Here is a 57,671-nt window from a genome sequence, read left to right on the forward strand (position 1 = left end):
TATCTTTTCTTGTTCCATGACCGCAAAGGTAAGCAAAAAAAATAGTTTTAGCACGCTATCATATCAAGTTCTTTGGTTAGGCAGCGGCATCCGTCCGCCACGGACAATCCCCCTTGGGCCTTTTTTCTATCTCATCAAGACAACAACCTTTATTGGCTTACAGAATCTAAGAGATCATAGAACATTATTCTTGTATTTAATTTTGTATCATAGGGTAATCCAGAATTCTCTGCCTCTTGAGTTTCTGATGAGAACAGATATAAAAAGCCGTTACGCTCATAGAAGTTGAGCGTTTTAGGATTATTATACGCATCAACTATTAGGAACCTACAACCGGACTTATTATCATCTTTAACAAACCAAGAGCTGATGAACAACAATAAATCAGAGCCAATCCCTTTGTCTTGATATTTTTTATTTACTCCAAGTCTGCCTATTAGTAACGCAGGGTAACGCCGAAGTGATTTGGCATGAGGTATCTTTTTCTCTACCTTTTTCGCACGGCTATTGGGCAGCATATCTACTCGAATGCTGTCATTAGCTAGTGTGAAAGCACAAACTATTTCTTGAGGGCTTTCATCTAAATGAAAACAATAAGTCTTACCTAAAAGTTGCTTGCGATACAAAGGAGCATCTCTGAGAAAAAATTCATCTAAGTCTGAATTACCACAAGAAAAAGACACTCCCCGAGAAACAATATCCTCAGAGAGCTCTATCATTGTACAATGATTAAACAACCAACTCATAGATGTCATTTCTATACCAATCCTGCCTTACGCAAGACCTTATCCACAACACTGATGTCGATTTTGATTTTTCTTCGTTTGCTACGCTCTTCGGGCGAAGCTTCAGCCAATTTTATAAATCTTTCAGCGGCTTCACCATGAAGGGTTGGAATTGCTTTGATTTCTAATGCCATAGTTACCTCCTCTTTGTTTTTAATGCAAAAATAAGTTTTTATCTTGAAACAGGCAAGCATTTCCCTATTTTATTTTTCATGGGATGCAGTTTAATTGTTATATCTTTGTGAGCGAATTGTCCAGAGACATACGTTCCTTATCTTTGCTTATCTTTGGACTTGTAGGGTAAGCCCTACTTTTCGTCCCTTGCAGCATATCACCCCCCCTCTCCCCTTGGAGAGGGGTTGGGGGTGAGGCTGGTGAGGCTCTCTAATATTCCCCCGGCTTCATTCCAAACTGCTTTTGGAAGCACTTTGAGAAATAAGACGGATTGTTGAAGCCCACCTGATAGGCAACCTCTGAGACACGGTACTGTTTGGTCTTGAGCAGACGGGCAGCCTTGCGCAGACGGACGATCTGAATCATCTCGTTGGGTGTGATGTCGGTGATCGCCTTCACCTTGGCAAAAAGCCCCGAACGACTGATGTTGAGTCGCTCGGCCAACATCTGCACGTTGAAGTCAGGATTGTCGATGTTCTCCTCTATGATCTCATTCATTTGTCGCAACAGCGCGTTGTCCATCGGTGCCTTGGCCAACTCTGGTACCGGCTCAGTGGGCGTGGCGGCAAAACGCTGCATCAGCCGGCGACGCATGGCAATCATGTTGCGGATGCAAGCTTCGAGATACTGCATGGAGAAAGGCTTTTCGATGAAAGCGTCGGCGCCACAGTCCATGCTCTCCGTCTTGCTGGCATCATCGGTCTTGGCCGTGAGCATGATGAAGGGGATATGACTCGTACGGGCATCACTTCTTACGCTGCGGCACAGCGACGCTCCGTCCATCTCCGGCATCATCCAGTCACTGACTATCAACGTCACGACATGTGTTGACAAGACGTCGAGCGCCTCACGTCCGTTGCCGGCCGTCAGCACCTGATAATGAGGTTGGAAGTTCTTCGCGATATAGTGGCTCATGTCAGGATCGTCCTCCACGATGAGCACCGTCTCTTGCTGTGCACACTCTTCTTTCTGATTCTTCGCCTCAACCACCGTCTTCTCATCAGCAGCAGTTCCCGCTTTTGTCTCTTTCGCCTCGCCGTCGGCTTTCACAGCTTTGACCGTCTTCTCCGTGAGACCAGTCATCGCCGGCAAAGGCGTGACGGGCAGTTTCACAATCATGCGTGTGCCTCGTCCGGGCTCCGACTCTACCTTGATCTCACCATCGTGCGCCTCCACAAGGTTGTGCACAATGGAGAGGCCGATGCCCGTGCCCGGCTTGTTGTCCTTGGCCTGGAAGAAAGGACGGAAGATCTTCTCACGGTTCTCTTGGCTGATACCCATGCCGTTGTCCTCCACGCTGATCGTGTAGCAGCCGGCAGCCGCATCGACATGGCAGCAGAGAGCAACGCGGTCACGGGTGTACTTCGTGGCGTTGGTCATCAGGTTACTGATGATCTTGGTCAGTCCCTCCGCGTCTACGACGGCAAGAAAATCCTGTGGCGGATAAGTCACGTCGAGAGCAATGCCCCGTTGCTCCATGGAGGGACGGAAACGCTCAGCCACAGCATGCATGATAGCCGCAATGGACTGACGCTCGAAGTGAAGTTCGAAGCCATGCTCCACCTTGTTGAAGTCGAGCAGCTGATTGACGAGTTCCAAGAGCCGGTGGGCATTGCGGTCGATGATATTCAAGTCGTCCGACGCCCTCGCCTCCTTTTTCTGCATCAGTTTCTCCAAGGGTCCGATGATCAGCGTGACCGGCGTGCGTATCTCGTGGGCGATCATCGTGAAGAAGCGCAAGCGCGACTCACGCACCTCGGCGGCCTTCTGTTCGCTGAGCCGCTGCATCTCGCGCTGGTGACGACGCTCGGCACGGCGCAATCTGAGTTGAGTGTAATAATAAATAAGGAGTAGCAGCACAGCCAGATAAAACAGCTTGGCAGGCAGCGACCACCAAAATGGCGGATGCACCACGATAACCAGTCGCGCTTCCTCACGGCTCCAGATGCCGTCGTTGTTGGTCGCTTTGACACGGAACGTATAAGTCCCTGCGGGCAGATTGGTATAGGTGGCGGTATGGCGGTTGCCCGCCTCGATCCATCTGTTGTCAAAGCCGTCAAGACGGTAGGCAAAGCGATTCTTTTCCGGCGCGCAATAGCTCAGTGCCGAAAAGGTCAGTGTGAACATATTGTCCTTGTAGCCTAAGTCCAACTTCCGGATGTCGTCCAAAGCCTCAGGCAGCAGTTTCGATCCGACGCGCTGTGGCTGGTTGAGAACCGACAATGCTGTGATGACTACACGGGGTGCCATGCGGTTGAGCTGTATCGTATAGGACGAGAAGGTGCTGAAGCCTTTCACGGTGCCGAAGAACAGACTGCCGTCAGAGGTTTTCAAGGCAGCATTGGACTGGAACTGATTGCTGGCCAAGCCATCGTAGCGGTTGAAGATACGTGTGGGCTCGCCGGGGATATAGCGCACCAGTCCCAGCGTGGTACCAAGCCAAAGCGTATAGTCATCACAAACCACACTGTTTATCTCCTGAGTAGGCACGGCAATGTCCACCCGGTGAAAGCGGTCGTGGCGTGCGTCATAGTAGCAGAGTCCGTCACTTGTGGCGATCCACAGCTGTCCCCGCTCATCGATGTCGATGTTGTTTACCTGCGACGAAGGCAGCGAGCCTTCTGTCCGGGAGGGCATATAGTGGTGGAAACGACCCGTGCGGGCGTCCAGCCGATAGAGGCCTGCTCCTTGCGTGGAGAACCAAAGATTGCCTTTGCGATCCTCGTCGATGTCCAGTGTCAGCACTCCCGTATGGCATATAGGACGGAACTGACGGGCTTTATCGTCATAGGCCCGTATGTCCTCCATCGTTCCTGCCCACAACCGGTGCCGTGAGTCGCGCATCAGCGCATAGCAACTCTTCACGGCGTGCTCGCCCTCACCACCCATTGCCGTGACGTTGCCGCTGGGGATGTCCATACGCAGGATGCCGTCGCTATAGGTTCCGATCCACAAGGCATTGCCCTCCGCCCACAGTGCATGGACGTTGAGCGTGGACAGACGCTGCTGGGCTGGAAAGGACTCCATGGCATGATGGCTGAGCGAATAACAAGAAAGGCCGCCGTCGTCACTGCCTATCCACACGTGCCCCATGCCGTCTTCACAGAACCGTCCCACCACGTTGCCGCGCTGACCTACCGAAGCCGAAAAGCTGGTGAAGCGATGACTGACGGGCGAGATATATTTCACGCCACCATAGAATGTGCCATACCACTGTCCGCCTTCACGGTCGCGGATGATGGCATAGACAAAGCGGTCGTCATTCGATACATTGCTGTTGCTTGCACTTTCAGGATAGCGGATCCATCTTTTCGTGAGGATATCGTAGCGGATCAGTCCATCATCACAGCCGATGAGCAGAGTATGGGGGGCTATATATAATAAGGAGTGGATGTGTTGTCCCACACCCGTCAGTGTAGGATTGATGATCTGCTTCAACGATCCATCGATGTCCATACAAAACAGTCCATGAGACCATGAGCCCAGCCACAGCGTGCCGTCGCCGTCTTGCAGCATACTCATGCCTCCGCCATCAACCGATGCGCCTTTTGTCCCTACTGGCTCAAACCGTTGGCTCGCTTTGTTGAGCCGATAGAGCCAGGGATGTCCCTTGGTGGTATAGGCCCACACCTGATTGTCGATGCCAATGCAGAGAGCACGGATGTCGCCGCTGTTTTGTGGGAAAGAATATTGCCGAAGGTCATGCGTCTGCTTGTTATAACGGAATACGCCCTGCCGTTGTGTACAGATCCAGAAGTTACCGTCGCGGTCGTCTACGACTTGGTTTACCGTCGTCTTGATGCGGGAAAGAAAGGAAGAGAACTGCTCGGTACGGCTATCGAAATAGCACAGTCCGCTGCTTGTTCCCACCAGCAACCCATTGCCATATGCGTGAAGGGTAGAGACAAAGGGGTCGGAGCTGCGCAGGGGATTATAATAATAGGTAACTGCATGGCCGTCGTAGCGACACAGTCCATTGTCGGTGCCCATGAAGATGAAGCCGTCACGGTCCTGCAAAAGAGCGCGCACGGTGTTGGACCGCAATCCTTCCTCCATCGTCAGACTGCGATAGGGCAATCCCAGCGTAGCCACAGCACTGCCCGGAACCGTCATCATGCCAGCCAACGCTTCTGCTGCATTGCCTGTCACTGCCCAGCCAAGCAATGCCACGACAATCCTCATCATTCTCCCAAAGATTGTTCTCATCATGTATATAGATAGGTCTTGGATAGCACAAAGGTACACAAAAAAGAGGAAACTACAAAAGGGCAGCAAGCGTTTACTGCCCTTATATATATAAGCAAATCAAAACTCTTGAATGCTCTCTATCTTGTCTACATTCATTTTATAGACAACATAGGTCACTCCAAACTTCACCATAGCCTTAGCTGTTAGATATTGGTAAACACTCATTGTGCCCGTAACCTTAGCAGGTCCTGCAAGATCAATGATAGCGTTGCTAATGTTATCAACGATAACTATAGGACCTTGTTCCTCACCAAATGTCCGTTGGTATACTTTCTGGTCAACAAAGCGGAAGCACCACCGCTTCACGGTTTCATCAAAGTACAACATACCGGTTTCGTCAGCGAACGTGATGGGCACTATCTCCTCTTGTCTTGGATAGGAAACCAACCAATCGCTGTCATCTGAATCCTTACAAGCACAAAGGCTTGTGAATACCAAGAGACTCAGCAAGAGAAAATTCAATAACTGTTTCACAGCTTTTTCTTTTTTAAGTTAATCTTTACAGAGTAATAATACTTTCTTCAATTTAGTCATTGCGGAGGCAATCATGTCTGATGTGCCACTGCCATCAGTGACATATCTGACCACTCGCTCCGCATAGTTCAGTGCTTCCTTAGTTTCCGGAGCATCGGACTTTGCACTTGTTCTAACCTTTTCCATCAACTGATTGAGGGGAGCAAGTTCTTCTGTCTCAGCCAAGTTGCCTGGCCGCATCGTGTTGACGGCTTTGTTCAGAGTAGCAATAGTCTCCTCAAGCTCACGTCCACGGATCTGTGCTTTGTGCTCCATAATGTCCTGCGCCTTGCTGACAGCCGCTTGCAGTCGCTCATAGCCATATGGTGCCCAAGGAGCATACTCTGGTACTTTTCTGTCCATCGCCTTCCAAGCCTCCTGAGACCGTTGACGGTCGTCAGCAATGGCGAGCAACGACGACAACTCGTCCCACTGGGCAGGAAGCGGCTGACGGTCCACAGCATCAGCCGCGGCAACATCCGTCAGATGAATGCGATAATAGTGTGTGGACGCTGCATTACGATAATAGTCAGGCAAGAACATTTTCCCGTCGACACACAGCGACGGAACAGCCTGATCATAGGCTGTTGTGGCAAGCGATCGGTTGTTGACGACAATGCTGTCAAGACGAGTATCCAGATTCAACGTGGCCTCTTTCCAATCAGTCACTCCCGTGCCTGTCATAGCCAATGGTCCGTACATCACTACACCCGTCCAAGAGCCGTGTGCCGAACTGTCGGCAGAAGCGATATCGCCCGGCAACTTGTCTACACCATATTCTATATATTTGGTATAAGGCATCACAATCTCTACACGATCGCCCCTTTTCCAGTGTCTCTTGTCAAGCTCCACAAAGCTACAAGGACGGAAATGTTGCTGCACCATACGGCCGTTGACCTTCACAGCAAAGCCCGAAGTTGCCCAACCGGGAACACGCAACTTCATAGTAAAAGAAGCCTTACCACTCACCACCTCTATCGTTGACCGTTGTGCAGGCCACTGACAAAGCTGTCGGATGACGACGCCCTTCTTGCGCCATTGCAATGTTGTCGGCATATACTGACAGACCCACAACGTATCGGCAGAAGAGAAGTAGGTTGCAGACTGGTACTTGGTATGGTTCTCAGAGCCCGTGCCTCCGCAGCAAGTCGACTGAGGCGTTTCGTTGTCAAAAGGCTTGGTGGCATTGAGACCCACCGCATACTGATAGGTCGTCTGGTAGCGCTCAGGATTCAGCGAGCCGACAATATGGTTATACAGCGTCCGCTCGTAATAGTCCATATACCTTGCATCGTTAGGATGGAAACGATAGAGTTCCTGCGTGAGCTTGAGCAGATTGTAGGAACAGCACGTCTCGTTGAGGTCAGGATTGGCCTGTCGTGTCTGCGCATCCCACCCATTGGTAGCCATCGAGAGCACTTGGCTGTAAGGCTGACGGAACATCTCACCATTGCCCACACCACCAGTGGCGTAGACATAGCGTCCCTGGAGGAGATTCCAGAAATTGTCGGCGATATGATAGTAGTTGATTCTTTGGCTGTCCTGATAAAGTCGCAGGGCACCGATGATCATCGGTATGTGCTGATTGGCATGACGCATGCGTATGTCATCGATATTCCTTGACAGCGGGTCATAGAACTTTGGTGCGTCGAAACAGCGTGCTGCCTCCAACAGCTTAGCCTTGTCGTCCTTGCTGCTAACCATTTCCGAGAGACGGGACAGACTCTCCTGCATGCCCCCTACCTCACCGGCGATATACATATCCCACATCTCATAGCGGTTGCCAGGGTGAGCGCGTCGCTCAGCCTGCGTACCATCTTCCTTGACATAGGTGCGGTAGTGAAGACGGTTCCACACCCACAGTCCCATGTCCTTGGCGATGAGCAGTGCCTTGGCAGCAATCGTCTTGTCGTCGAAATAGGTAGCGATGTCGATGAGTCCGGCCAACTGCTTATGAATGGAATAGTAAGGCGCCCACACACCGTCGCTGTTGTTGTAGGGACTGTACTTCTCGATGAGCAAGCAGTGCTGGGCAGGGATGGCGTTGAGATAGCCATAGCCATATTTCTCGGGATGTTGCTTGTACACGTCAAAAGCCGCCCACGTGCCCTTCATATCCTTCAATTCGCTTTCAGGGGCCAGGTCGCGTGCCTCCCAATAGCGTCCTAAGGAATCATTCCACACAAACGTCTTTTCCTGACAAGCACGAAGCTCATTGACCATACGCGTGATATTTCGCCGAAGGATCGCCTTTTGTTTTGGATCTTTCGTCACAGCGTAGGCCTGAGCAATGGCAGACATATAGTGTCCCGAGCCATGTCCCTTGAGTTTGGTATCAGGAGAATCCCATCCGTCGGAACGCCGATAGCCCTCTGTGGACAGGCCGTAGGTGTCGCGATAGTTGTAGAGTTGCTGCATCACGTCCCAGGAACAGATAGCACGCAAAGCCTCATCGCGGTTGTGAGTCAGCCGGTTGTTGCCGTTGATGGTGACATCGGACAGGAGAAAGCCATTGGCCCTTGCCTGCGGCTTCACGCTTTTCTGCCTGACGACGCTCACGACAGCCTTCACAGGATAACCGCTTGCCGTGGTCTCGTCACCCACGACATACCCTACCACCTCGTATTGCGAGCCCACTGGATGCCTGAGACTGTCAGCCTCAGCAGCCTCGTCGCCTTGTGCGGCATTGGTCCAGCGCACTTGTCGCCATTGTCCGCTACCGTCGGTATAGCTGACCCAAACACGACTGGGCAACGTGGGAGCGAAGCCTACTGGACAAGACACACGAACGGGCTCTGCCCGGAGAATGGCCCTCGGTACTGACAAGGAGGCTGAGGCATGTCCACCCACGCCCTGTCCGCCAACTGGCAAAGACAGCGGCAAGACAAGAGCGAGTGTGAACAAGAAAGAAGGATATCTGTGATGACTCATATCAGGAATAGAAGAACAGATTGGTTATTGAACAGAGAAATTGAAATTCAGTGTAGCGATATAGTCCTTGCCGTCTTTGCGGTAGACCATCTCCACCACCTCTTTGTAGTTGTCGCCACTCTTGAGAGTGCCCGGCATGAAGCCGACTTCACAATCATAGAGTGAATGGAACTTGGTGTAGGTGCGTGCCTTCTCACCCCAGTCCTGCTGCTTGCCGTTACCGTCACACCAGAAGCCTACAATCTCGCCGCCACAGTTGTCGGTGTAGCTATAGGTGCCGTCGGGCTGATGGAGCCGGAACACTATCTTTCCTTCCTGCGGTTCCTTGGCCTGACTGACGATGCGCTCAGCGAGTTGGGCCGGCGTCAGACTGAAAGCATGACAGATGGCAGCATTGTCGAGATAAGCCAGATTGTAGTGCTTGAACTCGTAGGATGCGCTCGTCGTACCCACCGTCTTGATATTGAGCGATACGTTCTTGGGCTTCGCAGCGGGATCTACGTCCACATTGACAGAGACATAAGCATCATCGACATCCGTGCCGCTCACCGTGAAAGCGTAGGGCCACTGTTCGTCGTTGGTCTCATCGTCGTCCCATGCCTGACGGTTATAAGTGTCAGGAGCACCAAGCACCACAAAGTATAAGCGCTCAGTACCAGCCGGTGTCGTAAAGGAGGCTGTGCTGCTCTTGCCTTGATGCATCTCGCCATAATGGCTCTTTCCACTCTTATCAACTGCCACAAAGCCATAGCGGAAGTTCTCATTGTGGTTGGCTTGCGTGTTGTAATGAGTAGCGGTACCCTTAGCCTTGCCGTCACCGTCAACGATCTGACCGTTGTCACCCTTGGCGAGAGCCGCTCCCGGAGTCAGTCCTTCAAACTTGATGCTCACCTTTGTACCGGCTGCAGGCACGTTGAGTTTGACAAGATTAAAACCTGTCGTACCCGGACAATTTTCATAAGCGACCTGATAAGAAGCGCCACTGCCTGTCTTGACAAGTTTCGTCCCGTAGTTGACGGCAGCCTCAGTCTTGTATTGATGTACGGCGTCGAAGTCGTAGTCAGCGCAACGCTGGGCAAAGTTGAACATGTCTTTATAGAGATTGTCGAGACGGTTGCCGCAATAGAGGCGCATATAAGTCTGCAACGGATCTTCGGGGAACTTGCTTTCCCTCCAGATGCGGGCATAAGCCTCAAGGCCATGCTTCTGCGTGAAATAGTATTGGAACCAATAGCTGGCATAGCGCTGCCACTCATGCAAGAAGCTACGATGATGGTTTTTCAGCCACACCTGCACATTGGCATCCTGGGTAAAGGCCTCCTGAGGATAGTCCTGGAAGCTCTGCCACTGTGCACACTGCTCCCAGTAAGGACAACCGCCCTTGCCGTTCTCGCCATAGCCATAACGGAACCCGACATTGGCTCCATAGTCGGTTTTCTCGCCCTCGCCATTGAAGATCTTATCGGCAGAAACTTGGTATTGAAAGCTATGACCAATCTCATGGCCAATAGTCGAGCCCACAGGCTTGCACGTACTTGGGTTCACCCATAAAGCTCCGATTTTGTCGTCATAACCTGAGCCGGTAGCCAGCCACTCGGTCTGATAGAGCAGATAGATCTCCATCTTGTAGTGGTCAAGAACACTCTTGCCTTGTCCCACTGTGGCCATGCCGAGTTTCTCTACGTTAGTCTTGTAGAACTGCTCAGCCTTTTGCAGCAGGTCGTCTACGTCGACACGCAGATTTTTTGGTACAGAGTCGGCATTGGGATTATCGCCGAAGCCCGGCTCCCAAAACACGAAGAAGTGCTCACTCTGCTTCATACGCCACCACGACCAGCGGGCATCACTGCGCAGCATGTAGTCGGAACCTTTCTCGAAGCCCTCGTTCCAGTTGCCGGGACAATAGAACTTATCGTAATTGGCAATCTTTTCGGGATCCATCACATGCACAGCGTCAGGATTGGCATTCTGATGGATTGTGATCTTGACCGTCTTCTCACCGCAGTGCAAGGTCACAATAGCCTCGCGATAGGTATCATTGTCGTTCTTGGTCATCAACAACGGCATGGTCACGTCACCGGCCTCACCTTTGGGCACAGTCAGTTTGAGCCAAGATATGGACGTTGCAGCCCTTGTGGCTACCTCTTCCACGGTAGCTGTCCAATCGGCATTGGCCGCGAAGGTGATGGAAGCCTCTGTCTCGTCCCAAGCCACTTCCTTGGTCAGTTGATCAGGTGCTGCACTGATGTCGCCCACCGCCAAGTCATCACTACTGCATGCCGCAAGGACAAGCAAGGTCAAGAGTGCCATGGTAGCACTCATAACGATAGATTTCAATGATCTTCTCATAGTAGATACTACTTTGAATTACTCGTAGTTGGCCGTAATGACAAGCTCCATGAACTTGCTGACATCGGTCTTGCTGGCATAGACAAAATGAACTTTGGACGTGCTTCCCGAAGCAATCTTAGGATAGCGTCCGATGCCCACGGTACCGTCATGAGTTTCTACGAAGAACATGCAACCGTCGCCCCAGCCACGCGGCTTACCATCCTTGTCACACCAATAGCCGATGCCGTTGGCAGTATACTTTGATTCAATACGCTTGCCGCTGGCATCGATCATGTACATGGCGATGTCGCCATCAGGATCCTGCACAGCTTCGTTGAAGTCCTTCACCGTCATGCCAAAGCAAACCTCAATGGCCTTCTCCACAGCTTTGTCGGAGAACGAGAGTTCATAAGAAGCGTAGTCACCGGTAGGAATCGTAATCGTCTTGATGATCACACTCGGATCACTGACGGCCATGCTGATGTTGAAGCGGACATAACGGTCGTAGTCACGTCCATTGTTGACGGCAAAGCCTACATTGGTCGCCAGCGACACACCCGCTTTGGAATCTGCTGGCATGTGGAGCACGATGCTCTTCGACTGCTTGTCAAGCGTGATGGTAGCTACCTGAACGGTATCGGAGACAAGTCCGTCAGCCTTATAGCCCCAACCATCAGTGACATTCTGCGGTGTCTTGTTCCATACGCCACGGTTCGCGTCAATGTTGTAGAACACCACCTTACCCGTCTCCAATCCAGCGAGCATGTCGTCGACTGTCATACCGAGATGGCTCTGGATCTTCTCAGCATAGTTTTTCAGCCGTATCGTCTTATCGACAATATACCCTTTGCGAAACTCTGCGTTGACAGCAATGTTGGCGCTTGTGTCTGTTCTGAAATAAGGACTCTCCGACTCACTATAGACGTGCTTGCTCACAGCGTCTTCAGGATCGGTGCTGCAAGCCGTAAAAGTAACGAGGGCGAGCAGCGATACTATATATAATAGGTGTCTTTTCATAATCGTAGACTATTTAGTGGTTGAACTTGCGTAACCGGGATTTTGTTTGAGTTTAGGGTTGCCGTCCATAGCGCTCTTCGGGATGGGGAAGAGGTCGCAATGACGGTCATTGGGATCGAGCACCGCATCTTTGCAGAACCACGATTTCCCGTTATAGACATTCTGGTTGGTGCCTTTGATATTGAAGCGAATCAGCTCGTCGCGGCGGTGAGCCTCACAGACAAACTCACGGGCATACTCGTCGAGCAAGCCACCGAACTCAATGTCGGCACCACCCTCATTGGTGACGATCCACTTGTCGGCTTCTCCCATCTTGCCTTGGTTCTCACGATGACCATAGTCATATTTGCTGCCACCCTTGAGATAGTCCGCAGTGACCTTTGCCTTTGCCGGATCATCAAAATCGCGTGCTCTCACCTGCGAGACGAGATCGGCAGCAGTCTGCTCGTCCTTGCCTAAGCGGAGGAGACATTCTGCCTTCATCATGTAAGCATCGGCCAGACGATAATATGGTACGTCGTCGTAACTTGTGCCGAAGTCACCGCTCTTGATCTCATATTTGATCAGGCGGTAGCTCTCAAAGGGATAACAACCAGGATTGTCGATGCTGTGGAGTTCCTTAGTATAAACCAGCGGCTCACCGTCAACGAGGATCGGACTTCCATCCATAGCATATTGCTGTCCGCCCGTCCATGTGTTGTCCATGCGCTTGTCGCCTTCCTCATAGATATCGAGGAACTGTGGGAAGACAATGCCTCCGCCTGTAGCCCAACCAGAGAAGTTCCAACGGGCACGTCCGGCGTTGTGTGTCCAAAGATTCGCCATGTAGTTGCCACCGGCATACTTGTTTTCCAAAGGAATGCCAAAGATAATCTCTGGTGAGCTGGAGATGTCCTCCATGAAGTTAGTGCTGTAGGTAGGAGCCAACTTAAAGGGCCCAGCGATGACTTTATTGACCTCGTCGAGACTCTTCTGATACCAACTCTTGTCTGTGTCGTCCTTGAACCATGCATTATGGTTGAGATAGAGTTTGGCCAGAATCATGTGCGCTGCCCACTTGTTGATCTTTCCCATCTCCACTTTGTCGGGGCATTGGTCAGCTACTTCCTTCAATTCACGCTCTATCCAGTTGAACGTCTTCTGTGGATCTTCCTGCTCGGGCGTCCATCCAGCCTCGTGCACATAAGTAGTGTCCAAGGGGATGTTGCGATAAAGGTCAAAGAGGTTGTAGTAATAGAGCGCACGATACGCACGCACCTGTGCCTTGATGCCCTTATCACCCACAATAGCCTCATTGGCCAAAATCTTATTGCAGGCGTTGACACCTGCATAATTGGTATCCCAATTGACCTGGAAGAAACCCATCTGAGAGTTGAAGTCGTGCTTATGCATCGGGACATAGAGATCACCCCAGCCAATACCAATGCGTGAAGGAACGCCCCACACATCGGAACTCATATCCATGATGTCGGACATACCAAACCAATCCCAATAGACATGACGCAAGCTACTATATACAGGGGCGATGGTATGCTGCAACTCCTCATCGCTCATCTCGTGCTGTTCTGATGAGATCGTATCGTAGAGTGTCTCGTCGAGGTTGGTGCAGCTGACGGCAGCAAGGCCGCAGAAGCCCAGTAACACTCCGGTAAATATTTTGTTGATCGTTGTTTTCATAATGCAAAAGGTGTTTAGAAGGTAAACTTAGCGCCAAAGGTAAAGGTGCGGATCGTCGGGTATTTGTCACGCCAGTCGATGCCGGAACTCAAAGGATCACCATTCGACAGCTCTGGGTCGAGACCGTCGTAGCCAGTAATGGTGAAGAGGTTGGTACCAGAGACGTAGACATAGATATTGCTGCAATATTTGTTGGCTTTCAGTGGAACATTGTAACCCAAAGTCACGTTTGAAAGCTTCAGATAATCGCCATTCTCAAGGAAGTAACTGGTGAACGTCTGCTTCTGAGCCACGGAGAGCACATGACCCATGACAGGCTCAGCAGCACTCTTCAACCGGTTGTAGACCACAGCATTGTTTTGATAGTAAGCGCGGGCCTCGTTGAGGATCTTATAGTCAAACTGTCCGGTGAACTGCATGGAGAGGTCAAAGCCCTTGTAAGATAAGGTATTGCTCCAACCCAAGTTGACTTTCGGAATGGCATTGCCCAAATACTGGTGATAGGTGTCATCGGTCAGCATGCCATCCTTAAATTCCTCGCTCTCACCTGTCTTCTTGTTTTGAATCATCCACAAGCCATTTTCTGAAACACCGGTAGCTTTCAGACCATACCACTGTCCCAAAGCCTTGCCCACTTCCAGTCGTTGAGTGGACAAGTTAATAGGCTCTCCGAGAAGAGCCTCATCATGCTTATTGGCAGTCTCATAGAGATCATTGCTCAGACTCAGTAGTTTACTGGTGTTGTAGGCCATGGTCACCGTTGTCTTCCAAGTGAAGTCCTTGGTCAGCACAGGGGTAGCGTTCACCGTCACCTCAACACCCATGTTGCGCATCTTGCCAACATTGGCAAGTGTCTGGTTATAGAGATTCGGTGGTGTCGGCACGTCATACCACCACAGCATGTCACTGGTGCGCTTGTTATAGAAGTCGATGGTTCCCGAGAGTCTGTCATCGAGCACGCCCCAGTCGAGACCGATATTATACTCGGTACTCTTCTCCCACTTCAGATCAGGGTTGGGGTTAGAGGCAATGTTCAGTCCCTGCTTCCACTTTCCGTTGTCGTAGTAATAAGGATCGCCCAAACTCCAACGTGTCAACGACTGATAAGGATCTTGTGGTATGACACCCGTCATACCGAAGCCGGCACGCAGACGCAGGTTGCTCACCCATTTGACAGGTTTCATAAACTTCTCGTTGCTGATGGTCCAGCCAAGTGATGCCGAAGGGAAGTTACCCCATTTGTGATTGGCACCGAACTTAGAACTACCCTCACGGCGCATGCTCAGCAACACATTGTAGCGGTCGGCAAAGCCATAACTGATACGTCCGAAGAAGCCCACCAGATGGTCATCATTTTTATAGCTGCCCATACCAGCCTTGCCCTCCTTAAGGAACTCACCAATGCCAAGGTTGTTGTACTCAAAGAAGTCACTCATGAAATCGGTATTGTTGGCATTGAAGCCCTCATACTCGTCGTACTGATAGCTGTATCCGGCCAGAGCCTCGAAGCGATGCTCGCCCCATTGGTGCTTGTAGGTAGAAGTCACTTCCAAATTGTCAGTCTTGCCGTAGGCGTAGCTGTGATAGGCATACCCCGTGTGGCCGTTGATGACCTGATCGTAGTATTTCGATGTGTAATAGCCCTCGTCGTGTGCATTGGAGCGGTCGGTGCTCATCATCAGATTGGTCTTCCATCCTTTGATGGGCTCCACTGTGATGTTGCCGGTCAGTCGCGTATCCTCTGTCTTATACTCTCCCGTATGCTCCTTGAGAAGAGCCACCGGGTTCATATAGTAGTTGATGGACATATTCTCGTAGTAGCTGCCATCAGCATTGTAGATCGGCTCAGTGGGATTGCGCATGATGGCTTGGCGATAGACCTGCGTACTTGCCGCATTCACCGGTCCGTTCTTATGCCAGTGTTTGACAAGATTGAAGGCGATCTTCACCTTGTCGTCGAAGAACCAATGAGCCAAGTCACCCGTGAAGTGCATTTCGTCGCCATAGGTATTGATAAACACACCCTGCTGGTTACGGTAAGTGAAGTCGGCGCTATAGGTTGTCGTATTGTTGCCGCCACGGATAGCGAGGTTGTGGTTATGCGTAAAGGCCGTGCGCGTGACAGCGTCGAGCCAGTCTGTGTCATAGCCTTTATCCTTGAAGTCGGTCTTACCGGCACGTATGTCACTGCCGTCCATCATGTCGAGCTTATTGCAGAAGCCGGAGAGCGTCAGATAACCAGAGTAGTTGACCGTGGTCTTGGAGTTGCGCTGTCCGTTTTTTGTCGTAATGATGATGACACCGGCAGCGCCACGGGTACCGTAGATAGCAGCAGCGGAAGCATCCTTCAGCACGTCGATAGAAGCAATGTCCTCAGGAGCCACTGTGCTCAGGCTACCTTCGATGCCATCGACAAGCACCAATGGCGTGTTGTTGCCACTCAGAGAAAGCACACCACGCAGACGAATGGCTGATGTGACACTCGGGTCGCCACTGCCGTTGGTAATCGTCAGGCCGGCCACCTTACCTTTGATCAAGTCACCGGCATCCTTGATGTTGCCCTGTGTGAAGTCTTTGCTCTTGATGCTGGTAATAGCAGAAGTGATGTCGCCTTTCTTCTGTGTGCCATAACCGATGACCACCACCTCGTTGAGCGACTTGTTGTCTTCCTGCAGCGTGATCGTGCTTTGGCTGGCAGGAACCTCTTGCGATTGGAAGCCGATGTACGACACGACCAGACGGGCACCACGGCGAACATGCAAGGTGTAGTTGCCATTGAGATCCGTAACGGAGCCGTTGCTCGTGTTTCCCTTCTCCACGATGCTTGCGCCAATGATGGGTTCACCATTGGCGTCTTTGACACTGCCCCTGACGGTAACGGTGTTTTGCTGCGTGGCATTAATCGACGGAACCGATGGTGATTCCTGACTGGCAAAGGCTGGCATTGCAATACCAGTCGTCAACAGTAAGCAGGTAGCTGCCCCATAGAGTGCACGACTGTGCAGGAGGCTCGGATGTTTTTCTGCTTTCTTCATAATAGTGCTATTTAGGTTGATAATAATCAATGTAATGTATAGTGTATAATGTATAGTGTATAGTGTATAGTGTATAATGTATAATGTATAATGTATAATGAGTAATGTAGAATGAGTAGCGTGTTTTCGATGTATCAGCATCCGACATGCTCAACATTCATCATTCAACATTCAACATTCATCATTCAATATTCAACATTCATCATTGTTCTGTTTCCACTTGCAAAGTAAAGTAAAAAAGCGTAAAAGGCTCGGAAATATCGTCCAAGAACATAGAAAAATCGTCTAAAAGCACTAAAGATGTGTCTTTTAGACGATTTTATAAGCAGACAGCTCAAAGATAAGTTTCCACGAGTTTCTCCACAAGCCTCGGCACGGCAAAGTCAGCAAGACGGGATTCCGGCACCCATACGTAGTCATCGGGCAACGGCGGACGCTGGTCGGTATCGAGAAGATAGAAGTCGGCTAAAAGGATGCGATGGGTAAGAACATGCTTCACACCCGTAGCCAACAGCTTGAGATGACCGGACCATTGCGGCAGGGGCGTATCCTCGAAGAGCGGCGGTTCCCACAGTCCTTGCCAGATGTCGCCGGAGCCACGACGGTGAATGGCGGTGTAGCCGTGGCAGCGGACATATATATAAATAAGGTGTCGGGTGGTGATCTTTGTCTTCTTCAACTTCACGGGCAGTTGATTGACTATGCCCCGCCGGTGCGCTTCACAGTCTTCAACAAAGGGACAGAGCAGGCACGAGGGCGACAGTGGCGTGCACTGCGTGGCTCCGAAGTCCATCATTGCCTGGTTGAAGAGGCTGGCGCCACAGGCTTCATCCCCTTGAGGCGACAGTGCGGTCTGCGGTGCGGCATGGATCAGTTCATCGGCCAAACGGGTGAAGAGATGCTTGCCCTCCGTGGTGTTGATGGGTGTGTCGATGGCATAGAGACGGGAGAGCACACGATAGACATTGCCGTCGACAGCAGCGGCTGTGACGCCAAAAGCCAAAGAAGCAATGGCGGCAGCCGTGTAGTCGCCCACGCCTTTGAGCCGTCGGATCTCCTCTAAAGTACGAGGAAACTGCCCCAAAGCGACGATTTGCCGCGCTGCGGTGTGAAGATTACGCGCACGCGAATAGTATCCTAAGCCTTGCCACATCTTCAGCACTTCATCCTCTGTGGCCGCGGCAAGCGCCTCAACAGTAGGCCAGGCTTGCATGAAACGCTGCCAATAGGCGGTGCCCTGACTGATGCGTGTCTGCTGCAGGATGACTTCGCTGAGCCAGATAGCATAAGGATCACGGGTATGGCGCCACGGCAGGTCTCGGCCATTGGCCTCGTACCATCTCAACAGTGTGGCACAGAAAGCAGCAGGACTCATAGGCGCTGTCCTCTCTTACGTGCGCACTCGGGACAGAGTCCCTTGATCATATAGTTGATGCTCTCCATCCGGAAGCCTTCCGGAATGGCGACCTGAGGCACCGGCGTGTCTTCCATGCAGAAGATACGATGGCACTGCCTACAATAGAAATGGACGTGCAGATCATCATCGCTGTCGCCGTGACGATGACAAAGCTCATACTTCACTTGTCCGTCACCATCTTCCATCGAGTGAACCAGATGATGCTCTCGAAACAGCATCAGGCAGCGGAAGATGCTGCTCTTGTCCACCGAGAGCAGCCCCCGCTCCAAGTCACTGATCGACGAGGGGGCGTCTTCGGTAGCCAAGGCGCGCACGACAAGGATGCGGTTGCTCGTCGGCTTGATGCCGTGGGCTTCCAAGAGCTGAATACATGTATTTTCATCCATAACTGCAAAAGTAGTTCTTTTGTGCCTCTCAGCCAAATGTTTTACTGTTTATTTCTTCGTCTTTTCTATTTGGAAAAGACGGTAACACAAATGGCTCCGCTCAAAATAAAAAACATTAAAATGCTATGATATCATTGCACTTTTCTTGCGGTTCATCATAAAACACACTATCTTTGCATTATTATTATTGTCTTAACAGTATTTCTTTATGAAACTTAGAAATGTTATTGCCACCTTGCTGCTCTTCGTCGGCGCACAGGCTTGGGCCCAGATGCCCGACATGACTGTACCCGTGGACACAGCTGTAAGGATCGGCAAGCTCAGCAACGGATTGACTTACTACATCCGCCACAACAACTGGCCTGAGCACCGCGCCAACTTCTACATCGCGCAGAAAGTCGGCTCATTGGAGGAAAACGAGGACCAGCGTGGACTTGCACACTTCCTTGAGCACATGGCTTTCAACGGCAGTGACCACTTCAAGGGCAACGACCTCATCGAGTGGTGCCGCGCCCACGGCATCGAGTTCGGTGCAGACCTCAACGCCTACACCAGCATCGACCAGACGGTGTACAATATCGACAACGTGCCCACACAGCATCAGGGCACGCTCGACTCTTGCCTGCTCATCCTGCGCGACTGGTCGTGCGGCCTGTCACTCGAGCAGAGCGAGATCGACAAGGAGCGTGGTGTCATCCATGAGGAGTGGCGTCTGCGCACCTCTCCTTCCAGCCGTATGTTTGAGCGTAACCTGCCCAAGCTCTACCCCGGATCGAAATATGGCGTACGCTACCCTATCGGACTGATGTCTGTCGTCGACAACTTCAAGCGCAAAGAGCTGGTCGACTACTATCATAAATGGTATCACCCCGATCATCAGGGACTCATCATCGTCGGCGACGTAGACGTCAACCGCACGGAGGCTCAGATCAAGAAGCTCTTCGGCGACATCAAGAACCCGGCCAACGAGGCTAAACTTGTTGACGAGCCCGTGCCCGACAACGCTGAGCCTATCGTCATCATCGACAAGGACAAGGAATATCCTACGTCTTCTGTCGACCTGATGATGAAGCACGATGTCTATCCCGACAGCCTCAAGCAGACGCTGCCCTATCTGATTCAGAACTATGCCAAGCAGGCTGTCACCGGTATGCTGGCCCAGCGCTTCACCGAAGCTGCACAGAAAGCCGACTGTCCCTTTGTCAGTGCTGAAGCCAGCGACGGCAACTACATCTTTGCCAAGACCAAGGATGCTTTCGACATCAGCGCATCTCCAAAAGATATGAGCAAGACCGCCGACGCCCTGAAGGCTGCTTATCTCGTCGTACGTCAGGCTGCTGAGTTTGGCTTCACTCCGACTGAGTACGAGCGCTATAAGAGCAACTTCCTCAGCGGTCTCGACAAGATGTACTCCAACAAGGACAAGCGCACCAACTCTTCTTTCTATCAGGCTTGCCTGGGCTACTTCCTCAACAACGAGCCTATGCCCAGCATCGACTACACCTACACGATGATGAAGCAGCTCGTGCCCGCCATCCCCTTGGAGGCTATCAACCAGGTGCTCCCTGAGCTGATCTGCAAGAGCGACACCAACCTCGTCATTATCAACTTCAACAACGAGAAGGACGGTGCCGTCTATCCTACAGCCGAGCAACTTCTCGATGCCGTACACCAGGCACGCACCGCCAAGATTGAGGCTTACGTCGACAACGTAAAGAACGAGCCGCTCATCAAGACCATGCCTAAGGCTGGCAAGATCAAGAAAGAGGTAGCCAGCAAGAAGTTCGACTACAAAGTACTTACACTCTCCAACGGTGTCACCGTGGTGCTGAAGAAGGTTGACTTCAAAAAGGACCAGGTCACCCTTAGCGGACAGGGTGGACAAGGCGCATCGGTTTACGGTAAGAACGACTTTGCCAACCTGCAGGCTTTCAACGAGGTCATCGGCATCAGCGGCTTGGGCGACTTCTCCAGCACAGAGCTGAGCAAGGCTCTCGCCGGCAAGATCGCCAATGCTGACCTGACCATGAGCGACCGCCACATGAACATCAGCGGCAGCTCTACACCGAAGGATGTGGAGACCATGCTGCAGATGGCTTATCTCTATTTCACCAACATCAAGAAAGATCCCGACTCCTACGGCAATCTCATCCAGCAATACAATGTAGGACTGAAGAACCGCGAGCTCGACCCGCAGACAGCACTCAGCGACTCTGTCACCGCTACGCTCTACAACCACGACTGGCGCCAGGCTCCTATGCTGCTCAAGGACGTGAAGGACATCAACTACGACCGTATCCTGCAAATGGCTAAGGAGCGCACAGCCAATGCCAACGGCTGGACATTCTTCATCACCGGTAACTTCGACGAGGCTACCATCCGTCCGCTCATCTGCCAGTATCTCGGTGCCCTGCCTGCTACCAAGGCCAAAAACCCAGAGAGCAAGCGCGTGAGCGATGTGACCGACAAGACTGTCAACAACACGTTCTACCGCAAGATGGAGACACCGAAGTCTACAGCTTACATGTTCTGGATGAACAAGAAGCTGCCCTACTCGCTCGACAACTCCGTGAAGATGGACATCGCCGGACAGATCCTCTCTATGGTCTATCTCAAGCAGATCCGCGAGGAAGCCAGCGCTGCCTACAGCTGTGGCGCTCAGGGCGCACAGGTTCTTGCCGACGACGGCTACCATATCGCACAGCTCGTGGGCTACTGCCCGATGAAGCCTGAGAAGAAAGAGATCGCCCTGAAGATCATGGACGAGGCTGTGAAGGACCTTGCCGAGAAGTGCGATGCCGAGATGCTCTCTAAGGTACAGAAACTGATGATCAAGCAGTTCGACACCAACGCCAAGACCAATGGCTTCTGGGGTGGTGTCGTCTACAATGACTATAAGCTCCATCAGGACAACTACACCGACTACAAGAAGACGGTAGAGGCTCAGACGCCTGCCACCATCTCTGCTTTCGTCAAGCAGTTCCTCGCCGGTGCCAACAAGATCAGCATCGTCATGCTGCCGAAAGAGTAAAGCACATCAACCGCAAACTGCTCCAAGCCATCGTCTCACGATGGTGGCTTGCCAGTCAACTATCAATAGCAAGCCCCCATTGGACAATCAGTCCAATGGGGGCTTGCGCGTTTGGCGTGTGGGCATTTACTTAGGATATATTGAAGCTTTCCGTCTGACTACTACACCTTATTTATGTAGATCTCTTATGCAGACAGCTGAGTCATTCCACCCTCGTAGCCCCAACCATCTGCTTCACCATCCAGTCGCTGATGGTTCCAGTCTCTGACGAGAACGAGCAGGCGATGGCATAGACCGGGCGACCATCGTGGGCGTAAGGCTCGGCATAGCCGCGGTCAGAGATCTGTGCCATAGCCTCGGCGGCAGGACGGTCGAGCTTGTACTCAAAGATATAGACATAGCGCGGTGTCTCTATCACGCAGTCGGCGCGGCCCTTCGACGTTGCCTTCTCATGGTAAACCGTATTACGGCAACTGCCGATCAGACGCATGATCAGATATACTGTGTACTGGAACTGCCGCTCATGGCTCTTCTCACTGTTGCTCTCACGCACAGAATAGGGAATGCTCGCCAAGAAGTCGTCCAACAGATTGCGGAAGTCCTCCGGCTTGCCATGATGCAGGGCTTTCTTCAGTTTGTTGGCCCAGCTGTTAGGTTCTGTAGGCGTATGGAAATAGCCTGAGGCAAGGATGGCAAGAAAGCCCGAAGCAACCTCGTGGTTGGGGAAGTCGAGCTTGTACTCCTCGTCCTCACGGTTGTAACCCTTGATGGTGAGATAACCACTCTGATAGATCATCGGCACGGGCGCCTCCACTGTAGCGCGATAATCCACAAATTCTTGAGCCTCATAGCTGCGGGCAATGATGCCCTGGATGTCCTCATTGCTGTGGGCGAGCAGTCGCATCAGATAGCTCGGCGTACCAGAAGCGAACCAGTAGTCCCTTGCATCCTCACTTTTAAAGGTATTCAGCAAGGAGAATGGATTATAGATGTCAGTCATCCCTTTACTGAAGTGATACCCGTCATATCGTTGTTTAAGTTGAGATTTCGTCTCTGCAACGGAAACCGCATTTGCGTTGGCCAGTTCTTCGATGGCTGGCGCAAAGACGGAGTTCAACTCTTCTGTGGTAATGCCACAAATGGCATCAAAGCGAGGAGACATGCTGATGTCTTGTGCATTGTTGAATCCCGAGAACACGCTCACCTGCGCAAACTTGGTGACGCCCGTGAGGAACACGAAGCGCAGGTCGGCGTCGGCAAGCTTGAAGACGGAATAGAATGCCTTGAGCGTCTCACGGTTATGATCCTCAATGAGCATCTCGTTGTCACCGACACGGGTTTTCAATCCCGTGTCCATCGCGTCAAGCATGGGTTTGTCGTATTCGTCAACGAGCACCACACAGGTCTTACCCGTCTGTACATGAGCTTGATGCAGCACGTCGGCCAGGCGCCGGCCAGGCTGGTCAGTAGCTGGCTTCACGCCATATTGCTGTTCCCACTTGATCAAATAGCCATTGAGCGTCTGCTCCAGGGCATCCGCCTCAGTGTAGTTGGAACCATTGAAGTCGATTTCGAAGACCGGATAAGTCTCCCATTTCTTCTCTAAGCTCTCTATCTTCAAGCCCTTGAACAGATCATGGCGCCCCTCAAAATAGTATTTGATAGTAGACACCAACAGCGACTTGCCAAAGCGCCTGGGGCGACTGAGGAAATAGACGCCATCATTCTTAGTTATATCGAACACCATGTCCGTCTTGTCGACATAGACAAAATCGTTCTCACGTAACTTTGCGAAGTCTTGTATGCCTATTGGATAGTTCATCTTCTACTGCTGTTATTACCGATTGCAAATATAGGAAATATTCCGCAGAACGCAAAGGAATAAGCCTGAAAAAGGACCAGTAGTCTCCCTGCTCATCGCCGGGACAGCCACAACCCAAAGAAGCGGTCATAGACTTGGTAGCCGGCAGGAGACTTATACACCAGTTCCTTATCGGTCAGACTCTTCAGTGAACTGCTCACGCTGCTGGCACTTGTCAACCGGTAGCGAGCGATGAACTGTCCGCTGTTCGGCGCTGAGACATGTCCCTCATGGGCAATGGCGTCGAGCAGTTTTTGCTGTTTCTCGGGCAGCAACGAAAAGATCGTCTCGTAATAGGCATTGTTGTCCTGCACCAGTTGTCTGATGGCCTCATCAGCCTGGCGTTCGGTCACGACATCCTCACCGTCGGCATAGAGTTGCTTGAGCACGCTCTGCACGTACCACGTGTGACCCTCCAGCACGTTATATACATAGTGAAAGACATCCTTATCGAGTTGATGCCCTTGCTGACGGAAGAAGCGACTCGCAAACGTGTAATAAGGAGCCTCATCAATAGCTTGCAGTTCCATCAGACGCGTGCTTTGGAAGAAGGGTCGGTTAGGCGAAAGGAAGATGTCGGCCATCAAGTGGCGTTTGCTGCCCGAAAAGATGAAATGCGCATTATGCAAAAACTGTATGTAGGAGCGCAGTTGAGCCTCTACACCTTTCTCCGGATAGGACATGATCTGCTGAAACTCGTCAATAGCCACATAAATCTGCTTGCCGGAGTCTTTCATGAGATCGAAGATCTGCTTGAGGTCCACCGTGCTATCCCTCGACTCCAGTGTCACCGACACCGAAGGCTCGCCCGTCATCGGGTCCATGCTCACCACAGGCCGCCATGCAGCGAAGAACTGCATGGCACGGCGCAAAGCCTTCTCGCCTTTGGAGAGCATAGCAGTGAGAATGGCAGTGCCAAACGTTTGCACAAAGTCAGATAAGTCGTTGGTGCCAAAGATGTCGACGTAGATGCACACCGCATCCTTCGCCTCGTGTTGAAGTCGGTAAAAGACATTCTTGATAAGTCCCGTTTTACCCATGCGGCGGGGCGAGAAAAGCGTAATATTCCAACCATTGTTCAAGTCAGAGATCAGTTGCGCAGTCTCTGCCTCGCGGTCGCAGAAATACTCCGGACTCTCATAGCCATAGACGAGAAAAGGGTTGCTTAACTTCTTCATGACAGTTAGAATTAACGGTGATTACGTAAACATCGTTACGGACTTTCCGTAACGCAAAGTTCGTAAAATTATTCCATATCTCCAAAAAATCTGCGAGGTTTCAATGCGTAAATGGGTATCTTTGCCGTATAAACAACCTTCTCACATAGAGCACTTGTTCTCACTCTCGCAGAGAAGCACGCACAAAATAGCAAGAACTAACTTTACAAAACATCATCAACACGATGTCACCATCTGGAAAAAGGTAAAAGGAGGAAAAAGAGAAAATCGAGGTAAAAAGCACAAAATTGTGAGGTGAAATGAAGAAAACACTTGTCTGTGCCTGTCATCTCAGTGGTTTTATCGGGTCAAATCACTGAGATGACCAGGTGAAACCACTGAGATGACCAGGTGAAACCACTGAGATGACAGACACAAAAAGGTACTTTGATGCCACTTTTGTATTGTTTTATCAGAGGCTAAGCTGCTTCTTTTTTGCACAATCACAGAGAAATCTCAGTATCATTCTGTATTTCAACACCTTACGATAGCACACTTGAAATTCGCAAAATTCGGGCGAGGAGCTTCTTATTTTTGAGAATCGCCTGCATTTGGCCGGAAAAATGTCAGTTTTCTCAACAAGCGTTCTTAAACCATAAGATCTGAGCTCACTCTCCTAAAATCACGTAAATAAGCTTCATGGGCATTCTGTTGAGACGGAATGCCCATGAATTGAATAGACGGCCTAAAGATCTCCGACCGGTTCGAGACGCCATTTCGAGTTATCGCTGTCGCAGTCGTAGGGCGCGAGCGTCGGCGTGCTGTCACCGGCGGAATAGAGGCAGTAGCGGGTGTTGTCGCCTTTCATGCCGGGAATGGCCTTGGGCATGATGCGATACGTGCCATCGGTCAACTGCTCGATACGCCATAGCTGATTGTCAGCGCCCCCATATTCCGACACAGTTGTCAACTCTTTGTCGGCGGTAGCCGCCAAAGCCCGGTGTGTACCGCGAATCATGATCTTGAAATAAGGAGCACTCAGGTAGCCGCCCTTCTCGGGTACCGCCACTATTGTCCACAGCTGATTGGGCCGGAACATATAGTCGCTGCAGCGCACGCGAATGTTGCCCTTGGGCCACGACGGCTCCACCTCGTCAAGCTTCTGACAGTCCAGTCGCTTCACAGGACTGTTGGGATCAATGCGGAAAAACGGCTCGATGTCACGCTCCATCCTGACGAAGTCCACAGCCAGCTCCAAAGAATAGCCACGCCGCTCGGAGGCAATCTCGTAGTCGCCACCGCGGAAAGGCTTCCCCGCCACCGGCCAGCCATTGTGCCAGAGCAGTGGCAGGATGCCCAAGACACTGCGCCCGCTACGGTCGAGATCCGCCTCGAAATGGCACGACATCACCTCCACGCCCTTGTCTACGATGGTACGGCCGAAATGTCCCGGACCGTACTTGCGGTCACCGGCGGCAACGACCATACGGCCGCCACCGTAGAGCATGTCACGGCCCATGTTGTCGAGATAGGGACCTTCCACGTTGCGCGACCGTCCCACCACGATGTTGTAGGTGGAGTTTGGCCCGTCGCAGCAGGTGCCGTGCGTGCCAAGCAGATAGTACCATCCGTCGCGATAGATGAGATCCGTGGCCTCGCAGTCGATGGCAATGTCGCGCTCCTTGTTGCCGGCAACGCGCCGGCCTGTCGCCGGATCGAGTTCTATGAGTCGGATACTGCCGAAATAGGTGCCGTAGGTCACCCACAGCCGACCGGTATTCGGGTCAAGGAAGAGACAGGGATCGATGGCGTCCTGGTCTTCCAAGCCATCGGACGAGCAGACCTCCACCGGCTTGGAGAACCGGAAGTCGGGCGACTTCGGGTCGAGCGTCTTGTTCCACATCGTGAGGATGCGGCCATTGTGTCCGCCACCGAGTCCGCCGCCCGTAGCACCATATATAATAAGGTAACGGTCACCAATCTTCATCACGTCGGGAGCCGCGCCGCCACCTGGACGCACGGCTCCACCGTGCCATGCCCATCCGTCGTCAGAGATCAGTCCGCCGCCCCCCGTTCCGAACGTGTAGTACTTACCGCCGCATTCGGCCAGTGTCGACGGGTCGTGGATATAGGGAGCACCGGCTTGGGCAAAGGCCGAGGCCGTCATAGCGGTCAAAGCCAAGAGAGTATAGAGTTTTTTCATTTCTTCGGAAGGATTAGCGTTAGTGGTTCTACAACAGCATGGCCCTCGTCATCGAGGAAGCGGGCACAGAAATCGCTGAGTCCCGGACCGTTGATGACGGCACAGCGCAGAATGTTGCGACCCGCCCGAAGCGTGAGCCGCCCCGACCGTGCGTCGTCCTCTACCATGCGTCGGTCGCCTTCAAGGGTGAGCACATGATCACCGTTGAGCCACCACGACGAGGCGCCGTTGGAACCGACAGACAGCCTTACATCCCTGATCTCCCGTGGGCTGTCGATGACTGTCACGGCCCAGAAGAGCGAGCCGTAGGTCTGTTGCCCCCACCGCTCGGCAAAGCGGAAGAGACGTACGTTGTAGTTTTCACTGTCGAGCGCGTGCCATTTCAGCCTTTGGTCGCCAACCCGCACTTGCTGACCGTCGCGCGGCAACCGGGTCATCTGCCCTTTGAAATATTCCTTGCTGAAGGCCTTTTGCAGATAGCTGTCGGTGAAGACCACGTTGGAGCGGATGTCCTGACGGATGGGCTCCAGCAGCAGCCAGCGACGCAGATAGCCTTGGTCATCGGGACGCAACGCTGCTGACGTGACCGGAGCAAAATACTTTGGCCGGTTCTTGAAGCGCAGCCAGCCTACATCCACACCGGTATCCTTGCAGGTCAGCACGATGTCGGCAATGCCCCGCGGCGTATGGAGCAAAGGCACCGCCAATGACATCCACTGCCCACTGTAGTCGCGACGGAACGGACCGCCGCCACCTTTCACGACAATGTCCACCCGCGCGATGACCTTGCCCTTGGTGCTGCCCTCATGCACGAGCAGTTCGGCATTGTCACGAGCCCGCACGCTCAGCACGAGATAAGCGTCGGTCAGAGGCGTGAAGTCCACGCTACCATAGCGCAGCCAGCTGCCTTTTCCCGGCAGAGAAGCGTATCGGCTCAGATGGTGTTCATCGCCGTCGGCAGTGCCGACGGTCACTCCGGCCGACATCTCGCGGCTGTTGCCCATCACCAGACGGTCGGTGGCAGGCGATACCGTCTGTGACAGTGCGGCAGTGGGCAACAATGTCACCGCGAGCAAACCTAAATAATAAGAGAGAGAAGAATTCATCTGTTGAGTAAAGAAAAGCGCAAAGCCTCCTCCGCGCACGCGGAGGAGGCCATCACGATAGGAAGACTACTTTGTAGAAGCACTCTCCCATCCCGGGTTCTGCTTCAGATTAGGATTCATGTCGATCACATCGGAAGGATAAGGGAACAGACGGTCCTTGTCCTCAAAACCGACCTTGAATCCCTTGTCCATAGCCTCGTGGGTATGGGTGATGTAGAAACGGCTGTTGGCTTCCGTGCCATGCTCCCATACAACATTCTCGTCGCCCGACTGCACAGGGCGGAAGAGCTTGTCGAAGAGGTGGGGCACCTGCTTGCCTGCTTCCTTCAAGCGGGCCAGACCGGCTTGGTCGTTCCATCGGAGAATATCCTGGAAGCGGCAGCCTTCAAACCACATTTCAAACATCTTCTCTTTCTTCAACACTTCCATGTCAACATTGGCGCTGATGGTCTTGGAACCGGCACGCTCCTGGATCATGTTGACATACTTCTTTGCCTCAGCGTTGTCGCCGGTCTGCAGACAGCACTCGGCATAGTCGAGAAGCACCTCGGCATAGCGCATGACGATGATGTTGTTCAGTCGGAGATTATTGCCGTGTACGCCGCCGTCATCGGTGTCGCTGGCACGCATCAACAGTTTGAGCGGCAGATAGAAGCTTTGGCAATAGAGTCCCTGGGTAGGATCCTTGATGCCAATCTCTTTTGATGTCTTCTTCTCTTCGAGCGGCATATTGTTCAGCTCGTCGTTCTGGTATTTCATGCCCTCAATACCCGAGGTCTGATAGACCGCGTCATCGACATGTATGAGCGTGGCCTTGAAACGCGGCGAATCGCCGTCGTTGTCGTGGAAAGCATTGCCAAACCACTCCGGAACACCGATAGAGCCCCAACCGTCGAGGCCACAGTAGACACCTGCAGGATTGACAACAAAGTTGCCGGCGCGCCAGTTAAAGCAGTTGGACTCCATCCACGTGGAATGATTAATATAGCCCAGTCCCTGACCCGTGCTCCAGTCACCTGCCGCAGGATTGTAGCGCATGTTGATCTCAAAGATCTTCTCCGGCGCACCGTCGCCCTCGACATGGAAGAGATTGGCAAACTGACTGCCGGGCACCAACGCATATTTGCCGGAGTCGATGACTTTTTTGAACTCAGCCTTAGCCTGGTCGTACTTCTTGGCAAACAACAGAGCTTTGCCGGCCAATGCTTGGGCGAAGCCCTTGGTGACGCGATAAGCACCAAACTTGTCCGCCGTGCTCTTGCGCTCTGTCAGGTCGGGCTCTGCTTCCTGGCACTCTTTGGCGACCCACTCGAAATACTGTTGCTGGGTCATCTCGCTGTTGGAAGGCAAGTCGTTGGCTCCGAGCAAGTGGTCGACAAGAGGCGGCTGGCCCCAGTAACACGACAACAGGAAGAAGTTGTAAGCCCTGAGCACGCGTGCCTCTGCAATGGCCTGTTTCTGATAGGCAGTCGGCGATTCCTTGAACTTCTCGATGACGAGGTTGTCGCTGTGCACCGAGAGATAGAGACCCTTGTAGTGAAAGTTAATGGCTTCGGGATTGCTCAAGTAGCGGAACTGGTTGACGGCACCGCCAAACTCATGGTCGCCATAGTTGCCACCACCGTAGAGCACGTCGTCGCCCGGGTCGTTGGCCAGCACTCGCGCCGGCGTGTAGATGCCCGGACCGCCGCTTACCGTGGTACGTCCCAGAGTGTTGACCATAAAGCCCTCGTAAGCTGATGCCAGCGCCTTAGCGCAATCGGCGTCAGTCTTATAGAATTCACTCTCACTCGTCACACCCTTCTGAGGGATATCCAGCTGATCTTCGCAGGAGGAGAATGCTGCCACGCCGACAAGCAGCGCGAACAATGGAATTATATGTTTGTTCATTGTTGTTTCGTTTTAAATCATTAGAATGTAACGTTTACACCGAAGACCACCTTCTTGGACATAGGATAGTTGCCGTTGTCGAAGCCACGCGACACACCGCTGTTGAGTGATGAGGTCTCGGGATCGGCGCCAGGATAGCTGGTGATGGTGAAGAAGTCGTCAAGAGAGACAGAGAAGCGGAGCGCGTTGACCATGAACTTTTTGGTGATGCGCTGTGGCAGGGTATAGCCGAGCTGTATCTGCTTGAACTTGAAGTAAGCACCGCTGAAGATGGCAGCGTCGGAGCTGAAGAATGTCCAGTCGGTAGCCACCTGCTTCATGTCGGGATACTTGCTGTGGTCGCCCTTCTGCTTCCAGGAGTCTTTCCAATAGGTGTCGATGCCATTGATCAGCGGACGGTCGGCAGAGACCATGAGGTTGTAGATCTTGTTGCCAGCGGCACCGGTACCGAAGACTGTGAAGTCAAAGCCCTTGTATTCCAGGTTGAGGGTGATGCCATAGGTGACCTTAGGCAGTGCGCAACCGAGATCCTGCTTGTCGTTGTCGGTCGGCGCGTTGGTGATCTGTCCGTCCTTGTCGTAATAGAGGGCACCGCCGGTCTCGGGATCTACGCCGGCATACTTGAAACCGCGGAAATACCACATGGGATGTCCGGTCTCCAAAGAGGGGTTCAGCTTGTTGTTGAATCCGTTGATACCCACCTCGTCGTAGCGTGGCAAAATCGGACTCATCTTCTTCACCTCGTTCTTCAAGGTCGACACGTTGGCGCTGACACTGTATTTCAGGTCGCCGATATGGTCTTTCCATCCCAGATCCAAGTCGATACCGGTGTTGAGAATCTCACCAGAGTTGACGTAGGCATCAGCGAAGCCAAGCTCCGGACTGAGGTGTACCTTGATGAGCTGATCCTTCGTGGTCTTACGATACCAGTCGAAGCCCAGCGTCAGCCGGTCGTTGAGGAAGCGGGCATCGAGGCCCAAGTCATACTGCTCGGCGGTCTCCCAAGTCAGCTTAGGATTGGGGAAGTTGGAAAGCGTTGCCGCTGTGGTGGCATCGTCGGTGAAATTGTAGTAACCGCCAACGCTGATGGTGGAAGCCCACTGATAGTTGTTGAGCACACTCACGTTACCGTTACGTCCCCATGATCCACGGATCTTGAGGAAGGAGACAGCGTCTGTGCTCACAGCGTCGCGGAAGAATTTCTCGTTGCTGATCGCCCAACCCAGCGACAGAGAAGGGAAGGTACCCCAGCGGTTCTCCTTTGAGAGCTTGGAACTGTCAAAGGCATCGCGACGGATATTGAACTGGAAGAAGTAGCGCTGGTCGTAGTTGTAGCTCAGACGACCGAAGTAAGACAAGTGGGTGTTGATCGTCGGAAGGTTAGAGCCTTTCAGCTTCGCCTTACCGTTGGAGTTCAGGAAGTTGATGTACTGGAAAAGCGGAGCTGCATCGCCTTCAAGAATCTGCTTGGTATCTGCCGATGAGAGACTGGAGTTGTCGGTACGGTTTTTCGTAAACGACATACCGATCATCGCATTGACATTGTGCTTGCCGAAGCTCTTTGTGAAGTTGGCAAAGTTCTCCCACTGATAGTACAGTCCGGTGTTGGTACCGGCAGATATGGTGTACTGGTCGCTCTGTGACAGCGTATTGAGCCAGAAAGGTCCGTTATAGCTGTGGCTGTTGCTCTGTGTGATCTGATAACCGAGACGTGAGGTGATGGTAAGGCACTTCACCGGGATAAGGTTGGCAGTGAAAGTACCGCGTACGTTGATGCCTTTGTTGCTGGCATTCTGGCGGTCGCGCATAGCCAACGGGTTGGCTGTGGCTTCCTCGATATACTTCGATGTACCGTACCAAACAGGATGGGCCTCATCAAAACCGGGAGGCGTGGTCACGCCGCCGTGGTCGGGCGATTCCCACTTGGTGCGCATCGTGGTGGGCATGTCGTCAAGACTGGTGATATAGGCAGGAGTCAGCGGGTCGATGGAGACAACAGAGTTGAGGAACGACTGATAGCCGTTGGTCAGCGACTTGGTGCTCCACTTCTCCACAGAGGTGTTGCTGGTGATGTTGAACCAGTCGAAGAACTTGTAATCGGCATTGAGCTGTGCGGTGAAGCGCTTGTAGACATCCTTCTTGCCCTTGACGATACCGTCGTCGTTGAGGATGCCCAGTGCTGCGAGGATGTGTCCCTTGTTGTTGCCGCCCTCTACGGTGACGTTGTGCTCTACACTCCAACTGTTGTTGAACACCTCTTTATACCAGTTGGTGTTTTGTCCATTGTAGTTGTTCGACTCCAAGAGTGCGTCGGTGATGTCGCCCAAATACTTGTGATAGGCAATATACTCCGGTGCGTCGAAGAGGTCGGCTTTCTTGCCAAGACTCTGGTTGACAGCCTTCAGCGAGTAGCTGATATGGGCCGTGCCACCGCTGTTGGAACCATTGCGCGTGGTGATCAGCACCACACCATTACCAGCCTCTGCACCGTAGATAGCAGCAGAAGCGGCATCCTTCAGCACTTCCACAGACTGGATGAGCGAGGGATCGAGATACTGGATGTTGTCGACCTTCAAACCATCAACGATGAGCAAAGGAGCGTTGTTACCGTTGGAGCCGTAGCCACGCACACGGATCTCGGCACCGGCACCCGGTGCGCCACTGTTGATGATCTGCACACCTGTGACCTTGCCTTGCAGGGCAGCACCGGCATCGGTCGTGGAGAGGTTCTTGATGGCGTCGCCGCTCACCGAAGCCACGGCACCGGTCAGGTCGCTCTTCTTCTGCACACCATAACCGATGACCACCACATCATTGAGCGTCCGGTCGTCTTCCTTTAATACGATAGGTACAAGGTTGGTGCCTTTAACGGTCACTGTCTGGGTCTCAAAGCCCACATAAGAAATGGTAATCGTAGAGCCGGGCTTGGCATTCACCATGAAGTTACCGTCCAAGTCCGTGACTGTGGCTACCTTTGAGCCATTGACCTTGACTGTAGCGCCAAGGATCGGCTCACCGTTCGAGTCTTTCACATTACCCCTGATCTGGGATTGTGCGAAACCAGCCACTGAACTCAAGCTGAGCAAGAACAGGGCAAGCCCTTTCTTCTCCATCATTCTAATACTTTGCATTAGCGGTAGTTTTAAGTTTATGATAATTATTAGGTTGAAATTTTGGGCAAAGTTAGTGTTTATTCGTTCACGCATGTTTCTGCTATGTTACAAAAACTTTATGAAACATTGTGGAAGCCATCTTTTTTGCTTTTTGTCTCCTTTTGAGGCTATCACCACACCTTATAATATATATAGCACTCAGGAAACGATAATTCCACGGAAATGATTATCTTTGCATTGAGAAAAACAAAGACCATGTTGAAGATCACAGTAAAAGGAAAGAGCCCTGTGTGGGGCGAGCGTTGTATGATTGCCGACAACGCTACATTGGCAGGCGACATCACCATGGGCAACGACTGTAGCATTTGGTTTGGTGCCGTGCTTCGCGCCGATGTCGACAAGATCGTGATGGGTGACCGCTGCAATGTGCAGGACTTGGCATGTATCCATCAGACGGCCGGCGGTGCCGCAGTTCTGGGCAACGACGTCAGCCTGGGACACGGAGCAGTCGTCCATGCTGCCACAATCCACGACGGCGCGCTCATCGGCATGAACGCTGTAGTGCTTGACCATGCGGAGGTTGGAAGGGGGAGCATTGTGGCAGCTGGCGCAGTTGTCGTCGGTGGTACAAAGATTCCTGACGGAGAGATATGGGGTGGCATTCCTGCGCGATTCATCAAGAAGACTGCCCTCGGACAAGCAGAGGAATATGCTAAGAACTATCTCACCATCAAAGAATGGTATTGAGAATGATGAATGTTGAGTGTTGAATGATGAATGAAATCAATATTCACTATTGAATGTTGAATGATGTATGTTGTATGATGAATGAAATCAAGGTCCACTGTTGAGTATTGAATGATGAACGGCGACGATGAAGAGATCTGTATTGCTGATTAAGCCGGAAAGGAAACAGAGAATTCCCCTACCCCATTATTTGCTGATCAATGGACAAATGCTGGGACTGATGCGGGGTAACGACAATGTGCGCGTGGCATTGCCGCAGGGCGACTATGCCGTCACCGTCCGCTCGGCCTATAAGTTCATCGAGAGCACCGCGCAGGTGCACATTGCGGAAGGCGAGACGCTCACGCTAACCTTCGGCGACCGCGAGCGCTGGTGGAACTGGCTGTTCAACCTCGATCTGATGCTATGGGTTCTCAAGTGGTTCTTCGACTTTGGCAACTATTGGGACATCGTCTATGAGATTGCGAGCAACGGCTTTTTCTTCCTTTGGCTCCTGCGTATCTGGATCATCCGCAAGCACTTTTTCCGGATGACCTGCTCACCGGCGGAAAACCAATAATCTCCAAAACGGCTATAGGAATACTTCTGACTCTCATAGCCGTAAACGAGAAAGAGATTGCTAAGTTTATACAGACCTTTTGGAATTAACGACAATTACGTAAACCGTGTTACGAACTTTCTCTCTTTTTTGTCACAAATCCGTAGGGTTTGCGTATCTTTGTTGAAAAGGAAAAGAAAAGATGACCATCGAGGAATATCAACAGGAAGTAAAGCGTATCCGCCCGGGACTGTGCCGGACGGCCATACGCTACTTAGGCGAAGCCGACGGCGAGGACGCTGTGGAGGTGACGCTCGTGAGGCTGTGGCAGATGGCCGACGACCTGCGGACACCCTTCAACGCGCTGGCGCAAACGCTGCTGCGCAACCACTGCATCGACGTGCTGCGTCGCCGCCACATCACCGTAGCCCTTGACGGTCACGACATAGCGGTCGATGAAGAGCAGGACCAACGGGTGGAGACGATGATGAAACTCATCAAACTCTTGCCACCCATGCAGCAGACGGTGTTACAGCTCAGACATATCAACGGCATGGAGATGGCACAGGTGGCTCAGCTCATGGGTATGAAAGAGCCTGCCGTACGAAAGTGCCTGAGCCGAGCACGACAAGCTTTGCGCACAATGATGCTCAAGATGATGAAAGAAGCATGAGATGCGCTATATATAATAAGGTGTAGAGAGACAAAACAACAATATATCAGGTATGACAATGAAAACATCAGATAGAGACATCCACCGCATGGTGGAGAAATTCATGGATGGCGACACCACACTCGCCGAAGAGCATGAGCTCTACGCTTACTTCCGGGGCAACACTGTTGCCAGAGACCTGGGACCCATGCGGGAGCTGTTTCTGGGACTGGAGAGCCTCGACGGACTCGGCAAACAGCAAAAGTCAGAAAAGCAATACAAGCCCGCGCCACGCCACATACGTTTCCGCCCATGGCTGACCGCTGTGGCTGCCACGCTGCTGACCCTCTTCGTCGTCTCAGCCGCACTCTATGTCAACCACCAGCAAAACTATTGCGTGGCTATCGTCTATGGACAGAAGATCACTGACAAGGCAGCCATCCACGCCGAGATGACCCAGACGATGAAAGCCGTGGGCATTGAGGGCGACAACGGCATCGACGACCAACTGCACGATGTGCTGATGACTGATAACAATAAATAAACACTCAACGATATGAAAAGGAGAATCATCTTTGCGCTGCTTGCCCTTTTGCTACCACTTTTCGCGCTGGCACAAAAGGGGCTGCACACCAATGCGGCCTTCACAGGGCAGATCGTACCGCAGGATCAGACCGTGGAGGTGAAGGTACGGGGAAAAGCCCTAAGCACCTATCGGCTGACCTTCTACCACAGCGTACGCTTCAAGGCGAATGCTCAACAGAAGACTACAATGGATCATCTTGTGACACAAGACAAAGCACAAGCCACCGGCACGGAACTACGTCGAAAGGGGCATACATCGTCACTTATCCTCTGTCTGCCTCCGCAAGGGCGTACCCACCGCTATCTGTGCTACCTTACCAACAGGAGCAAAGGCCATTGGTCCATCACGCTCGTGTATATGGAAGGCTCGGTGAGCAGCATCGACGAACTGAGGAAACTCATCAAATGATCAATAAGTCAAACCCTATCAAGAACATCTAAAAACAGAAGAAATATGAAAATCGCAATGCTTTTCTTAGCGGCCTCGCTTCCTTTCATGGCACAAGCCCGCAACAACACACCGCAGGACACACTCGTGGTGAACAAGCCGACAAAGGTCACCGTCATCACCAGTGACTCGCTGCAGACCATCTATATCCAAGGCAAAGAGGGCAATCCAAAGTATGCTTACTGCAACTCGATCCAGCTTGTCGACAGCAACTACGTCAGCACGAGCACCATCGACAACGATTTCAACTTCAGCATTGGGCCTTTCGGACGAAAACAAACAAAGAGCCAGAAGTATCCAACCACTGAGACGACGATGAACTTCTTCGCTGGCTTCAACGCCGCACCGGGAATGCCACAGGCAGCCGACCTCCATCCGTTCAGCTCGTGGGAACTTTGGTGGCTCATTGCTGACTGTGGCATCTATCCATGGAACAGTCATCACAAGTTCTCTATCGGCTTTGGTTTGGACTGGCGCAACTATCGCATCAAGGGCGACACACGCTTCATAAAGTCCGACAACGGCACAATCGGGCTGGGAACCTACCCCGAAGGTGCCTCACCACAGTTCTCACGCATCAAGGTATTCAGCCTCACTGTGCCCGTGCGCTACCACTTCTTCAGCAAGTATCTCGCCTTCTCCCTCGGACCAGTCGTGAACTTCAACACCCACAGCAGCCTGAAAACACGATGGAAAGCTGACGGACAGAAAATCAAAGACACCAGTAGCAATGCTCATGTGAAGCCGGTCACCATTGACTTTATGGCCACCATCGATCTACCCTCCTTCGTTAACTTCTACTTCAAATACAGTCCCTGCGATCTCATCAAGAACGGCTATGGTTTGCACTTCAAGACACTATCATTTGGTGTGTATCTGTAAATCTGCCTACCTTTCAAATGAATGTCTATGAATATAATATAGGTTAGAAACCGAAGACAGCTGCGCGATCGGGAGTAACTTTTTAAATCTTATGATGAATCCTAACCTTGAAAGCTAAAGACTAAGTAGCGGAGCCATACACATAGGCACAGGCAGTGCTTGTTAGCCCAAGATAGTAAAAACTTTCTCTTATTCCCCAAATGTTTCGGCTATAACAAAACATCCACGCCCCGACAACTGCGGAGCGTGGATGTTTGCCATATGAGTTGATGCGATTGTGGTTATCCTACCTGCGAGCCCGGCTTGACCTCGCTGAGTGTCGTGGTGACGCTGAGCGAGCCGTCGAAGTTGAGGGCAGAGAGGATCATACCCTGGCTCTCGATGCCCATCATCTTGCGAGGCGCAAGGTTGGCGATGAAGAGCACATCCTTGCCGATAAGATCCTCGGGCTTGTAGAACTTGGCAATGCCGGAGAGGATTGTACGGTCCGTGCCACTGCCGTCGTCGAGGGTGAACTGCAGGAGTTTGTTGGACTTCTTCACCTTTTGGCAGTCTTTGATGTGTCCCACACGAATGTCAAGTTTCTCCCACTCGTCAAAGGGGATGTTGGCTTTGATAGGCTCAGCTTTGTAGTCCTTGGCGGCCTCGGCAGCCTCGTTGGCTTTCTTCGTGGCGGCGAGCTTGTCGAGCTGATACTGGATAGCCTCGTCCTCGATCTTCTCGAAGAGCAGCTGTGGCTCAGCGAGCTGGTGACCGGCCTCGAGCAATGTCGTGCTGCCCAACTCGGCCCAGTCGAAGTTCTTGAGGTTGATCATCTCGCGCAGCTTCTTCGAGCTGAACGGCAAGAACGGCTCAAAGGCAATGGCGAGGTTGGCAACGAGCTGAAGCGAGATGTTGAGAATGGTCTCCACGCGCTTCGGGTCAGTCTTCCACACCTTCCACGGCTCGCACTCGGTGATGTATTTGTTGCCGATGCGTGCTAAGTTCATGGCCTCTTTCTGTGCCTCGCGGAACTTGAAGTTGTCGAGATACTGCTCCACCTTCTCTTTTACGTCCTTGAATTCCTGGATAGCCTGCTTGTCCACGTCGAGCAGTTCGCCGCATGCCGGCACCACACCGTTCCAGTATTTCTTGGTAAGCTGCAGGGCACGGTTGACGAAGTTGCCGTAGATGGCGACGAGCTCCGAGTTGTTGCGCTCCTGGAAGTCTTTCCATGTGAAGTTATTGTCCTTGGTCTCCGGTGCGTTGGCGGTGAGCACATAGCGCAGCACGTCCTGCTTGCCGGGGAAGTCCTTCAGATATTCGTCGAGCCACACGGCCCAGTTGCGTGAGGTACTGATCTTGTCGTTCTCAAGGTTGAGGAACTCGTTGGCCGGCACGTTGTCGGGAAGGATATAGCCGCCGTGAGCCTTGAGCATGACGGGGAAGATAAGGCAGTGGAACACGATGTTGTCCTTACCGATGAAATGGATAAGGCGAGTCTCAGGGTCTTTCCACCACTTCTCCCACGAGCCCCAGCGCTCAGGTTCAGCGTCGCATAGCTCCTTGGTGTTGGAGATGTAGCCGATAGGCGCGTCAAACCAGACGTAGAGCACCTTGCCATCGGCACCCTCTACGGGTACGGGGATACCCCAGTCGAGGTCACGGGTCATAGCGCGCGGCTGCAAATCCATGTCGAGCCATGACTTGCACTGTCCGTAGACATTCGGTCGCCACTCTTTGTGGCCCTCAAGAATCCACTGCTTCAACCAGTCCTGATATTGGTTCAGCGGCAGATACCAGTTCTTGGTCTTGCGCAGCTCAGGCTTGGCACCGCTGATGGTAGAGTGTGGATTGATGAGCTCCATAGGGCTGAGGTCGCTGCCGCATTTCTCGCATTGGTCGCCGTAGGCGTTGGGATTGCCACAGTGAGGACAAGTGCCCATGACGTAGCGGTCGGCGAGGAACTGCTTAGCCTCGGGGTCGTAGAGCTGCTCGCTCTCTTTCTCGATGAGCTTGCCGTCGTCGTAGAGTTTGCGGAAGAAGTCAGAGGCGAGCTTGCTGTGCACCTTTGATGTGGTGCGACTGTAGATGTCGAACGAGATACCGAACTCCTTAAACGAGTCCTTAATGATCTTGTGGTAGCGGTCGCAGACATCCTGCGGCGTGATACCTTCTTTCTTGGCGCGAATGGTGATGGGCACTCCGTGCTCGTCGCTACCGCCGATGAAGACCACATCCTGCTTCTTCAGGCGAAGATAGCGCACATAGATGTCAGCCGGAACATATACACCGGCCAGGTGACCGATGTGCACACCGCCGTTGGCATAGGGCAGCGCAGCGGTGACAGTAGTACGTTTGAATTTCTTTTCTTCCATCTTGATTGCTTATACTTATTTTTATATAGGTGCAAAATTACAAAAAGGTTTTGAGAAATCGGCAGTTACGACCATGAATCATAAGATCGTATGGAGGAAAAATCGCAATTTCCTTTGCTATTCCGCTCGTTTGCACTACCTTTGCACTATGTTACAACGAGACTATTTCATCCGCATCCTTCAAGAGTTTATGGCTGCCGTGCAGCGTTTTCTTGAAAAGAAAGAGGAGGAGGGCAAGCGCGACGTGGCGCTGCGCGACCTCTACCGACAGTATATCGGCAGCTACGACGACCTGCGCAACCTCACCGTGGAGGAGGCTATCGCCTACGCTCACGACGTGTGGGAGGCTGACCGCAGGATGGGTAAGCTGGAGATGCTGGCCGGACTGTGGCATGCCGAGGGCGTGTACAAGGCTGATCCGTTGCGCACGATGCTGTTGGAGAAAGCTTTCCAACTCTATGACTATGTCGACACCCACAGCGGAGAGTACTCGCTGACACGAAAGGAGCGAATGAGACAAATCAAAGAAATGACGCAAGCAAAATAGTGTCTTCGTCACATCGTCTTCGTCACATAACAAACGCAGGATACCGGGGAGCGCTCTTCTCCGGTACACCTTATTATATATACAGGATAACAGATGAACACAAATGTCAATGACATGACCGTGGGCTCACCGGCTCGCGGCATTCTCCGTTTTGCCCTGCCTCTGGTGCTGGGCTATATACTCCAGCAGATGTATCAGGTCATTGACGCGGCCATCGTAGGGCGGTGGATCGGTGTGAACGCTTTGGCTGCCGTGGGCGCGTCGTCGTCGATCAACTTTCTGGTCATGGGCTTCTGCAACGGGTCGTGCGCCGGCTTTGCCATCCCTGTGGCGCAGGCTTTCGGTGCTAAGGACTATCACAAGATGCGAAGCTATGTAGCCAATGCCGTGCGCATTGCCGTGGCCTTTGCCGTAGTCATCACGCTGCTCACCTGCATGTTCTGTACGAAGATTCTCGGATTGGTCAACACACCGGCCGACATCTTCCACGAAGCCTGGACGTTTCTCTTCCTGCAGTTTCTCGCCATTCCCTTCACCATGGGCTATAACCTGCTGTCGGGGTTCATCCGTGCCCTGGGCAACTCCAAGCAGCCTTTCTATTTCCTGATCATCGCTTCTTTGGTCAACATAGCCCTCGACGTGCTGCTCATCCTTGTCATGGGCATGGGCGTGGCCGGTGCGGGAGTAGCCACTCTTTTGTCGCAGGCTTTTGCCACGCTGCTTTGCTGGCTCTACATCCGCGGCAAGATGCGCCTGCTCATCCCCACGGGCGAGGAACGGCGCTACGACAACAAGCGTGTGTCGATACTCCTTAACAACGGAGTGCCCATGGGCTTGCAGTTCAGCATCACGGGCATTGGCATCATCATGTTGCAGAGTGCCAACAATGCGTTGGGAACGGTTTGTGTGGCTTCGTTCACTGCCGCCATGCGCATCAAATATCTCTTCACCTGCGTCTTCGAGAACATCGGCGTGGCTATGGCGACCTATTGCGGACAAAACATCGGAGCGCGCAAACTCGACCGCATACGCCGTGGCGTGAAGGATGCCATCGCCATCATGCTCGTTTATTTCGTGCTTACCGTGATCATCATCTATCCTTTTGCCGACGAGATGATGATGCTCTTTGTCAAGAGCGGCGAGCAGGAAGTAATTGACAACGCCGCCATGTTCATGCGCATTGCCAACTATTTCTATCCTGCCCTTGGCCTGCTCACCATCTTCCGCTACAGCATCCAGGGCTTGGGCTATTCCAATCTCTCGATGATGTCGGGCGTGATGGAGATGATCGCACGCTGCGGCGTGAGCCTTTGGCTCGTGCCGGCCTTAGCCTTCAAGGGCGTGTGCCTGGGCGATCCGGTGGCCTGGGTCTTTGCCGACCTCTTTCTCCTCCCCGCCTTCCTCTGGCTCTACCACCACATAAAAAAGACGAAAGCGACAGACTGAGAGGAGGTGCTTACCACTTCAGCGCTCCGTATTTCTCCTTTGCCCAGAGTTGTACGGCATTGATAAGGTTTTGCCACACCACATAGGCGCAGGGCGCGATGGCAGCGTAAGGGTTGAGAAAGGTCAGCGTGAGCCAGATGCCTACCACTGTATTCTTCTGTCCTAAGGCTTGTCCGGCGCTGATGCTGTCGCCGTAGTGCGCACCGACGAGCTTGCCTAAACCAAACTGGAAGACAGAGATGAGCAACGGGATGACGCACAGAGCTACCAGCGTGATGCCCGACACGGGGGCGTGGAGAATGCTCTGCATGGCCAGTCCCATGATGATGGAGAGGTTGAAACTCCACAGATAGAAGCCGAGATTGCGACGGTCGCGAATCCACTGGGCCACGTGCGGCAAGTAGCGTCGCGTGAGCAGGGCCAGGCACAGCGGTACGATGAGCACGATGAACACCCGCTTGAGTACCATCAGAAAGGCAAAGAGGAAACTGATGTCAGCGCTCTTCTCCACCATTGGGAAGAAGAGCGGGATGATGACTGAGGTGACGCAGTTGGCGATAAGAATGTACACGGTCATCGACTCTATGCTTCCACCAAGCTTCTCGGTGATCACCGGTGCGGCAGCGGCAGTGGGACAGATGAAGCAGATGAACATGCCCTCGAATATGAGCTTCCAGCCTGCCGATGGCGCAATGGCTACCAGAGCGACGCAGATGGCGGACAGCGCGACACGGATGCCCTGCAAGATGAAGTGCCATGTGCGGGGTCGCAACTCCTTTACTTGTATCTTGCAGAAGGTGACGTAGAGAATGAGGAAGATGACGTAGGGCAACAGCGCCACTAACTTGGGTCCCATGAAGTCGCCTATAGGTTCCAACACGGGTATCTCGGAGAAGAGCAGATAGACCAAGGAGCCCACGCACAGCGCGACTACCAGCGTCCACTGCTTCAAGAATGTCAAGAGTTTGTTCATACTAACAATTCCTTTCTTTCCTTATTTATAGTTGATGCAAATCCATGTTGTTGATTTCATCCAAACTATGTCTTACTATATGATTTATTCTTCTTTCAGCCCTTGCACATAATCGAAGAGCTTCTTATAGAACGGGTGTTTCGTCATCGTGGCAGCATTGCCGAGGATGATGAGCTTCATGCGGGCACGGGTGATGGCTACGTTCATGCGGCGCAGGTCGCGAAGGAATCCGATCTGCCCGTCGTCGTTGGCACGCACCATGGAGATGAGGATGATGTCGCGCTCCTGGCCTTGGAAGCCGTCGACGGTGTTGACGGTGACGAGATGGCGGAAAGGTTTGAAGAAAGCGTCGCGCTTGATGAGTCCGCGCAGATACTGCACTTGTGCACGGTAGGGCGAGATGACACCCACGTCGATCTGCTCGTCGAGGACACGCTGCTTGCCGATCTTGGTATAGTAGTCGCGCAGCGTGTTGAGCGTGAGCAACGCCTCGCCTTTGTTGACGCGGCCAAAGCTCTCACCGACAAACTGCTCACGGAAGTTGGGCTCATCGGGACCTACTTCCATGTCCGACGTGTCGATCCACTCCATCGGTATGTCGTAGTCGAGGATGCCACGGTGTGCGGTCTGCGGCGCGCTCTCCACTTTACCGCCATAGAACCAGTCGGAGCTGAAGCGCATGATGGCGTCGTTCATGCGGTACTGCACTTGTAGGAGCGAGACACACTCAGGCTTGTTCTCCACGATACGCTCCATGAGTGTCTTGCCAAGGCCGGCTTTCATGGCTGCAATGCTTTTCACCGTAGGCGGCAGCTGGCAGTGGTCACCAGCAAGAATCACGCGTCCGGCACGCCGCATAGGTATCCAGCAGGCAGCCTCCAAAGCCTGTGCTGCCTCGTCGATGAACAGCGTGGAGAACTTCATGCCCTCAAGCAGACGGCTGGCTGAGCCGACGAGTGTGGACGCAATGACGCGCGCCTCACCGAAGAGCTCAGCGTTGATGCGGATCTCCAGTTCGGTAGCACGACTCTTCAGCCGTTCCAGCTTTTGATGATATTTCTCGTCGCGGCCATGCCTGCTCTTGCGCAGTTCACGCATGGCTTTGCGGATAGCCCACAGCTGCGGATAGTCGGGATGGTCGGCAAAGCGCCGTTCGTAGGTAAAGCCGAGCATTTTGTCGTTGACACGTGACGGGTTGCCGATGCGCAGCACGTTGATGCCGCGGTCGACGAGTTTCTCGCAGATCCAGTCCACAGCCATGTTGCTCTGTGCGCAGACGAGTACCTGACTCTCTCGCATGAGCGTCTCGTTGATGGCTTCGACGAGCGTTGTGGTCTTACCGGTACCAGGAGGTCCGTGCACCACCATGACATCCTTAGCGCAGAGCACTTCATTGACAGCATGCTCCTGTGTGGCATTGAGCCATGGAAAGCGCATGGGACCGAAGTGGAAGCGCTGGGCCGGCACATGACTGTAGAAGAGATCGCGCAGATAGGCGAGGCGTCCGCTCTTGGCGCGCATCACACGGTCGAGGGCGTCGAACATTGTGCGGTAGCTGGTCTCATCGAACGAGAGCTGTACGCCCACGGGTGCCTCACAACTCTGCACGTCGAGCGCATGACCTTCCGGGATGGTCACCACCATGCGGTCTCCATCGACATACGACACTGTGCCCGTGAAACCGAAGAGCTTGGTCTTCATCTTGGCGGTAGCCCCGGTCTTGTCGTTGCCCCGGCTTTCCTCCATGCGGAAGAAGACCACGGGCTTGCCGTATTCGAAGTTGTGCTCTATGCCCTCGTCGGCAGTGCGGTAGACCTCCAACGCGAATTGGTTGAGCGAGTTGTAATAGCTCTTACCTACGCGTATGGGATACCAGGCATCGCCACGCTTGACGCGGCGTGCCATGCCCATGGTGTCGGCTTGCTTGCGGAAAGCCTCACGCTCGGTCTGGTACTCCAACTGCAACAGCAGCCGTTGCTGTTGCAGGGCTTGTATGGATGATGGTTGTGACATTGTTGTTGCAAAGATAGCGCAAACAAGTGGAATGGCAAAGAAATCGACTATAAAAAAGTGGTGAGACGCGGTGAACAGCTCTCGCCTCACCATCAAGGCCAATACAGGACAAAGCGGGATCTACTTACCCACAAAGCGTCATCAGCAGGACGTAAAGCTGTTGAATAAACTGACATTTCACGGCCCTTATTTTGCCATTCTTTGCCAGCGAAGTGATCCTCTCCCCGATTTTTCGCGTTTTTCGAGCTTTTTCCAAGTCACTGATTAACAACAAGATAAGAAAAGCAGCGCTATTTTATGTTTATCAAACAACCGAGATGGCCGACACAAACCACTGAAATGACCGACACAAACAACCGAGATGACCGAAAGAAACCACTGAAATGACCGAAAGAAACAACCGAGATGATAACAACACCTCCCCGTTTTCGTGTTTTCATCTCGATTTTCTTGTCCTCAAGTGTTTGCGATCTCTCTGGATTGAAACTGCGGGCAGACGTGTTTTTGTCAGCTCTTTTACTCTATTCCGCAGACCGCGTAGAAGTATAAAAACAAAAAAAAAGCCTCCCGCAATAGCGCAGGAGACTTTATCGAATAAATGTTTGTTTTTAAAAGAAAGGCTGTGATCATCACTTCACCTCCCAGATGTCGTTGGTCTCGAGCAGTTCGGTGAAGTTGTGATAAGGCTTTTGCTTTTTCACGTCCTCGATCTGCTGGTTGACGGCATCGTCGTAGGTGGGAGCCTCTACGTCGCGGATGACGCCGAGGGCCACGGGGAAGCCGTGCTCATTGTCCATCATGGCAAGCTTGAGCTGCAGCGTGTTGTCGGGATTGTGGCTGTCGTGGACGAGCACATCGTCGATGGTGTAGCCGTCCTTGCCAAGTTCCACGACTTTCAGCCCGAAGTTCTCCTGCACGAGTCCGTACTCGTTGTTGGGTCCGAAGACAAGGGGCTTGCCGTCCTCGACATAGATGGCGTTTTTGGAGCGCCCCTCACGGGTGTAGATGGGATCGTAGGCCCCGTTGTTGAATATCATGCAGTTTTGCAGAATCTCGCAGACGGCAGCTCCCTTATGGTGATAGGCTGCCTTGAGGATCTCCACGGTGTGGGCTGCATCAGAGGCCACGGCACGGGCGAAGAAGCGGCCGCGGGCGCCGAAACAGAGCTCAGCAGGGCGGAAAGGATCCTCCACAGTGCCGTAGGGACTCGACTTCGAGACGAAGCCACGGGGCGACGTCGGTGAGTACTGACCCTTGGTCAAGCCGTAGATACGGTTGTTGAGCAAGATCATGTTCAGGTCGATATTGCGGCGCATGGCGTGGATGAAGTGGTTGCCGCCGATGGCCAGTCCGTCGCCGTCGCCACTGATCTGCCAGATGGTGAGCTTGGGGTTGACCACCTTGGCACCGGTAGCCACGGCGGCGGCACGTCCGTGGATGGTCTGCATGGCGTAGGTGTTGACGTAGTAAGGCAGGCGGCTTGAGCAGCCGATGCCAGAGATGACGGCCGTCTCATAGGGCGGCACGCCGATTTCGGCCATTGCCTTTTGCAGGCTGGCCAGGAACGAATGATCGCCGCACCCCGGGCACCAGCGTGGCTGGCCCTTCTTGTAGTCGGCGGCGGTATAGGGTGATGTGCTTTGTTTTGCTTCCATAATACTTGATTTTAGACTAAGTCCGGCAGACTCTGTCGCGTCTTGCCGGGCCGTTAGGCGATTACTGCAGCACGCGTGTCTCGAAGGTAGGACCGCTCATCTGCTCTTCCGGCGTGACGATGATCTTCTCAAAGCCCTTGACGAGCTCGCTGACCACGAAGGGCTGACCCTTGACCTGATTGTACTGGAAGGGCACGAAATCGTTGATGCGGATGCGGAGCAGGGCAGCCAGCTGACCAAGGTTTTGCTCGGCGACGACGACCTTGCGGTATTTGAGCAGCACCTCTGCCGTGTTCTTCGGCAAGGGGTTGACATATTTAAACTGTGCCAAGGCCACCTTATAGCCTTTCTTGCGCAGTTCGGTCATGGCTGAGTAGAGATGGCCGTAGGTAGAGCCGAAGCCCACGATGAGCAGGTCGGCATCGTCCTTGTCGCCCTCAACCTCCACGTCCGGCACCTCGATGTCAGCGACTTTCTCGAAGCGCAGATGGTCCATCTTGTTGTGGTTCTCGGGTTCTGTGGAGATGGCACCGGTCTCGCCGTCCTTTTCCAGTCCGCCGAGGATATGTGTGTAGCCCTCTTGTCCGGGGATAGCCCAGTAGCGCACTTGGCTTTTCGGGTCGCGCTGATAGGGCGTGTATTTGTATTTCTGTTCCGGTGTGGCGTAGTGGGGATGTATCGGCGGCATCTTCTTGATGTCGGGCAGACGCCATGCCGACGAGCCGTTGGCGATGAAGGCATCGGTGAGGAGCACCACCGGTGTGAGATGCTCCAGCGCGATCTTCGCGGCCATATAGGCAGCGTCGAAACAGTCGGTGGGGCTGGTGGCGGCGATGACAGGCATCGGGCTCTCGCCGTTGCGGCCGTAGAGCACCTGCAGCAAGTCGGTCTGCTCGCTCTTTGTCGGCAGTCCGGTCGACGGTCCGCCACGCTGCACGTCGATGATGACGAGCGGCAACTCGTCGATGACGGCGAGGTTGATGGCCTCGCTCTTCAGGCAGATGCCCGGTCCGGACGTGGAGGTTGCAGCCAGAGCACCGGCAAAGGCAGCGCCGACAGCACTTGAGCAGGCGCTGATCTCATCCTCGCACTGCACGGTGATGACGCCGAGGCTCTTGTGCTTGGCCAGTTCGTGGAGGATGTCGGTGGCGGGAGTGATGGGGTAGGAGCCGAGATAGAGTTTCAGTCCGGCCCGCTCAGCGGCGGCAATGAGGCCGTAGGCCGTGGCTTTGTTGCCCGTGATGTCCATATAGCGTCCGGGCAGTTTGTGCTTGGTCTCGATGCGATAGGTTGAAGGCACTGAGGCGTGGGTGTTGGCACCGTAGTGGTATCCGGCGTTGACGACCTTGATGTTGGCCTCTGCCACACCGGGTTTCTTGGCGAATTTCTCCTTGAGGAAGTTGGCCACGAGGGAGAGGTCGCGGTTGAAGAGCCAGCAGACGAGTCCGAGTGCAAACATATTGCGGCATTTCAGCACGGCTTTTGGCGGCATGCCGTCGTCGGCCAGGCACTCCTTGACCATGCGTGTGATAGGGCATGCCACGACGCGATCGGGGTCTATGCCCATCTCGCCGAGATAGTCATCGCTGTGGAAGTCGGCCTTCTTCAAGTCGACGGGACCGAAGGAGTCGGTGTCGATGATGATGCAAGCCTGGGGCTTGGCATACTGATATTGTGTCTTGAGCGCGGCGGCATTCATGGCCACGAGCACATCGCATTTGTCACCTGGGGTATAGACCTTGCCCTCGCCAATGTGGACCTGATAGCCCGACACACCGGTGAGCGAGCCTTGCGGGGCGCGGATGTCAGCGGGATAGTCCGGGAATGTGGAGATGCCGTTGCCCACAGTAGCGGACACGGTGGAGAAGATGTTGCCGGCCAGTTGCATGCCGTCGCCGGAGTCGCCCGAGAAGCGGACCACTACGTCTTCCAACTCTTTTACTTCTACTTTTTCTGCCATACGATTGTAACTTACATTTAAGGTGTGTGTTTTCCGATGGCAAAGTTATGATTTGTGACTGACATAGCCAAATGTTTATACCACTTTTTTGCAAAGCTGATTCGAAATCACACAAACTTTCCGAATCTAACTCCATAAGGAGCACTACATCTACATCACCTACATACCCTCCATATCCCGCGTTTGTCTGAACGAAATTATTATTAGACGTAGCCAGTAGATCTCCTTCCGTTTCTATATATTTGATTTTAATGGCAGGTTTCATATAAGTTGTCTTCATAGTACGCCATATTAAGATGTTTACTTGCTGATGGCTTTGCGGCCGTTTACGATGACCAGTCCTCTATAATTGGTATTGACACGCTGTCCGAAAAGATTATAGCGCGCATCTTCCATTTTTTTAGGTTTATAAACAGGATTTGCAATGCTCGTTGTTGTAGTGTCTATGGCATAATAAGGTTTGGCCCTATATTTGGAAGAATGGCCGATCGCAAGATAACCTTTGAATGGAGCTATAGTGGTGTTGGCCTTCACGGGATAGAAGCCACAACCGTTGTTTTGTTTTGCAAGTACATAGATATTGAAGGCCTTGTCTACATTTTTACTCGTATCACTGAATGCCAGGTCATTGACCCCTACTGTAGTGTTTTCATTACCATATTGCAGCGTATATGTTCCAGCCTCAGCCTTGACAACTACCGCAATGTTGCCGGGAATGGCCGTGACCGGCGAGAGCGTCACATTATTATCATCGGCACTGTAATTGACAATATAAGCGCTGATGGCTGGAGTATAGGAGAAGTCCACAGGTCGCCGACTGACAAAGGTTGCCCACCCGGCTGTGCTCACCTGAGCCTGATCCTTACACTTGGCGATGCTCATCAGTTGCGGGGCTTTCAGCACCTTGACTCCTTCACTGTCTCCTACCTTAGCGGCCACACACACCTCATCACCGCGGACAATTTGAAACGCGCTGACGATATCAGTGTTTTGAAGATACTTTCCATTATCAACCTTTATGCCATTACTGACATCTTCTGTATCATTGATATAGTAATTAAGAGAACTCTCGCCACTATATTTCTCTGTCCTCGCTACAGTTCCCCTGACGTATACCCTCGCGCCGTCTGCTGCTTTTAGCGCATCCGCGACAGTGACCAACTCGCTTTTCCCCACTTTCTTAAACTCCTGTGATACCACTATACTCTTTTCACCATTGAAATAGGAAACAGCCTTTACAGTGGCAGAAGCACCCAATAAAAATGGAGCCGCGTATTCTGCGCTGAGCTCTGTCGGCTCTGATCCGTCTGTGGTATAATAGATTTTCGCCTTTGCCTCGTCAGCGCTGAGCGTCACCAACGAACTGTCAAGGAATGCCGTACAACCTGAGATTATGGGAGAGTTAACAGCGTCTTTAGAAATCTTAGTAACATATCCCCCACGTATCTGAGGGGTAGTACCAATGACTCTATTTCTCCCTTTTATTGTTACAAACCAACCAACGGCAAGATCATTTATGCTTTTGAATTTCGTTTTATTGAAATTACAATTATCATAAACCAAAAGTTGTTGTTGCGCGGAGATGTCGTCAGATATATAATAGGTGATCATTCCGCCTGCGATACTCTTTATCTTTGTGATAAATCCGCTTACATATATGGAATCTCCTTCCTGAATATACCTTTTGGCATCCCGAAGAGCATAGATCTCCGCAACGGAATAAGGACTTTCTGCCGTCCCTTCATGATAAGGATTAACAATGATCTTATAACTGTCAGAGGAAGGGTTTAAGGAATCATTACCGGCGAAAGAAGATTTGATGGTGGCGGTGCCCAAATTGTTTTTTAGCCTTACTGCCCCCGTCATCGTGTCCACCATTGCCACGCTCTCATTGTCAGAAGAGTAAATCAACGGCAACCCGTCAGGGGCTGTTTTTGCCTTTTGACCATTAAAGGTTGCATAGTTGTCTCTACCTATACGGAGGGTAAATTCCTTTGTGACAAATGATGTGTAAGTATCTTGCTTGCCATTACGATAATCAAAAGTGATTATCACCCGAGAAAACTCTATATTTCCTTTAGTTCCATCAGAAAGAAGTATAATAGGCTGTGTTGTACTTCCTGTCCATGAACCTCCGAAAGAAGTACTTTGAAAAGAGCCATCAGTTGACGTTAGGGTTGGAACTGGCGAACTACCATTAGATTTATTTATCTTGTAATAATAATCGATCTTTGTGAGCTCGAAATCATCATTGGGAGTAATGATTAGGGTACCTTTACCATATAGCCTTATACTATTATTTGATGTCTTTTGAGGTTTACTCGTACCATTATTCTTTTGAAAGGTAACAACCGCTGATGTACCTTTTAAAGGTATTGTCTTTGATGTAAATATCGTTTCGTTGTAAACCGCAAACGACTTCTCCGAAGCGATCAAAAGAAGAAGACAAGTAAATAATAGTCTTGCTATTTTCATCATATTCGTCACTTTGGTATTTATTACTTGCAAAAATAAGCATAATATTGATAAAAAGCAAGAAAAGTGTTTGTAAAATACGCAAAAAATAGTTTTGCACCATGTATGGCACAACTTTCCCCCTCCTCCTATTTACTGACTCTGCTAAGCCCAATCTTTTCTCTGTATCAGCAGTTTATTAGAAACAAGAGTGCTCTCACTGGGAATCGAACCCAGATCAAAGGTTTAGGAAACCTACGTTCTATCCATTGAACTATGAGAGCGACACGGTCCTATACACCTTATTATATATAGGGCTCTACCCTATTATATATATAGCCACACCTTATATATATTAGTGCTCAGTATTCGCACTGCCGTCCCGCTGATAGGGTGGCCGGCATATAAGACGTTTGCAAAGATACGGGATTTCTTTCAGACCACCAAACGTTCGGGACATCTTGTCGGTGTTTGGTGGTCTAAAAGCAGTATCTTATTTCGCACTGTTGAATTTCTCCTGCTGCTGACGGATCAGTTCAGCGTCCTCGAAATAGTCGATGCGCATGGCGCGGCGTACCTCGTCCATCGTCTTGGCAGCCACCTCACGGGCATCGTCAGATCCCTTCTTCAGGATGTCGAAGATAGCAGGGATGTCCTTCTCCAACTCCTCGCGGCGCTCACGGATCGGGTCGAGAATGCGGTTAAGCACATTGTTGAGCAGTTTCTTGCACTTCATGTCGCCGATGCCACCTGCTGTATAGGCAGCCTTCAGCTCATCAAGGTTCTTGAACTCAGGCCAGAAGTCGGCGAAGTCCTGATCCGTAGAGAAGGCATCGAGATAAGTGAACACGGCATTGCCCTCCACATGACCGGGATCAGAGACATTGAGGTGGGTAGGATCGGTGTACATGCCCTTGACTTTCTTCCACACTGTGTCGGCGTCGTCGGAGAGATAGATGCAGTTGCCGAGGCTCTTGCTCATCTTTTCCTTACCGTCGGTACCGGGCAGACGGCGTGCGGTAGCGTTCTCAGGCAGCATGATCTGCGGCTCTACGAGCACGGGCGCATAGATCTGGTTGAAGCGGTTGACCAGTTCACGGGTGAGCTCCAACATTGGTTCCTGATCTTCGCCGGCCGGTACGGTGGTAGCCTTAAAGGCGGCGATGTCGGCAGCCTGTGAGACAGGATAGCAGAAGAAGCCAAGCGGGATGTTGGTATCGAAGTTGCGCATCTTGATCTCTGTCTTCACCGTTGGGTTACGCTGCACGCGGCTCACGGTGACAATGTTCATCAGATACGTGGTGAGCTCGGCGAGTTCAGGGATGCGGCTCTGGATATAGAGCGTACACTTCTTCGGATCGAGTCCCACAGAGAGATAGTCGAGAGCCACCTCTACGATGTTTTGCCGGATCTTCTCCGGGTTGTCGGCATTGTCGGTGAGCGCCTGCACGTCAGCCATAAAGACAAACATGCGGTCGTAATCTCCTTCGTTTTGCAGCTGCACGCGACGGCGCAGGCTGCCCACATAGTGTCCCAGGTGGAGTTTGCCCGTTGGGCGGTCACCTGTCAGAATAATTTTTCCCATGTATGTAGTATTGTATGCTTACGTTATTGTTGTTGATTATTGATGCAAAGATAACAAAAAAGCTTCAGAAAGGTGCAGGGCTTTCACGTTTTTCACTTCCCCAAGCCCTTGAAAGTAGCATAGGGATGTTCAAAGTCGAGGTAATAGAACAGATGCTGTCTTTGCTGCTCTTTAGGCGGTATGGTCATGTAGTCGCCATATTTGTTGCTCAGATAGTGGTCGTAGTCCTCTACCCCTTTGACAGTAGCATCCTCAAAAGCATAGTCCGTGGGCTTGCCGAGGACTTCCTTTCTCATGGTGCCTTTAGAGCCATCGTCGTAGTCAGCCACGAGGTTGCAGGAGGCGAAAGGATATTGCCTCAGCAGCTGTCTTATCTTGGCTTGGACGCCACCGAGCGTATAGAGCTTTCGGCAGAGCAACGGCACCCACGAGTTGGGACCATGTCCATGCTTATAAGGATCGCGGAAGAGAAGATACAGCACCCGCTTGTAGTATTCATAGCGTGCGAAGTGCAGCATGCGCCGGCACCATCCATTGGGCACGCCGTCGATGGGGAACACATCGATATAGATGCCACCCACGTAATCCATGTGCTTACGCTCGATGAGCGTTGTGGAGGCATCCTGAATCTTGGCGAAGGGCAGCGGATAGGTGCTGTCGTCTTCAGCGCAAATCATCTCCAGCGGTTCAGGGAGCCATTCCCGGCAATGTGCAATCAGCCGGTCGTAGTCCTCGCGTGGCATGGCTATGTCGATGTCATCATCCCAAGGGATGAAGCCGTGGTGTCTCACGGCTCCAATCATCGTTCCCGCCCAAATATAATAGGTCAGTCCATGGGTCTGGCAGGTCTTGTCTACCAGTTCCAGCACCTTCAGGATACGCTTGTGCAATACCTTTATGTCATAGTTTGCCATTGTCTTCCTTAGCCTTGTCAAAGTCTTCTATGGTGTCGAGCTCTGTGGAATAGATGTCTGTGGTGTCGACCATGCGGAAAGCGTGTCCCTGCGGTATGAGCCGTTCAAAGGCTTTTTCATAGAACACATTGCTGAGCCCTTCATCGACAATCATCTTGCGGAGTTCCCGAAACAGTGCTGTCGAGTACTCAACCGAGAACTTCTCCACGCCCACCGACTCACCGTAGGCCTCAGCGGGGTTGCAGGTCTTGTTGATGGCCACGATGGTATGGTCGTTGTCCACAACCACCTTCATCTCCTCCTCGCCCAATGGATGCCGGTTGACGGAGAGCGCGGCGCCAGGCTGCGAGAGCATCACTGTGATGAGCTTGCTGTCGTAGAGCAGGTCGCTGTCGAGAAGCAGAAACTCACGCCCGTCGACCTCCGGCCGTGCGAGCCAAAGCGAATAGATATTGTTCGTGGTGGCGTAGTCCTTATTGTCGATGAATCTGAAAGCAGCGTCACCGCGTGCTATCTGTTCCTGATAATGGTCACGGATAAACCCTTCAATCATCTCACCTTTATAGCCCGTAACGACCACAAACATCCTGATGCCGTTTTCCATCAAGGCATCGAGCGACCTTTGTAGCAGGCTTTTCCCGCCCACTTCCAGCAGGCACTTCGGGCATCTGTCGGTGAGCGGTCTGAGGCGTGTGGCCATGCCGGCGGCTAAAATGACGGCAATCATAGCTGTTTGGCGATTTTAAGGATGGTGTCGCATACGGTGCGGTTCTGCTCTTTTCTTCCGAGCGTGATGCGCATGTGCTCGTTGATGTCGGGCTCGTTCATAAACTTCACCTTATAGCTTTCCTGGGCGAAAGCCTCCTGCAGACGTTCCTTGAGCACGATAGGATACTTGATAAGCACAAAGTTGGCTCCACTCTTGTAGACCTTGAAACCAGGCAGCGCGCCGAGCTCGGTTTCGTACATCGTGCGGGCTTCCTGCATCACCTGTGCTATTTGGCGGTAGTGCGCATCGCTCTTCAGTGCGGCAATGGCGAGTTCTTCTGACAGTCGGTCGTATCCCAGATACATATTGGCATATTTGCAGAAGCGCTCCATCTCCTTGCCCTTGCCCACAAAACCGAAGCCCATGCGCAGTCCGGGCAGGCCGTAGAACTTGGAGAGTGTGCGGCAGATGACAATATTATCGTGCTTTTCTGTCAGCGATTTGATATAGGACGAGTCAGTAGAGACAAAGGCTGCGTAAGCCTCATCGACCAGAATGACCGTATCCTCGGGCACCATCTCCACGAGGCGCTCCATCTCTTCGGCGGTCAGCGTGTTGCCCGTAGGATTGTTGGGCGATGCCACCAGGAGGATCTTAGGCTGATAACACTCTACCATTTCCTTGAGTCCGTCGAAGTCATACTTGAAGGTGTTGCCCTCCTCATAGACCGGATACTGGATTGTAGTGCCACAGACCTCAGATGCGATATTCTTGTAGTACCACCACGAGAACTTAGGAATGAGCATCGTCTTTGAGCCTCCTTCAGTAAGGAAAAAGTGCACAGCCTTCTTCAGCAGGTCTTCAGCGCCATATCCCAGTACGATTTGCTTCTCATCTATGTCATAAAGATGAGATAGAAATTCCGAGAAGATACTTTTCTTACCTTCGTCATAGATACGTGTGTAGAAGCAGAACTTCTTCAAATCAAAGTTCTTAAAGGTTTCCTTTACTGCGTCAGAAGGTTCAAAGTTAAACTCGTTTCTATCGAGATAATTCATATTATTGTTCATCTCTGCTTGATTATATGATTTCTACAAATGATAATTATGCAAAATTACAAAATCTTTTTGACTTGCATTGTGGGTTGTGTGACTTTCTTTTAAAAAAGGTACGATGCTATGGCACAAGCAACAAAGGCGATTCCGCACATTTGTCGGGTAAACTGACAAAAAACGGGCGCTGAGAATCGATCCTTTGCGAACAACATGCCTCTTGCTCCGATTTTCGCGAAAATAGCGCGGTTTTGTAATCACCTGATTAACAAAGACTTCCGAAAAACGAACATTTTCCGAGATTGTCAGAAAGGCTTTTTGATGAAAAATTCTCTAGAGAATTTTTGCTCAGAGTGCCTTTCTGACCTTGTCAAATCACCGTTTTCATCGCATGAAAGTACCGTTTTCTACCTTACATCTCACTGAAATGACGTTTTCACGACGGTTTTTTATGACTTTGAACGCTGTTTTCAGTGATCATCAGTCTTCTTCGCTCTCTGGAATGCAACAGAAAGTTGAAGGTATTTTGTCACGAAATCTACATCATACGACCATCATCCGACATCGTCGATTTAGGTGTTCCGCATCCTGACAGACACACTTGCTGCCAACATAAACAAGAAAGGCATGAAAGGAGCCTTGAAGCGGGTCTCACCATGAGAAACCAGTACCAAGGCTAAAGAACCGGCGACAATGATGAACAAAGGCAGGAAAGTGCTGCGATATTCTCTCTTCAGTAGCAACTGCGCCGTCGCCGTTACAGCCATCAAAACGATGATGAGATAAAAGATTTCATTGACAAGCGCAAAATACTGAATCGACGAGAGACTGTTGATCTGATGCGCTATGGAGGTGACAGGCAGCGTGACATAGTTGTTTTCGGCGCGCTGCTTATCCTTCAAAAACGCCGCTATGTTATCAATGTCTTCGTAATACATCCAGAAGAGGCGCCCGGGCACTTTCTTCAGATAAGCAATTTTGTGGTTGCCGAGCCATTGCAGAGAGCGCTGCCTCCAGATGTTGCGACATTGCAGAGCCGTAAGTTTCTCACGGTTAGCGATGTAGCGTGCTGTGCCTTTAGGGTAAGCGGACCGACTGTAGTCCACCTTTGTGCTCTTCTCATAGGTGTTTTCCACAAAGTTAAACCACACTGTGGTGGGCTGCGTAAGGAAATAGCCTGTACGTAGATAACAAGAAGAGCCAAAGGCAAAGAGCAAGGCTGCATAGCCTCCCACGACACAAGCATAGCGTTTAAGAATCTGTTTGCGATAGAAGAAAAGATGATAAAGAAGCGCGGAACCGATGTAAATAGGAGAGATGGGGCGGATCCACGTGGCGATGGCAAACAAGAGGCCTGCCGCTATCCACGCCTTTGCGCGGTTGTATTTCAAAGTGAGAAACAAAGCCGTAAGGGCAAACGCAACAGAGGGAATTTCGGATAGCAGCATGGTACTCTGCCCCCAGTTGTTGGGATAAGCAATATACAGCAGGATGGCAATGAGTCCTGTGCGGTGGTTGAAAAGCAATTCTGCAATCCGCGCAATGACGTAAGCTGTCGCTGCCTTCAGGGCACACATCAGCACCAGCACGGGCACGATGCTACGTGTCAGCCATAGCGAGAGGGCGATCAGATTGATTTGTCCAATGTTCCAAATAAAAGACTGCCCCATAATCGTGGAGTGCGATGGATAAGGCTGCCCGTCTTTTAGCGACATCAGCGCATACTCTATGTATCCGTCACCGTCGTTTGTAGGCGTATAGCCGACAAAGAGCAATATCGCTAAAAGGAAGAAGAAGAATGCAATACTTATCTTACAATAGCTATTTTGCATACCACTCCTTTCTCACCTTCGCTGGTTGCCACTTCCACCATATAGACGCCGCTGGCTACCCGCTTGCCGTCTCTGTTGATGCCATACCATTTATATTCACCATTGCTGGCAGTGCCTTCGTTGACCAGCACGCCGTTGCTCGTGACAATCTTCACGCTGGCTCCATTCTCCAATCCGGTGATGGTGATGGCACCAGAATAGTCGGGCTTCACAGGATTAGGGTAAGCCCACACGTTGTCCTTAGTCATGCCATTGCTGGAATCACTGATGTTTCCGCTATAAGAGCACAATCCCTGGTCCGTGCCGATGAAGAGTTCTCCCGTAGCGTCGTTAAGCGCTAAAGAAAGAATATTGTCAGACAGCAGCTTGCTGTTGGCTTTGGTGAAGTGAGCCAACGTCGTGATGTTGTCAGCAGCGATGAGGTAGAGACCATTCCCGTTGGTGCCAAACCACTTGCGGTTGTCCTTGTCCACGACTATGCTCTTGATGTTTACTCCAGAGAGTAAATAGTCGGCATAGTTAGTTCCATCGTTGCGCGGCACCTTCACCTGAGTGAGAATAGGATTAGCTTCTCCCAATTGATTGCTTTCAATCATAAATGGTCCTGCAGGAGTTCCAATCCACATGTTGTTGTCTTTATCCTCTGTAATACATTGACAAGAGGTGAAATTCAGTGAAGTACCATCCTCGTTGACAAAAGGCCCTTGATAGCTGTTGAGCGTATTGGTCCCAGTCTGATAGGCATAGAATGAGGGCACGGTCCAGTGATCATTGACAAACCATACCAGACCGCGACTGTCGGTCATCAGTCCTTTCAGCATGCCGAGACTCTGGGGTTGGGCAAACAGATATTTAAGTTTCATCAGTTCCTCATGAGGAAAAGACTTCCACTCGCCGTCTTTTGTGTATTCCAGAATCGACTGTGTGGGAGCCTGACTGTTCAGTGCCCAAAGATTGCCTTCCTTGTCATACATCACTCCATAAACCAACTCATAGTCCTTGCTTTTCTTATTGAAACTCTCGATGGGAGAATTCTGGTCGTTCCACAGCTTCACAAACTGTCCGTCACGAAACTCATAGAGTCCTTCACGCGATCCGGCCATCACATGAGTATTGTCCCGTGGATCAATATCCAGGCAGTAGACATCTTGATATTTGATCCCAGTCTTCGTCGCCATGTCGTCCTGAAAGAAAGACCACTCGTTGTTGCTCAGCACTTGTACGCATCCCGGATTGATTTCCACCGTACCATTGCAGCTGTAGAGTTTTCCATCGTGCATTTTTAGGAATCCAAAGTAATTGTATCTTGGTCCACCGGGTTGCAGTGTCTTGACGAGAGCCTTGAGATCTTCCGATACCGTGCCGGGCTTAGCCGTGTATTCCCCCACGCGCGTCCAGTTGGCTTTGTCGAGGAGATTGTCGGTCAGCCTGCCGCGGTAGAGTCCAC

General features: G+C 52.0%; 38 protein-coding genes and 1 tRNA gene (1 of these 39 running past the window's edge). 9 read left to right on the top strand and 30 right to left on the bottom strand.

Features of this window, described 5'->3' with window-relative positions:
- Nucleotides 1–149: 149 nt before the first annotated feature.
- The 11 genes from NG346_RS05550 to NG346_RS05600 form a co-directional block, all read right to left on the bottom strand.
- Complete coding sequence (locus NG346_RS05550; RefSeq protein WP_262288432.1) at nt 150–719, bottom strand: GNAT family N-acetyltransferase; 570 nt, start codon at nt 717–719, stop codon at nt 150–152.
- A gap of 38 nt (nt 720–757) precedes the next feature.
- A complete protein-coding gene (locus NG346_RS05555) occupies nt 758–919 on the bottom strand; it encodes a hypothetical protein (RefSeq protein ID WP_262279543.1) in 162 nt (53 codons plus the stop codon).
- A 250-nt stretch (nt 920–1,169) separates the two neighbouring features.
- Nucleotides 1,170–5,168 (bottom strand): hybrid sensor histidine kinase/response regulator transcription factor, encoded by a 3,999-nt coding sequence (locus tag NG346_RS05560; RefSeq protein ID WP_262279542.1) that lies wholly within the window; start codon nt 5,166–5,168, stop codon nt 1,170–1,172.
- A gap of 96 nt (nt 5,169–5,264) precedes the next feature.
- Nucleotides 5,265–5,681: a hypothetical protein gene (locus tag NG346_RS05565; protein ID WP_262279541.1), complete on the bottom strand. Its 417-nt coding sequence runs from the start codon at nt 5,679–5,681 to the stop codon at nt 5,265–5,267.
- A gap of 18 nt (nt 5,682–5,699) precedes the next feature.
- Nucleotides 5,700–8,651 carry a beta-L-arabinofuranosidase domain-containing protein gene (locus NG346_RS05570; protein WP_262279540.1) on the bottom strand — a complete coding sequence of 984 codons (2,952 nt, stop codon included), beginning with the start codon at nt 8,649–8,651 and terminating at the stop codon, nt 5,700–5,702.
- 24 nt (nt 8,652–8,675) lie between these two features.
- Nucleotides 8,676–11,000, bottom strand: coding sequence for a DUF6055 domain-containing protein (locus NG346_RS05575; protein WP_262279539.1), 2,325 nt, complete (start codon nt 10,998–11,000; stop codon nt 8,676–8,678).
- An 18-nt stretch (nt 11,001–11,018) separates the two neighbouring features.
- Nucleotides 11,019–11,999 (bottom strand): DUF4859 domain-containing protein, encoded by a 981-nt coding sequence (locus NG346_RS05580; protein ID WP_262279538.1) that lies wholly within the window; start codon nt 11,997–11,999, stop codon nt 11,019–11,021.
- Between the two features lie 9 nt (nt 12,000–12,008).
- Nucleotides 12,009–13,676 (bottom strand): RagB/SusD family nutrient uptake outer membrane protein, encoded by a 1,668-nt coding sequence (locus NG346_RS05585; protein WP_262279537.1) that lies wholly within the window; start codon nt 13,674–13,676, stop codon nt 12,009–12,011.
- A 14-nt stretch (nt 13,677–13,690) separates the two neighbouring features.
- On the bottom strand, nt 13,691–16,711 hold the full coding sequence (locus NG346_RS05590) for a SusC/RagA family TonB-linked outer membrane protein (RefSeq protein ID WP_262279536.1): 3,021 nt from the start codon (nt 16,709–16,711) through the stop codon (nt 13,691–13,693).
- Between the two features lie 334 nt (nt 16,712–17,045).
- A complete protein-coding gene (mutY, locus tag NG346_RS05595; protein WP_262279535.1) occupies nt 17,046–18,086 on the bottom strand; it encodes an A/G-specific adenine glycosylase in 1,041 nt (346 codons plus the stop codon).
- Nucleotides 18,083–18,514 carry a Fur family transcriptional regulator gene (locus tag NG346_RS05600; RefSeq protein WP_262279534.1) on the bottom strand — a complete coding sequence of 144 codons (432 nt, stop codon included), beginning with the start codon at nt 18,512–18,514 and terminating at the stop codon, nt 18,083–18,085. Before NG346_RS05600 ends, mutY begins: the two co-directional genes overlap by 4 nt.
- A 208-nt stretch (nt 18,515–18,722) precedes the next feature.
- Between NG346_RS05600 and NG346_RS05605 the strand changes: the two genes are divergently transcribed.
- On the top strand, nt 18,723–21,545 hold the full coding sequence (locus NG346_RS05605) for a M16 family metallopeptidase (protein WP_262279533.1): 2,823 nt from the start codon (nt 18,723–18,725) through the stop codon (nt 21,543–21,545).
- Between the two features lie 202 nt (nt 21,546–21,747).
- On the opposite strand, the gene NG346_RS05610 is transcribed toward NG346_RS05605, so the two are convergent.
- The 6 genes from NG346_RS05610 to NG346_RS05635 form a co-directional block, all read right to left on the bottom strand.
- A complete protein-coding gene (locus NG346_RS05610) occupies nt 21,748–23,367 on the bottom strand; it encodes an ATP-binding protein (RefSeq protein WP_262279532.1) in 1,620 nt (539 codons plus the stop codon).
- Nucleotides 23,368–23,459: 92 nt separating this feature from the next.
- The gene (locus tag NG346_RS05615; protein ID WP_262279531.1) at nt 23,460–24,584 is read right to left on the bottom strand and encodes an AAA family ATPase; all 1,125 of its coding nucleotides are present in this window, start codon (nt 24,582–24,584) and stop codon (nt 23,460–23,462) included.
- Between the two features lie 724 nt (nt 24,585–25,308).
- Nucleotides 25,309–26,766: a family 43 glycosylhydrolase gene (locus tag NG346_RS05620; RefSeq protein WP_262279530.1), complete on the bottom strand. Its 1,458-nt coding sequence runs from the start codon at nt 26,764–26,766 to the stop codon at nt 25,309–25,311.
- A complete protein-coding gene (locus NG346_RS05625) occupies nt 26,763–27,872 on the bottom strand; it encodes a carbohydrate-binding protein (RefSeq protein ID WP_262279529.1) in 1,110 nt (369 codons plus the stop codon). The genes NG346_RS05620 and NG346_RS05625 overlap by 4 nt, the downstream gene beginning before the upstream one ends.
- Nucleotides 27,873–27,938: 66 nt before the next feature.
- Nucleotides 27,939–29,762, bottom strand: coding sequence for a RagB/SusD family nutrient uptake outer membrane protein (locus NG346_RS05630; RefSeq protein ID WP_262279528.1), 1,824 nt, complete (start codon nt 29,760–29,762; stop codon nt 27,939–27,941).
- 20 nt (nt 29,763–29,782) lie between these two features.
- Nucleotides 29,783–32,893 (bottom strand): SusC/RagA family TonB-linked outer membrane protein, encoded by a 3,111-nt coding sequence (locus NG346_RS05635; RefSeq protein ID WP_262279527.1) that lies wholly within the window; start codon nt 32,891–32,893, stop codon nt 29,783–29,785.
- A gap of 237 nt (nt 32,894–33,130) precedes the next feature.
- Here NG346_RS05635 and NG346_RS05640 point away from each other — a divergent pair, with 237 nt between their 5' ends.
- The 6 genes from NG346_RS05640 to NG346_RS05665 all read left to right on the top strand — a co-directional run bounded on the left by NG346_RS05640 (nt 33,131) and on the right by NG346_RS05665 (nt 36,727).
- Nucleotides 33,131–33,622, top strand: coding sequence for a gamma carbonic anhydrase family protein (locus NG346_RS05640; RefSeq protein ID WP_262279526.1), 492 nt, complete (start codon nt 33,131–33,133; stop codon nt 33,620–33,622).
- 127 nt (nt 33,623–33,749) lie between these two features.
- Nucleotides 33,750–34,181 carry a hypothetical protein gene (locus NG346_RS05645; protein WP_262279525.1) on the top strand — a complete coding sequence of 144 codons (432 nt, stop codon included), beginning with the start codon at nt 33,750–33,752 and terminating at the stop codon, nt 34,179–34,181.
- A 181-nt stretch (nt 34,182–34,362) separates the two neighbouring features.
- Nucleotides 34,363–34,833 (top strand): RNA polymerase sigma factor, encoded by a 471-nt coding sequence (locus NG346_RS05650; RefSeq protein ID WP_262279524.1) that lies wholly within the window; start codon nt 34,363–34,365, stop codon nt 34,831–34,833.
- Between the two features lie 58 nt (nt 34,834–34,891).
- Nucleotides 34,892–35,356 (top strand): hypothetical protein, encoded by a 465-nt coding sequence (locus NG346_RS05655; RefSeq protein WP_262279523.1) that lies wholly within the window; start codon nt 34,892–34,894, stop codon nt 35,354–35,356.
- Between the two features lie 12 nt (nt 35,357–35,368).
- Nucleotides 35,369–35,806: a DUF6108 family protein gene (locus NG346_RS05660; RefSeq protein ID WP_262279522.1), complete on the top strand. Its 438-nt coding sequence runs from the start codon at nt 35,369–35,371 to the stop codon at nt 35,804–35,806.
- A gap of 45 nt (nt 35,807–35,851) precedes the next feature.
- Nucleotides 35,852–36,727: a hypothetical protein gene (locus tag NG346_RS05665; protein WP_262279521.1), complete on the top strand. Its 876-nt coding sequence runs from the start codon at nt 35,852–35,854 to the stop codon at nt 36,725–36,727.
- A 281-nt stretch (nt 36,728–37,008) separates the two neighbouring features.
- Here the strand turns inward: NG346_RS05665 and metG are convergent, their stop codons facing one another.
- Complete coding sequence (gene metG / locus NG346_RS05670) at nt 37,009–39,084, bottom strand: methionine--tRNA ligase (RefSeq protein ID WP_262279518.1); 2,076 nt, start codon at nt 39,082–39,084, stop codon at nt 37,009–37,011.
- Nucleotides 39,085–39,232: 148 nt separating this feature from the next.
- Between metG and NG346_RS05675 the strand changes: the two genes are divergently transcribed.
- Together NG346_RS05675 and NG346_RS05680 are read left to right on the top strand one after the other, a co-directional pair.
- The gene (locus tag NG346_RS05675) at nt 39,233–39,631 is read left to right on the top strand and encodes a hypothetical protein (RefSeq protein ID WP_262288433.1); all 399 of its coding nucleotides are present in this window, start codon (nt 39,233–39,235) and stop codon (nt 39,629–39,631) included.
- Nucleotides 39,632–39,724: 93 nt separating this feature from the next.
- Nucleotides 39,725–41,077: an MATE family efflux transporter gene (locus tag NG346_RS05680; RefSeq protein ID WP_262288434.1), complete on the top strand. Its 1,353-nt coding sequence runs from the start codon at nt 39,725–39,727 to the stop codon at nt 41,075–41,077.
- A 10-nt stretch (nt 41,078–41,087) separates the two neighbouring features.
- On the opposite strand, the gene NG346_RS05685 is transcribed toward NG346_RS05680, so the two are convergent.
- From NG346_RS05685 to porZ, 12 genes are all read right to left on the bottom strand, one after another.
- On the bottom strand, nt 41,088–42,050 hold the full coding sequence (locus tag NG346_RS05685; protein WP_262288435.1) for a transporter: 963 nt from the start codon (nt 42,048–42,050) through the stop codon (nt 41,088–41,090).
- Nucleotides 42,051–42,134: 84 nt separating this feature from the next.
- On the bottom strand, nt 42,135–44,063 hold the full coding sequence (locus NG346_RS05690) for an AAA domain-containing protein (protein ID WP_262288436.1): 1,929 nt from the start codon (nt 44,061–44,063) through the stop codon (nt 42,135–42,137).
- Between the two features lie 629 nt (nt 44,064–44,692).
- On the bottom strand, nt 44,693–45,718 hold the full coding sequence (locus NG346_RS05695; protein WP_262279513.1) for a 2-oxoacid:ferredoxin oxidoreductase subunit beta: 1,026 nt from the start codon (nt 45,716–45,718) through the stop codon (nt 44,693–44,695).
- Between the two features lie 61 nt (nt 45,719–45,779).
- Nucleotides 45,780–47,678, bottom strand: coding sequence for a 2-oxoacid:acceptor oxidoreductase subunit alpha (locus NG346_RS05700; RefSeq protein ID WP_262279512.1), 1,899 nt, complete (start codon nt 47,676–47,678; stop codon nt 45,780–45,782).
- Nucleotides 47,679–47,978: 300 nt separating this feature from the next.
- Nucleotides 47,979–50,156 carry an FN3 associated domain-containing protein gene (locus NG346_RS05705; RefSeq protein WP_262279511.1) on the bottom strand — a complete coding sequence of 726 codons (2,178 nt, stop codon included), beginning with the start codon at nt 50,154–50,156 and terminating at the stop codon, nt 47,979–47,981.
- 188 nt (nt 50,157–50,344) lie between these two features.
- Nucleotides 50,345–50,416: transfer RNA gene (locus NG346_RS05710), tRNA-Arg, on the bottom strand.
- A 209-nt stretch (nt 50,417–50,625) separates the two neighbouring features.
- Entirely contained in the window at nt 50,626–51,717 is a 1,092-nt protein-coding gene (gene trpS, locus NG346_RS05715; protein ID WP_262279510.1) for a tryptophan--tRNA ligase, read from the bottom strand.
- 92 nt (nt 51,718–51,809) lie between these two features.
- Entirely contained in the window at nt 51,810–52,631 is an 822-nt protein-coding gene (locus tag NG346_RS05720; RefSeq protein WP_262279509.1) for a LicD family protein, read from the bottom strand.
- On the bottom strand, nt 52,618–53,358 hold the full coding sequence (locus tag NG346_RS05725) for a phosphocholine cytidylyltransferase family protein (RefSeq protein WP_262279508.1): 741 nt from the start codon (nt 53,356–53,358) through the stop codon (nt 52,618–52,620). Before NG346_RS05725 ends, NG346_RS05720 begins: the two co-directional genes overlap by 14 nt.
- Entirely contained in the window at nt 53,355–54,410 is a 1,056-nt protein-coding gene (locus NG346_RS05730) for a pyridoxal phosphate-dependent aminotransferase (protein ID WP_262279507.1), read from the bottom strand. Before NG346_RS05730 ends, NG346_RS05725 begins: the two co-directional genes overlap by 4 nt.
- Before the next feature lie 554 nt (nt 54,411–54,964).
- On the bottom strand, nt 54,965–56,224 hold the full coding sequence (locus NG346_RS05735) for a glycosyltransferase family 39 protein (RefSeq protein WP_262279506.1): 1,260 nt from the start codon (nt 56,222–56,224) through the stop codon (nt 54,965–54,967).
- A protein-coding gene (gene porZ / locus NG346_RS05740) for a type IX secretion system anionic LPS delivery protein PorZ (protein ID WP_262279505.1) crosses the window boundary here: on the bottom strand, nt 56,200–57,671 show its 3' portion. 523 nt of this gene lie beyond the right edge of the window; only the last 1,472 of its 1,995 coding nucleotides appear in the window; its start codon lies off the right edge, out of view; its stop codon occupies nt 56,200–56,202. The genes NG346_RS05735 and porZ overlap by 25 nt, the downstream gene beginning before the upstream one ends.

The sequence above is a fragment of the Hallella absiana genome, assembly GCF_025457485.1.
Taxonomy (GTDB): Bacteria; Bacteroidota; Bacteroidia; order Bacteroidales; family Bacteroidaceae; genus Prevotella; species Prevotella absiana.

What these genes read in the sequence shown, in the direction of transcription:
- NG346_RS05550 (WP_262288432.1), bottom strand. Translation starts at nt 719, where the DNA reads ATGATAGAGCTCTCTGAGGATATTGTTTCTCGGGGAGTGTCTTTTTCT.
- NG346_RS05555 (WP_262279543.1), bottom strand. Translation starts at nt 919, where the DNA reads ATGGCATTAGAAATCAAAGCAATTCCAACCCTTCATGGTGAAGCCGCT.
- NG346_RS05560 (WP_262279542.1), bottom strand. Translation starts at nt 5,168, where the DNA reads ATGATGAGAACAATCTTTGGGAGAATGATGAGGATTGTCGTGGCATTG.
- NG346_RS05570 (WP_262279540.1), bottom strand. Translation starts at nt 8,651, where the DNA reads ATGAGTCATCACAGATATCCTTCTTTCTTGTTCACACTCGCTCTTGTC.
- NG346_RS05575 (WP_262279539.1), bottom strand. Translation starts at nt 11,000, where the DNA reads ATGAGAAGATCATTGAAATCTATCGTTATGAGTGCTACCATGGCACTC.
- NG346_RS05580 (WP_262279538.1), bottom strand. Translation starts at nt 11,999, where the DNA reads ATGAAAAGACACCTATTATATATAGTATCGCTGCTCGCCCTCGTTACT.
- NG346_RS05585 (WP_262279537.1), bottom strand. Translation starts at nt 13,676, where the DNA reads ATGAAAACAACGATCAACAAAATATTTACCGGAGTGTTACTGGGCTTC.
- NG346_RS05590 (WP_262279536.1), bottom strand. Translation starts at nt 16,711, where the DNA reads ATGAAGAAAGCAGAAAAACATCCGAGCCTCCTGCACAGTCGTGCACTC.
- mutY (WP_262279535.1), bottom strand. Translation starts at nt 18,086, where the DNA reads ATGAGTCCTGCTGCTTTCTGTGCCACACTGTTGAGATGGTACGAGGCC.
- NG346_RS05600 (WP_262279534.1), bottom strand. Translation starts at nt 18,514, where the DNA reads ATGGATGAAAATACATGTATTCAGCTCTTGGAAGCCCACGGCATCAAG.
- NG346_RS05605 (WP_262279533.1), top strand. Translation starts at nt 18,723, where the DNA reads ATGAAACTTAGAAATGTTATTGCCACCTTGCTGCTCTTCGTCGGCGCA.
- NG346_RS05610 (WP_262279532.1), bottom strand. Translation starts at nt 23,367, where the DNA reads ATGAACTATCCAATAGGCATACAAGACTTCGCAAAGTTACGTGAGAAC.
- NG346_RS05615 (WP_262279531.1), bottom strand. Translation starts at nt 24,584, where the DNA reads ATGAAGAAGTTAAGCAACCCTTTTCTCGTCTATGGCTATGAGAGTCCG.
- NG346_RS05620 (WP_262279530.1), bottom strand. Translation starts at nt 26,766, where the DNA reads ATGAAAAAACTCTATACTCTCTTGGCTTTGACCGCTATGACGGCCTCG.
- NG346_RS05625 (WP_262279529.1), bottom strand. Translation starts at nt 27,872, where the DNA reads ATGAATTCTTCTCTCTCTTATTATTTAGGTTTGCTCGCGGTGACATTG.
- NG346_RS05630 (WP_262279528.1), bottom strand. Translation starts at nt 29,762, where the DNA reads ATGAACAAACATATAATTCCATTGTTCGCGCTGCTTGTCGGCGTGGCA.
- NG346_RS05635 (WP_262279527.1), bottom strand. Translation starts at nt 32,893, where the DNA reads ATGCAAAGTATTAGAATGATGGAGAAGAAAGGGCTTGCCCTGTTCTTG.
- NG346_RS05640 (WP_262279526.1), top strand. Translation starts at nt 33,131, where the DNA reads ATGTTGAAGATCACAGTAAAAGGAAAGAGCCCTGTGTGGGGCGAGCGT.
- NG346_RS05645 (WP_262279525.1), top strand. Translation starts at nt 33,750, where the DNA reads ATGAAGAGATCTGTATTGCTGATTAAGCCGGAAAGGAAACAGAGAATT.
- NG346_RS05650 (WP_262279524.1), top strand. Translation starts at nt 34,363, where the DNA reads ATGACCATCGAGGAATATCAACAGGAAGTAAAGCGTATCCGCCCGGGA.
- NG346_RS05655 (WP_262279523.1), top strand. Translation starts at nt 34,892, where the DNA reads ATGAAAACATCAGATAGAGACATCCACCGCATGGTGGAGAAATTCATG.
- NG346_RS05660 (WP_262279522.1), top strand. Translation starts at nt 35,369, where the DNA reads ATGAAAAGGAGAATCATCTTTGCGCTGCTTGCCCTTTTGCTACCACTT.
- NG346_RS05665 (WP_262279521.1), top strand. Translation starts at nt 35,852, where the DNA reads ATGAAAATCGCAATGCTTTTCTTAGCGGCCTCGCTTCCTTTCATGGCA.
- metG (WP_262279518.1), bottom strand. Translation starts at nt 39,084, where the DNA reads ATGGAAGAAAAGAAATTCAAACGTACTACTGTCACCGCTGCGCTGCCC.
- NG346_RS05675 (WP_262288433.1), top strand. Translation starts at nt 39,233, where the DNA reads ATGTTACAACGAGACTATTTCATCCGCATCCTTCAAGAGTTTATGGCT.
- NG346_RS05680 (WP_262288434.1), top strand. Translation starts at nt 39,725, where the DNA reads ATGAACACAAATGTCAATGACATGACCGTGGGCTCACCGGCTCGCGGC.
- NG346_RS05685 (WP_262288435.1), bottom strand. Translation starts at nt 42,050, where the DNA reads ATGAACAAACTCTTGACATTCTTGAAGCAGTGGACGCTGGTAGTCGCG.
- NG346_RS05690 (WP_262288436.1), bottom strand. Translation starts at nt 44,063, where the DNA reads ATGTCACAACCATCATCCATACAAGCCCTGCAACAGCAACGGCTGCTG.
- NG346_RS05695 (WP_262279513.1), bottom strand. Translation starts at nt 45,718, where the DNA reads ATGGAAGCAAAACAAAGCACATCACCCTATACCGCCGCCGACTACAAG.
- NG346_RS05700 (WP_262279512.1), bottom strand. Translation starts at nt 47,678, where the DNA reads ATGGCAGAAAAAGTAGAAGTAAAAGAGTTGGAAGACGTAGTGGTCCGC.
- NG346_RS05705 (WP_262279511.1), bottom strand. Translation starts at nt 50,156, where the DNA reads ATGATGAAAATAGCAAGACTATTATTTACTTGTCTTCTTCTTTTGATC.
- trpS (WP_262279510.1), bottom strand. Translation starts at nt 51,717, where the DNA reads ATGGGAAAAATTATTCTGACAGGTGACCGCCCAACGGGCAAACTCCAC.
- NG346_RS05720 (WP_262279509.1), bottom strand. Translation starts at nt 52,631, where the DNA reads ATGGCAAACTATGACATAAAGGTATTGCACAAGCGTATCCTGAAGGTG.
- NG346_RS05725 (WP_262279508.1), bottom strand. Translation starts at nt 53,358, where the DNA reads ATGATTGCCGTCATTTTAGCCGCCGGCATGGCCACACGCCTCAGACCG.
- NG346_RS05730 (WP_262279507.1), bottom strand. Translation starts at nt 54,410, where the DNA reads ATGAACAATAATATGAATTATCTCGATAGAAACGAGTTTAACTTTGAA.
- NG346_RS05735 (WP_262279506.1), bottom strand. Translation starts at nt 56,224, where the DNA reads ATGCAAAATAGCTATTGTAAGATAAGTATTGCATTCTTCTTCTTCCTT.